This window comes from Candidatus Eisenbacteria bacterium (assembly GCA_016867715.1).
Lineage (GTDB): Bacteria > Orphanbacterota > Orphanbacteria > Orphanbacterales > Orphanbacteraceae > VGIW01.
Window position 1 is genome coordinate 1 of sequence record VGIW01000019.1, and the last position, 46,375, is coordinate 46,375.

Below are 46,375 nucleotides of genomic sequence, written 5' to 3' on the forward strand. Positions count from 1 at the left end.
AAAGAGATCCGCGGGCTGATGGTGCACAGCGGGGGAAGCTGGTTCCGCTCCGGGCGGTACCGGCCGCGCTGGCTCGAGAAGGACTTGGAGCAGGTCATCCACCGCTACGGAAACCTGGGCCACCTCGAGGCGCGGGTCGCGGAGAAGCAGGTGACCTGGAGCGGCGACCGCCGCACCGTCGACATCCGCGTCGTGCTCGACGAAGGAGCTCGGACGATCCTCGATTCGATTCGACTCGAAGGGCTTCCCGACATTCCGGCGGAGGAGATCCTCGCGCGCCTCTCTCTCGCCGAGGGAAAGGCGTACAACCGGGAGCTTCTCAGCCGAGACCGCGCCCGTATCCAGACGCTTCTCGCCGAACGCGGCTATGCAGAGGCGAGCGTCGAGGAGGAGGAGACGATCGAGGGAGCGCGAGCGCGCCTTCTCTTCCGCGTCGATCCGGGACCCCGCGTTTGGGTCGGTGCGATCACCGTCGCCGGAACCGAAACGACGCGGGAGCACTTCGTGCGCCGAGAGCTGGTCTTTCGGGAGGGGGATTGGTTTCGGCGGGGGAGCCTCCTCGACAGCCGCGACCGGATCTTCCGGACCGGGTTCTATGCGAACGTCGCGATCTTCCGCGAGCCGCTCACCGAGGAGAACACGGTCCCGATCCGGGTCGAAGTGCGAGAGAAGAACGTCCGCTCGTTCGGGTTTGGAGGCGGCTTCGGAACGGAGGATCGCTTCCGAGCGTCGCTCGACTGGAGCAACCGGAACTGGCTTCGCAGCGGCAAGCGTCTCGCCTTCGAGGTGGTCTTCTCCGACCTCTACTCGGACCGGCCGATCGAGCAAAAACACGAGGTCAGCTTGATCGAACCGTGGATGTTTCGCACGCGGACCGTCGGCCTCTGGAAAGTGTCCCACGAGCGTTTGAACATCGAGAACTTCACGATCCGGGAGGAGGGGACGGCGGACCGCGTGGTCGCGCGCTATCGATTGAACGAGACGACCGCGAGCTTCTCCCTTTCGAGGGAGTTCAGCCGGATCGCGAAGGGATCGGTGGTCTACTCCTTCGAGTACGCCGAGGCGGCGGATCCGACCGAACCGGTCGACCCGGAGCTCCTCGAGCCGGACGTGACCCGAAGCCTCGGGATCGTGTTGGAGCGGGACGGACGCGATCACCTTCTCGACCCGTCGCGCGGAACGCGCGCTCACGCGAACGTCGAGCTCGCCGGGAGCGTGCTCGGCGGGGACAATGAGCTCGTCAAGGGGGTGTTTGGCGGAACCGCCTATCGGAAGCTCGGCGAGAGGGTCGTTCTCGCGGGACGCCTGCAGGCCGGGTCGATCCGCTCTCTCGCCGGGGACGGCGCGCTCCCCGACTACAAGCGCTTCCGTTCCGGCGGCGCGAACACGATCCGGGGCTACCGAGAGGACACGATCGGTCCGGGGAACCATCTGCTTCTGTCCAGCGTCGAGCTCCGGCTCCGGCTCTTCTGGCGCCTGGGATGCGTTCTTTTCGCGGACGGAGGAAACGCCTGGGAGGATCTGGGCAGAATCCGCGGGAACGACTGGCGCGTTCGCGCGGCCGAGTCGGAGGTCGCCGTCGACGATTTCCGCTACGGCGTCGGCGCGGGCATCCGTCTCTACACGCCGGTCGGGCCGCTTCGGATGGACTACGGGCGCAAGGTGAAGCCGCGCATCACCGAAACGGGGAAGCGCGAATCGGATTCGGTCCTACACTTCAGCATCGGGCAGGCGTTCTGAGATGGCGCAAGGTCGAAAGATTCTTCATACGGCAATCGTCGCGGTCCTTCTGATCGGAGGGCTCGCCGTCGTCGGGACGCTTCGCCGCTCGTACATCGCCGAGACGGCGCATGGGACCCTCGAGCGCAAGGTCTCGGGGGCGCTCGGCGCCGACGTGCGGATCGGGCGGCTCGGGGGTCCCATCGTGAGCGGGATCGTCCTCGAGAACGTCACGGTGCGGACGGAGGGAGGAACCGAAATCCGCCTCGCCCGCGTCGAGGCGCGCTACTCCCCGTGGGAGCTCGTCCGCGCGCCGCGGATGCTGCGGGAGCTCCGCGTCGAGCGGCCGCGCGTCCGCATCGTCCGCGGCGAAGGCGAGGGCGAGCGGGCGGGAACTCGGTTTCCTGCGCTCCCCGTCGGCGCCGAACGCGTCGTCATCGAGGGCGGGGAGATCGAGGACCGTGCCTTCACGGCGGACGGCCTTGCGCTCGAGGGGTCCCTTCGCCCGGAGGGAGGGAGCGCGCATCTCGCGATCGATTCTCTCCGCGCGGCGATCGCCCTCCCCTCGCGGCGACCGATCCCGCTTCGCGCGGAGGGGACGGCGGTCCTCGGGCCCGCTGAGGCCTGCTCGCTTCGGATCGCGATCGAAGCCGCGGGAAGTCTCGTCCGCCTCGCGGGTGACTTCGCGCTCCTTTCTCCCGTTCGCGGGGAAGGCGAGGTCGCTTTCTCGCCGCTCGACGCGGGGGAGCTTCTCCGTTCGCTGGGGGCGGCCGACGAGGTCGAGGAGAGCCGCTGGGAAGGGAGCCTTCGGTTCGATGGAACGCCGGGCGCGCTCGCGTTCGAGCTGCAGGCATCGGGAGCGCTGCGCGGCCTCCCCATCGAGAACCTGCGCGCGAGGGGAAGGCTTCAAGAACGACGCATCGAGCTCGCGAGCTTGCGCGCGGAGACGAACGGCGCCGCGATCGAGGGGGAAGGGTTCCTCGACCTCGCGAACGGCGGGGAAAGCCGGATCGCGCTCTCCTTCACGCACATCGATCCGGCCCGTTTCGTGGACGCGCTTGCGGAACGCCCCCCGTCGGATCTCAACGGATCCTTGCTCTGGACCGGGAGCGGGCAGGATCTCGGGAGCCTCAAGGGCCGGATCGCGCTTCGTCTTGGAGAATCCCTCGCCGCGGGCGCGCGCGTGAGGGAAGCGAGCGTCGCGGGGAACGTCGTGAAGGGGGGGGTCTCGATCGACGAGAGCGTCGTCCGGATGACCGCGGCGGAGATCCGCTTCGGCGGGTTCGCCGGCTTCGACGGCGCGCTCGAGGGGCGGGTCGATGCGTCGATCCCCTCGCTCGGCGAGTTCCGCGCGTGGTCGGGGCTCGATTCTCTCGCCGGCTCGGCGCGCGCCTCCGTTCGAGTGGGGGGGAGCGCGGCGAGGATCCGCGCAGAGGGCTCTCTCGAGGTTGCGGACGGAGCGGTCGGCCCGCTCGGCTTCCGCGATCTCGTCTTGGACGGGTGGGTGTCGAACCAAAGCGGGAAGCTCGAGGGACGGTTCGCGGCGATCGTGCGCGAGGGATCCGTGGGGGATCGAGCCTTCGACTCGACGACGGCGACGGTCCGAATCGAAGAGGCGACGCTCCGCCTCGAGGAGATGATCGCCTCACGGGGAACGTGGGAGATCCGCACCTCGGGTCTTTTGGCGCGCGAAGGAACATCCGAGCTTCTCCTTCTGGAGGAGACGGCCCTGCTTCATGAGGACACGGTCCTCGTCGAGCCGGAACGCCTCGCCGTGCGAAGAGAGAGAGGATCGATCGTTCTTGAGCCGGTTCGCTTCGCGTTCGGCGGGGGCTTCGTCTCCGCGCGCGCGACGAGGGACGAGAAGGGGGCGATCGACGCGGAGCTCCGGGTGGAACACGCGGCGTGCGGCCGCCTCGCCGGCTTTCTTCCCGTGCCGGCGGAGCTTCTCGCATCGCTCGACCTCGAAGCGGCCTACTCGAAGTCGGACAACGCGCGCGAGGCTTCGCTCCGCTTCCGTTCGCGTCCACCCGGAACTCCCGATTTCCCGTTCGTCGAGGTCGAGGGGGCGGCGCGGCTCCTCGGGGCGGATGTCTTCATCGACTCGGCTCTCGCGCGAGGGTTGGGCGGGGAATCGACCCTCCGCGCCGAGGGGGTGATTCGCGGGCTGGGCGGCGGCGAGGAGAGCCTTTCGCTCGCGTTTCGGGCGGGCGGGCTTCCGATGCGCGATCTCCGTTTTCTATCGGAGGGACTTGATGACCTGGAAGGAAACCTCGACGCGGAAATCCGGATCGAGGGCGCGATCCGACGCCCAACGATCGATGCGGTTCTCTCGGCCGAGGGGATGTCCTTCCGCGGGTACCCGCTCGGCGCGGTCTTCGCCGACTCGGCGCGACTCGATGAGGACGGTCTTTCCTTCTCGCTCCGGTTCGACTCGAATCGAGGCGAGGCGAACCGGGCGCGAGGGCGCATCCCGCTGCGGGTCTCGTTCCATCCGGCGTCGGTCGTGTTTCCGGAGAGCGAGCCGATTGAGATCGAGCTTCGCGTTCCCCGCGGGGACCTTCGATCGCTCGCGCTTCTCGCGGGACGCGGGGACGAGGCGATCGGCGAGTTCTCGCTCGATGGGAGGTTCTCGGGTACGCGCGCGAACCCGAAGCTGGACGGCGTGTTCGAGATCCGCGACGGGCTCATCTTTCCTGCGGGGATGTCCCTCTCGCTCGACCGCGTGAACGCCCGCTGCCTTCTCGACGAGGGTTTCCTCACGATCACGTCCTTCGAGGCCCGGTCGGGGGATCGGGGGCGCTTGAACGCATGGGGGACGATCGATCTGGTCGGGTTCCTGCCGGCGGCCTACGAGGTCCGATTCCACGCGAGCGAGTACGACGTCGTTCTGGCCGACGAGGTGGAGATGACGTTCGACGGGGATCTTCTTCTCGTTCCCGATCCCGCGATCCTCAAGAGGCCCGTTCCCCACGTCTCGGGGGAGATCTCCGTTCGGGGAGCGCTCATCGGGACCGAGTTCGGCTCGGAGGCCGAGGGGGCCCCGTCGATCCTCGATGCGACGGACGACCCGGAATGGACCTGCGACGTGGTCCTGCACGTGCCTCGAAACCTTTGGATACGAAACAACCTCGTGGATATCGAGCTCGAGGGAGAGGCCGCGGTGCGGCGCTCCGATCAGGGCCTCGGCGCGCTCGGACGGTTCGAGATCTTGCGGGGGAGCTACTACATCTATCCGAACGAGTTCCGTATCGAGACGGGAGAGATCAGCCTCGCCAACCCGGACGACCTTCGCGAGGCGACGATCGACATCACCGCCCGAACGGAGGTGATGGGAGAGAAGATCCGCATCCGGGCGTACGGCACGGCGGAGGATCTCCGCGTGGAGCCGACGTCCGAATCCGGCTACACGGAAGGGGAGATTCTCGCCATGCTCGCCCTCCGCGCGCGCCCGGAGGAGGAGGTCCGCTCGGGCGACGTCCTCTCCTCGTGGGCCCGGACGCTCGCCGGCCGCGTGAGCCGAGAGATGACGCGCGGGCTCGGCGACATCGGAACGATCGAGATCGGGACGAGCGAGGAGCTTCCGGAGCTTCGCTACGGGAACTACGTATCGAGCGACCTCTACGTCGGCTTCTCGCAGAAGATCGATACGGGGTTCTATCGTCCCGAGAAAGAGAGAAGCCCGACGCGTGAGTATCTCGCGATTCCGGATCGCGAGGTCCGCGTCGAGTATCGGGTCCGCCGCTCGCTCCTCGTCGAGGGCGAGGTGGGAACGCTTCGCAACGGAAACCGCTTCTTGAACCTCGACCTCAAGGTGCGCGTCCCTTACTAAGCGAAACGGACGAATGAGCAAGGACGCCCTCGAGAAGGACCTGAACCCCGAGCAGCTCGAGGCGGTGCGCCACGAGGGAGGGCCCCTTCTCGTTCTCGCGGGGGCGGGGAGCGGAAAGACCCGTGTCCTTACGCATCGCTTCGCTCGCCTCGCCGGCGCCGGCGGAGTCCCGCCGGGACGCATCCTCGCGGTGACGTTCACGAACAAAGCGGCGGGGGAGATGCGCGAGCGGATCGAGAAGCTCATCGGCCCGCTCCCCTATCGTCTTTGGGTCGGGACGTTCCACTCGATCGGGGTTCGGATTCTCCGGCGAAGCGGCGAGGCGCTCGGCATTCGTTCCGACTTCGCGATCCTGGACGCGGAGGATCAAAGGCGGCTCGTGAAAGCGGTCTGCCGGGAGCAGGGACTCGATCCGAGCGCCGAGCGCGTGGAGAGCGCCCTCGCGACGATCCGAAGGCGAAAGGGGTGCTTCCCTCGGGAAGAAGGGGAGAACCGGAGGGGCAGGCGCGCGTCGGACGGGGATTTCCTCTTCCCTTTCTACGAGTCGGCCCTCAGGCGCCTGAATGCTTTGGACTTCGATGATCTCCTCGCGTGGCCGGTCCGGCTCTTCCTCGAAAGAGAGGACGTGCTCCGCCTTCACGCCTCCCGCTTCGAGCACGTGCTCGTCGACGAGTTCCAGGACACGAATCGGATCCAGAACGAGATGATCCGGCTTCTCTCCTCGGTTCACGGGAACGTCTGCGCGGTCGGGGACGACGATCAATCGATCTACGGATGGAGGGGGGCGGATGTCGGGAACATCCTTCGGTTCGAGGAGAGCTTCCCCGGGGCGCGCGTGATCCGCCTCGAGAGGAACTATCGGTCGACCTCGGCGATCTTGGAGGCGGCGCACGCGGTCATCCGGAACAACCGCGGGCGGCGCGGAAAGAAGCTTTGGACCGAAAGGAAGGGGGGAGAGCCGGTCGGGCTCTTCCGCCTCCGGAGCGAGCGGGAGGAGGGGCTTTTCATCGCGGAGGATGTGGGGGCGCGCCTCCGCGCGGGACTCGGCCGGCCCGGCGACTTCGCGGTCTTCTACCGGACGAACGCGCAGTCGCGCGCGATCGAGGACGCGTTTCGCGCCCTCGCCATTCCGTACACGATCGTGGGCGGAACGCGTTTCTACGAGCGGAAGGAAGTGAAGGACGTTCTCGCCTACCTCCGCCTCCTCGTGAACCGGAGGGACGACCTCTCTTTCGAACGGGTGCTGAACGTCCCGCCTCGCGGCATCGGCGAGAGAACGCGCGAACGATTGAAGGCGTTCGCGGCGGCTCACGGGCTTCCCCTTCTCGATGCGTGCGAGCGCGCCGGCGCGATCGACGGGCTCGCGAAGCGCGGGGCGGATCTTCTCGAGGAGTTCGCGCGGCGGCTCGCCCGTTTCCGGAGGAGAAGCGAGGAGGCGGCGCCCCACGTCGCGGCGCGGGAGATCGTCGAGGAACTCGGTCTCGACGCGATGCACGAGGAGAAGGACGAGCTTCGTGGGGAAGCGCGCGCGGAGAACGTGCGCGAGTTCATCTCGGCGATCGCCGACTACGAGGCGCGGAATCCCGAGGGGACGCTCGCCGACTTTCTTGGCGAGGTCTCGCTCCTCACCGATCTCGACTCGTGGGAGGAGAGCCGGGACGCGGTCACCCTCATGACGCTTCATAACTCAAAGGGTCTCGAGTTTCGCCGCGTCTACATTGCGGGGGTCGAGGAAGGGCTCCTTCCGCATCTCCTCTCGACCGAGCGGGACGAGCACGTGGAGGAGGAGCGGAGGCTATTCTATGTCGGCCTCACGCGCGCGAAGGACCGGGTCACGCTCACGCACGCGTCGAGCCGCCTTCGATTCGGGGAGATCGCTCCGTGTTCCTCCTCGCGCTTCCTCGAGGAGATCCCGTCCCACATGATCGACGGGCACCGGCTCGCCGGCAAAGGAAGCGCGCGCGCCCGGACGAATCGCAGCGATCGCGACACGAGCGAAGAGGTCTTTCCCGAGTACGAGAACGAGTCGCAGGAGGCGGTTCCGTTCCGGGCCGGCGACCGGATCCGGCACGCCGTCTGGGGGGAGGGGCGGGTCACGGGCGTCCAAGGATGCGGGGCCGACACGAAGCTCACGATTCGGTTCGCGCCGGGGTTCTCGAAGAAGATCCTCGTCCGCTTCGCGAGTATCGAGAGGATCGGGCGGTGATCCGGCGCGAAGAATGGGATGTAATGGGGACCCGTAACTTGTTCCCCAAAAACTACGTACAGCGAGCGTCTCGGGTGCTTTCGAGCGGGCGGAATCCCCTTGCGGAGGATGCGCGGGGTGTGTAGAATCGAACCGAAAGAAAAGGCGAGTCCTTCGGGGCGGGGTGCAAGTCCCCACCGGCGGTGACAGCCCGCGAACGGAGATTCTCTCTCCGCCGATCCGGTGAAAATCCGGGGCCGACCGTGAGAGTCGGGATGGGAGAAGGACGGCGTGCGCCGCGCGTCGGCGCGCGCGTCGTGTCGTGCCCCGTGGGAGACCGCCCGCGGGGCGTTTTGTATGGGTGGAAATGCGCGCACGAGAAGCTTCGGTACTACCGGAGGATCGGCGACGAGCCCCTGGATGAACGAAGCGCTTCGGCTCGCGCGAAAGGGGCGCGGGACGACCTCCCCGAACCCGATGGTCGGCGCGGTCGTGGTCCGGAGCGGGCGGATCGTGGGGCGCGGCTATCACCGGCGCGCGGGAGGCCCGCACGCGGAAGTCTTCGCCCTCGAGGAGGCCGGTCCGCGCGCGCGCGGGGCGGATCTCTACGTGACGCTCGAGCCGTGCTGCCACCAGGGGCGGACCGGCCCGTGCACAGAGAGGATTCGCGCGGCGGGGATCGCGCGCGTCCAAGCCGCGATCCTCGATCCGGCGCCGCAGGTGAACGGCCGCGGCGTTCGCATTCTTCGGAGGGCGGGGATTCCGGTCGCGGTCGGCGACGGAGCGGCGGAAGCTTCACGGCTCAACGAAGCGTATCTTCTTCGCGTCGCCCTGAGACGGCCTTGGGTCGACCTCAAGATGGCGGCGACGCTCGACGGGAAGACGGCGGACGCGCGCGGGCGGTCGCGGTGGATCACGGGCGAGGAGGCCCGCCTGCGCGTCCACGAGCTCCGCTGGGGAACGGACGCGGTCCTCGTCGGCGCGGGCACCGTGCGCGCCGACGATCCTCTTCTCACCGCGCGGCTCGGAAAGAGAACGCGCGAGCCGCTCCGCGTGGTGCTGGACGGCGATCTCCGGCTCCGCGTCGGAGCGCGTGTTCTCGCAGCGGGCGATCCCTCGCGCGTCCGGATCTTCGCGGCGAGGGGCGCGCCGGCGGCGAAGAGGCGGGCGCTGGAAACGCGCGGCGCGGTCGTTCGGACCCTCCCGGCGCTCGCCTCGGGTCGCGTTTCTCTCCTCCGCGTCCTTCGGGCGCTCGCGGCGGAGGGGGTGAACCGAGTGCTGGTCGAGGGGGGGAGCACGGTCGCGGGCGGCTTTCTCCGCGAGGGGCTCGTCGATCGCCTGCATCTCTTCCTCGCGCCCAAGGCGATCGGACGAGGCAAGGGTCTCTTCGAAAGCCTCGGTTCGATTCCGCTCGAGCGCGCTCTCCGCTTCTCGATCGAGGAGACGAGGCGCGCGGGGGAGGATCTCGAGATTCGCCTCGTGAGGAGTGAGTGATGTTCACCGGCCTCATCGAGGAGGTGGGACGCATCCGCCGCACGGCGCGGCGGGGCGGCGCCCTCCGCCTGGAGATCGAGGCCTCGTTCGGCGAAGGCCTCGCGATCGGCGAATCGGTCGCGGTGAGCGGCGTCTGCCTCACGGTGCACGAGAAGGGTCCCGGCTTCTTTCGGGCGGACGTCGTGCGGGAGACGGTCGAGCGCACCTATCTCGGAAGGCTCCGCGAGGGGGCCCCGGTCAATCTCGAGCGCGCTCTCCGCGCGGGAGACCGTCTTGGAGGCCACATCGTGCAGGGACACGTCGACGGCGTCGGAACGATCGTCTCGCTCCGCGACGAGGGAGAAGGGAAGCGGATGACGATCCGCCACCCGGACGGCCTCGCGAGATACTTCGTGTCGAAAGGTTCGGTCGCCCTCGACGGAGCGAGCCTCACGATCGCCGCGGCAAAGAACGGTCTTCTCGAGGTCGCCCTCGTCCCCTTCACCCTCGAAAGGACCGTGTTCGGACGGAAGCGCCGGGGGGATCCGGTGCATGTGGAAGCGGACGTGATCGGCAAGTACGTTGAACGGATGGCGCGGCCCGAGAGCCGCGCCCGGAAACGTTTGTGGGAGAACGGCGATGCGTGAACGGAAGGACGAGGGGATCTTCGCCTCGATCCCCGAGGCGGTCGAGACGATCCGGCGCGGCGGGATGGTGATCGTCGTCGACGACGAGGCCCGGGAGAACGAGGGGGATCTCATCATGGCGGCGGAGAAGGTGACGCCTGAGGCGATCAACTTCTTCTCGAAGGAGGCGCGCGGCCTCATCTGCGTCCCCCTCACGGAGAAGCGGTGCGAGGAGCTCCATCTCGAACCGATGGTGAACCGGAACACGGCCAAGCACGGGACGCGGTTTTCGGTCTCCGTGGACGCGCTCCACGGAACGACGACCGGAATCTCCGCGTTCGACCGGGCGCGGACGGTGGAGATTCTCGTCGATCCCGCGAGCCGTCCGGAGGACCTCGCGAGGCCGGGGCACATCTTTCCTCTCACCGCGGCGGACGGGGGCGTTCTTCGACGGGCCGGGCACACGGAGGCGGCGGTCGATCTCCCGCGCCTCGCCGGCCTCTCGCCCGCGGGGATTCTCTGCGAGATCCTCGCCCCGGACGGAACGATGGCGCGCGTCCCCGATCTCGCTGAGATGGCGCGCCGCCACCGTCTCCCGCTCGTCACGATCGCCGACCTCATCGAGTACCGCCTGGGGCTGGATTCGCTCGTCGAGGAGGTCGAGAGCACCATCCTTCCGACGGCGAACGGGTCCTTTCAGCTGCATTTGTTCGAAGATCAAGTGAACTTCCAGACGCATCCGGCCCTTGTGCTCGGCGACGTCGACGGAGACGAGCCGGTCCTCGTCCGCGTCCACTCGGAGTGCCTGACGGGGGACGTCTTCGGTTCTCTCCGCTGCGACTGCGGCGAGCAGATGCGGGCCGCGCTCGCCCGGATCGGGCGCGAAGGGCGCGGGGTCTTCCTCTACATGAGGCAGGAGGGGAGGGGGATCGGGCTCAAGGAGAAGGTGCGCGCGTATCACTTGCAGGATAAAGGGTTCGACACGGTCGAGGCGAACGAGAAGCTCGGGTTCCCGCCGGACCTCCGGAACTACGGTTTCGGCGCGCAGATCCTCCGGCGTCTCGGGGTCCGCAAGATCCGTCTTCTCACGAACAACCCGCGGAAGATCGTCGGCCTTCAGGCGTACGGGCTCGAGGTGGTGGAGAGGCTCCCGATCGAGATCGAGCCGAACGATCTGAACCGGCGCTATCTTCAAGCGAAAAAGACGAAGCTGGGGCATCTCTTGGACTCCGCCGGCGAGGCGGGGGCGAAGAGCGCGAGCCCTGGATGATGCACGCGTTTTCGTCGCGAGGACGCGGAGCGCGTGCCGAGAGGCCGACCTGGACGAGCCGCTCCCGGAAACGTAGTCTCGGCACTACGCTCTAGGAAGCGGCGACGGAAGGAAGGCCTCCCCGGCCGGGATCCGCGTCCGCAGTAGGAAATGCGTGCATCATCCAGGGCAAGGAGGGAAAAATGCCGCGCATGGTGGAAGGCCGGCTGGACGGCTCAGGGAAGAAGTTCGGGGTCGTCGTGAGCCGGTTCAACGATTTCGTGGGAAGGCGACTCGTGGACGGCGCCGTCGATTGCTTTCTTCGGCACGGAACCGCGAGCGACGCCGTCACGGTGGTTCGGGTTCCCGGCTCGTTCGAGATCCCGTTTCAGGCGAAGCGCCTCGCGGAATCCGGGAAGTTCGACGCGGTCATCTGCCTCGGCGCGGTGATCCGCGGGGAGACGCCCCATTTCGATTATGTGGCGGGAGAGGTCGCGAAGGGGATCGCGCGGGTCGGGCTCGAGACCGGCGTGCCGGTCATCTTCGGCATCGTGACGGCCGAGTCGATCGAGCAGGCGATCGAGCGGGCCGGCGCGAAGGAAGGGAACCGGGGCTGGGACGCGGCGCTCGCCGCGATCGAGATGGCGAACCTCGCGGGGGAAGGTCTCGGATAGTGGGGAAGCGTCGTCGCGGGCGCGAGCTGGCGCTCAAGATCCTCTATCGCCTCGACGTGACGGGAGAGGGATGGGAGGAGGTGAGGGATCGGCTCGAGGAGTACGAGAAGCCGGAGACGGTGCGCCTCTTCGGCATGCGTCTCATCGAAGCGGTCCTCCTTCACCGCGAGGCGATCGATCGGATCCTCGGCGAGGCGGCGGTCAACTGGGACGTTCGACGGATGGCGCATATCGACCGGAACATCCTGCGGGTCGCGCTCGCGGAGTACCTCGTGCTCGGCGAGACGCCGGCGCCGGTCGTGATCGACGAGGCGATCGAGATCGCTGCGCGCTACTCGACCGATGATTCCGGCGCGTTCGTGAACGGGATCCTGGACCGGATCGTGCGCGCGCTTTCGCCCGGCTCGCTCGCCGCGCCGGCGCCCGAGAAGGAAACGCCTCGCCCGCGGCCCGATTGACCCCCTTTCGGCGCGTGTGCTATTTTCCGGCGGGTCCGAGTCGTGCGCCGGAACGGGGACGGGATCGCCATCGGCAACCTTCGCATTCTCGTGGTCAACTGGCGCGACTGGAAGAACCCGGAGGCGGGCGGCGCCGAGGTGCATCTCCAGGAGATCTTCGGGCGGATCGCCGCGCGCGGGCACGAGGTGACGGTTCTCGCCCACCGGTTCGCGGGGAGCGCCGCGGAGGAGACCGCGGACGGCATGCGCGTGCTCCGGATCGGCGGGAAGTTCGACTTCAACTTCCACGTGATCCCGTTCGTTCGACGGCGGCGATCGATGGGCCGTTACGATGTCGTGGTCGAGGACCTGAACAAGCTCCCCTTCTTTCTCCCCTTCGCCGCGAGGGAACCGGTGGGCGCGATCCTCCATCACTTTTTCGGAAGCTCGATCTGGAAGGAGACGAATCCCCTCTTCGCGAGCTATGTCTCGCTCGGCGAACGGTTGGTGCGCCGGCTCTATCGCAGCGTTCCTTTCTGCGCGGTGAGCGAATCGACGGCCGCCGAGCTGGAGGCCGGGGGAGTCCCACGCTCCCGAATCCGCGTGATCCACAACGCGGTCGATCACGAGACGTGCTTCCCCGATCCGAATGTTTCGCGCGTGAAGGGGCGGATCGCCTACCTCGGGCGTGTGAAGAGATACAAGGGGATCGATCACCTTCTCGCCGCGCTCGCCCGCATCCGCGAGGAGATCCCCGAGGCGCACCTTGTGATTGTGGGGCGGGGGGACGACACGCCGCGCCTCATCCGGATGACGCGCCGGCTCGGCCTCGAGAAACGAGTGACGTTCGCCGGCTTCGTCGACACGGAGACGAAGGTGAGGCACCTTCGCGAGGCGGAGGTCGTCGTAACGCCGTCGCCGAAGGAGGGATGGGGCGTCACCACGATCGAGGCGAACGCGTGCGGGACCCCGGTCGTCGCGAGCGACGCGCCGGGGCTTCGGGATGCGGTGAGGGACGGGGTGACCGGGCTTCTCTTCCCCTACGGAGACGCGTCGGCGCTCGCGGACCGGCTCCGCCGAATCCTTCGGGACGATGCGCTCCGCGAGAGGCTCTCGCGCGCCGCGATCGATTGGGCGGCCCGCTTCCGCTGGGAGCGCTCCGCCGAGGAGATGACGGATTGGCTCGAAAGCGTGGCGGCCCTCGGCCGCCGGTAGGCGCTGCGCCGAGCCGCGCGGGGCGGGGAGCGCTCCTCGCCCTTCTCGTGATCGGCGGTCTTCTTCTCGCGTTCTACTCGAGAAACCTCGTCGGGTTCCCGGGAGAACGGACCTTCTTCTGGGAGGACTTCCTCGAGCAGAACTACCCGTACCGGGCGTTCCACGCCGAGGAGCTCCGCGCCGGGCGCTTCCCCTTCTGGAACCCGTACCAGTTCGGCGGCATGCCTTTCGCCGCGGACGTTCAGGCGTCGGTCTTCTATCCATTAAACGTTCTTCTCGCCCTCTTCGTGACGAGCGGACGGCTCGCGCCGGTCTGGGTGGAGGCGCTGAGCGTCTTTCATGCTCTCCTCGGGGGGTTCTTCCTGTATCTCTTGGTCCGCTTTCGAACCTCGTGCACGTATGCCTCGATCGTCGCGGGGGTGAGCTGGGCGCTCTCCGGCTTCTTCGTCGTGCGGATGATCCATCTGAACGTCCTCTCGGTCGTCGTGTGGCTTCCCCTTCTTCTCCTCCTTCTCCTCGTCGCGATCGAAAGGCGCTCGCTCGCCGCCGCGCTCCTCGCGGGGGTCGTTCTCGGGATCTCGTTCCTCGGGGGATCGCCCCAGTTCTCGCTTTTCATTCTTCTCGCGCTCCTCCTCCTCGCCGCGCACGAGACGGTCGTTCCGCGCGCGGGAAGAGGCGCGGCCCGGTTCGCTCCGTTCGGGTTTCTCGCGGTCGCGGCCCTCGTCGGCCTCGGCCTCGCCGCCGTGCAGCTCCTCCCTTCCGCGGAGCTCGCCGGGCTCTCGCTTCGGACCGAGCTCACGTACGAGAAGGCGAGCGAGTGCAGCTTCGGACCCGCGAGCTTCGCGACGCTTCTCGTCCCTCACGTGTACGGGCGCTACTTCGGCGGCGCCGGGAGCGGCTACTGGGGACCGGGGCGCTACTACGACTACTGGGAACTGTGCGCCTACGCGGGGAGCGTCGTTCTTCTTCTCGCGGCGTGCGCGATCATCTATCGCCCGCGCGATCGGAGCACGGTCTTCTTCGTTCTCCTCGCCCTCTTCGGACTTCTTCTCGCTCTCGGACGATACGGTCCTCTTCATCCTTTGTTCTTCAAGCTTCTCCCGGTGTACGACCGGTTCCGCTGCCCCGGGCGGGTGATCTTCCTCTCCGGTCTCGCCCTTTCCTTTCTCGCGGGACAGGGAGCGCGCCTTCTCGGAGAAGTCCCCGTCCGAGGGCGCCGGTGGGCGCTCGCGGGCGTCGCGGGTTTCCTCGCCGCCGCGGGGACGATCGGATACCTCACCGGGCGCCCGGACGGTGGCGCGATCGGAACGAGGATTCCCTCCGATGCGGGGTCGACCGCGCTCCGCTCGTACGCGCTCTTCCTCGCCTTCTTCGTTCCCGCAGCCCTCCTCGTCCTTCGATGGGCGTTTGGAAGAAGTCCCCTGTCGCGGCGGGCGAGAGGGGCGCTTCTTCTCCTTCTCGCGGCGGAGCTCTTCGCGCTCGGCTACGGGTTCAACGACGGGAAGACCGATCCCGATCGGTACTACCGGGGCGAGACCGCGATGCTCGATCTCCTCCGAACGGAATCCGAGGGAGGCCTCTACCGCGTGAAGACCCGCGCGGACGAGGGGATGGTCCTTCCGAGAAACATGGGGAGCGTGAACCGAATCCCGAGCGCCGACGGGTACAACCAGCTCAAGCTGCAGCGTTACGAAGACCTCCAGGTGGGCGGGCATGTTTCCCTCGCACGCTTCTTGGATCTTCTCGGCATCCGGATCTACGCGTCCTACGATCGAGACGCGCGCACGCTGCGCCTCGCGCGGAACGAGGACTGTCTTGCGAAAGCGTGGTTCGTTGGCGAGGCGGAGGTTCACGAGAACCCGCGCGCTCTTCTCGATCGGCTTGGAGCGGAGGCGTTCGATCCGCGCCGGACGGTCCTTCTCGAGGAAGAGATGGACGCGCCGGGCGGAGGGAGCGGTTCTGCGACGGTGACCGCGTGGGGCCCGAATCGAATCGAGGTGGAGGCGACGGCCGACGGTCCCGGCTACCTCGTTCTCGGAGAGATCGCGTACCCGGCGTGGCGCGCGCGCGTGGACGGCGACGAGCGGCCCGTTCTTGCCGCGAACCGCGCCCTCCGCGCGGTGCGGCTCGAGGAAGGGCGCTCGACCGTCGTCTGGGAGTATCGCTCGGCGAGCTTCCGCACGGGCGTAGTCGTCGCGCTGGCGACGCTCCTCACCGCCGCCGTTGTTCTCTTTGCCTTCTGCCCGCGCCGGAAAGACGGAATCCGCGCGGTGTGGAGAGCGCTGAACCGGGGAGGAGCCGAGTGATGGCGGGTGCGAGGCGGGCGCTCCTCTTTCTCGCGAAGGCGGTCTTCAGCTTTCTTCTCCTCTACCTTCTTCTTCGAGGAGGAACGTGGGAGCGGGTCGTCGCGCTCGCGCGGGAGAATTTCCTCGCGGGACCCCTCGTCGTCGCACTCGTCGCTTTCGCGATCAGCAACGTCCTCGGCGGCCTCCAGTGGCACATCCTCCTCCGCGGGCAAGGGATACGCATCGGCTTTTCTCGAGCCGTAAACCTTTATTTCGTCGGTCTTTTCTTCTCGAACTTCCTCCCGGCGAACATCGGGGGGGATGTGGTGAAGATCGTCGACGTCTATCGCTCGACCGGTAGGGGCGGGGGAGCGGTCGCGGCGACGATGATGGACCGCGCGATCGGCCTGGCCACGCTCGCCGCCATGTCGTGCGCGGCCGGCGCGGCCGTTCTTCCCGCGCTCGGTCCGCGTCCGGTCCTTCTTCTCGTCCCTCTCTTCTTTCTCTTCTTCGTCGGCCTTTGCCTCATGTTCCTCAGCCGGCGGGTGGGAGCGCTCCTCCTCAAGCTCGTGCGGCTTCTTCCGGCGGCGTCGGTGCGGACGAAGGGGGAGTCGATTCTCGCGGCGGTGATCCAGTACCGGGAGAAGCGCCGGGCGCTCATCGACGCGCTCGCTGTCTCGATTCCGGTGCAGGCGCTTCGCATTCTCGTCCACTACTGGGCGGCCCTCTCCCTCGGCATCCACGTTCCTCCGGTCTACTTCTTCCTCTTCATCCCGATGATCGCCGTCCTCATCGCCCTTCCGATCTCGATCAACGGGATCGGCGTGCGCGAAGGATTCACCGTCCTCTTCTTCGCGATGGCGGGGATCGACCGGGAGCAGGCCTTCTCGATCTCGTTCCTCGCGTTCCTCGTCGGGGTCGCCGTGAGCCTCGCGGGGGGCGTTCTCTATCTCGTGCGGACTTTTCAGAAGGGCCCGCGCGGCGGGAGAGGCGCGGGGTTGCGCGGGGACGGCGAATCGGTCTAAACTTCGGCGTTTCGAAGGGAAGCGCCGGGGAATCCCCTCTGTCGTGGAGAGCGCGCCTTGGAGAGCGTCTTCGGAGAGCGGAAATCGGGGGGCGCGCCGGAGGGGGCCCGGGCGGACCGGATCGTCGGCCTTCTCCTCTTCGTGTTCGTGCTCGCCGTCTACACGATCACGCTCGCCCCGACCGTTGCCTTTTGGGACACGGGCGAGTTCATCGCCGCCTCCTCCATCCTCGCGGTTCCCCACCCCCCGGGGACCCCGCTCTACATCCTGCTGGGACGCCTCTTCTCGCTCGTGCCCGCGTCTTCCGTCGCGGTTCGCGTCAACATGCTCTCGGCGATCCCAGGTGCCCTCGCGATCCTTTTTCTTTATCTCGCGCTTCTCATCATCGGGAAGAGCCTTCTCCCGCGGGAGCCGGATTCCGCCGATCGCTGGCGGCTCCGATTCGGCGCGGCGGGGGGAGGGCTCTTCGCCGCGTTCGGGAAGACCTGTTGGATCAACGCGACCGAAGCCGAGGTCTACGCGCCGAGCCTCTTCTTCATTGCCCTCGGCATGTGGATGCTCCTCCGGTGGTCCGAAAGACGGCCGGAAGAACGGGGAAAGGGGGGCCTTCTCCTCCTCGCTTACCTGCTCTCCCTTTCGATCGGCGTTCACCTCGGCACGTACCTCGCGCTCCCCGCCTTCGTCCTCTTCGTCTTGGCAGTCGATCGGCGCGTGCTTCTCGACGCGCGGTTCCTCGCCCTCGCGGCCTTCGTGACGCTTCTCGGCCTCACGGCGCATTTCTATCTTCCGATCCGCTCGACGCTGAACCCGGTCATCGACGAGGCGAACCCGGAGACGGGAACGGCGTTTCTCGATTTCCTCCTTCGCAAGCAGTACAAGCCGAACAACCCCTTCGTGCGCCAGGCGGCGTGGGTCTTTCAGCTTCGCATGTACGGCGAGTACTTCCTTCAGCAGTACGGCCCCTTCCTCGCGGGGCTTGGGGCGGTCGGCGCCTTCTGGCACGCGCGGCGGGAGCGCCGCTCGTTTCTCCTCTACGGCGGCCTCTTCGTTCTCACGAGCGCGTTTCTCGTTTTCTACATGAACTTCACGGACCACGAGGTTCGAGACCGAGACTATTTCTTCACGCCGTCCTTCTTCCTGTGGGGGGGCTGGATGGGGCTCGGCGGCGCGGCGCTCCTCGGGCGGTTTCGCTCGCTTCTTTCGCTCGGCCGCGAAGGAGACCGGATGTTCCACGGAATCCTTGCCGCGGTTCTTCTCGTCGCGCCGCTCGGCTTCTTCGCCAGTCGATTCGACGCCCACGATCGCCGCGGGAACTACATCGCGGCCGACTACGCCTGGAACATCCTCACCTGCCTCGAGGAGAACGCGGTCCTCTTCACGAACGGGGACAACGACACCTTTCCTCTTTGGTATCTCCAGGAGGTCGAGGGAGTGCGGAAGGATGTGCGGGTCGCGAACCTGGCGCTCCTCAACACGTCCTGGTACATTTGGCAGCTGAAACATCTCGAACCGAAGGTCCCCATCGGGTATTCGGACGCCGAGATCGAGGATCTTCGCGCGTTCCGCACGCGGGACGGGAGCATCGTCGCCATCAAGGATCAGGCGGTCTTCGAGATCATCCGGGCGAACGCCTGGGAAAGACCCCTCTACTTCGCGGTCACGGTCCCGGAGCTGATGGGGCTCGACGAACGGAGGGTGCTCCGCCTCGAAGGGCTCGTCTACCGGATCGTGCCCGAGCCGCAAACCAAGTACGTGGACACGAGACGAACGGAGGAGAACCTCTGGGAGCGCTACCGGTACCGGGGGGTTCTCACGAAGGATGGGGTCCGCGACGATTCGGTGGTGAAGGACTCGAACGAGGAAAAGCTCGTGGCGAACTATGCCGCGGCCTTCAGCCGTCTCGCCATCCAGCTTCGAAACGACGGGGAGTTCGAGCGGGCGATCCGGGCGATGGAGATGACGCGGCGGATCGTCCCGCGCTATCGTGTCTACGAGGGGCTGATGGGGCCCCTCTACGCGGAGGCGGAGCGCTACGAGGACGCGGAGAGCCTGTTCGTCCGCCAGATCGGGGACTATCCCGACTCGCTTTCCCCGTATCTTGGGCTGGCGTTCGTACGCGACAAGCGGGGAAGGCAGGATGAGGCGGACAGCCTGTATCGCGAGGGGATCCGCGTTTCCCCCGCGCACCAGGAAGGGTACCTGAGGCTCTGCCGGCTGCGCCTCCAGCGGGGCGACCTCACAGGGGCGCGCGAGGTCCTTCTCGCGTGGATCGTGGCCCGGCCGGACGACGCGGCCGCGCGCGCGCAGCTTCGCGAGGTGGAGGACGCGCTGGCCCGCGGCGCGGCCGGGGATCCACCCGACGGCGAGGAGGAAACGGATGAAGGGTAGAGCGCTCGTCACCGGCGCGGCGGGGTTCGTCGGGTCGCACGTCGTGGAGATGCTTCTCGCGTCAGGCGCCGAGGTGGTCGGTGTCGACGCGTTCACCGATGCCTACGACCCGCGAATGAAGGAGGAGAACCTGAGGGAGGCGCGATCGGCGGCCGGCTTTCGTCTCGTCCGTGAGGATCTGAACGCGATCGACCTCAATCGTCTTCTCGAAGGGATCGACGTCGTCTTCCATCTGGCCGCGCAGGCGGGGGTCCGGGCGAGTTGGGGGCGCGATTTCGAGCGCTATGTGAACGCCAACATCCTTGCGACGCAGAGACTCCTCGAGGCGGCCCGCGAACAACCGATCCGCCGGTTCGTCTTCGCGTCGTCGTCGTCCGTCTACGGAGAGACCGACCGCCTCCCGGTGCGCGAGGACGCGCCCAAGAGGCCCCATTCCCCCTACGGGGTCACTAAGCTCGCCGCCGAGAACCTCGGGCACCTCTACCGGCGGAATCACGGCGTCCCTTTCGTCGCGCTACGCTACTTTACGGTGATCGGGCCGCGCCAGCGCCCGGACATGGCCCCCTATCGGCTCGTGGAGGCGGCGTTCGGCGGGGAACCGTTCCCGATCTTCGGCACGGGCGAGCAGACCCGCGACTTCACGTTCGTCGAGGATGCGGCGCGAGCCACGATCCGCGCCGGCGAACGGGAGACGGAATCCGGCGTCTTCAACATCGGCGGCGGCGCCCGGATCACGCTGAACGAAGCGATCCGTCTCGTGGAGGAGAGCGCCGGGCGTGCCGTGGCGCGCCGGAGCGCGGACTGGCAGAAGGGGGACGTGCGCGACACGTGGGCGGACTGCGCCGCGGCCGCGAGGGAGCTCGAGTTCGGCGCCTCGGTCAGCGTAAAGGAGGCGATCGAGAGGCTCGTGCGCTGGTACCGGAAGAACCGAATGCATGAGAGATAAACGATGGATGGCCGAAGCGTTTCCGTCGTGATCCCCGCGTGGAACGCGGCCGGGCGCGTCGGCCGGGCCGTACGCGCGTCCCTCGCGCAGGATGGGATCTCTCCAGCGCCCGAGGTCGTCGTCGTGGACGACGGCTCCTCCGACCGAACGGCGGAGGAGGCGGAAGGGGCGGGAGCGCGGGTCGTTTGTCAGGAGAACCGGGGGCCCGCGGCGGCGCGGAACGCAGGATGGCGCGCGGCGGGGGGGGAGACGATCCTCTTCACCGACGCGGACTGCATCCCCTGCGCGGACTGGGCGGCGCGTCTCGTGAATCTCCTCGGCGAGGAACGCGCGGGAGCGGCGGGGGGATCGTACGACATCGCGAACCCGGAATCGCTCCTCGCGCGCTGCGTCCAAGAGGAGATCGCGCTCCGCCATCGCCGCATGAAGAGGAACGTCCGGTTCCTCGGGTCGTACAACCTGGCGGTGAGAAGGCGCGTGCTCGAGGAGACGGGCGGCTTCGACGAATCCTACCGCCGAGCGAGCGGCGAGGACAACGACCTCTCCTATCGGATCCGGAAGCGCGGTTACCGCCTTCTCTTCGATCCCGAGGCGCGCGTGCGTCACGTTCACCCGGAGCGTCTCGGACGGTATCTTCTCGAGCAGGCCCGGCACGGGTATTGGAGGATGAAGCTCTACCGCGATCATCCGGAGCGGATGCGGGGGGACGATTACAGCGGTCTCGTCGACTTCCTCGAGCCGCCGGCCGCCCTCGCGGCGGTTCTCCTTCTTCCGTTCGCGCGGACCGCGCCCGCGCGCCTCGCCGCGGCGATCGCGCTCCTCTTTCTCCTTCTCGCGGCGCTCGGGGCGACGGTCCGCATGGCGCGCCGCGGAGGGCCTTCGCTTCTCTTCTTCTTCCCGGTTCGGCTCGCGCGGGCCTTCGCGCGCGGAGGAGGCCTCGCGGCCGGGGTCTGGAGCTTCTGGATTGCGGCCGCCCTGCGGGGGGAAACGCGGTGAGCGGAAGGGGGAAGGGGATCGTCGTTCTCGTTCCCGCCTTCAACGAGGAGGAAACGGTCGGCCGGGTGGTCCGAGAAGTTTACGAGGCGCTTCCCGAAGCGGCGGTCGTCGTTCTGAACGACGGGTCGGCCGATCGGACCGGCCAGGAGGCGCGGCGCGCGGGCGCGCGCGTCGTCGATCTTCCTGTCAATCTCGGGATCGGGGCGGCGATGCAGACCGGATACCGCTATGCCGCCGCCCGAGGTTTTCGCGCCGCCGTCCAGGTCGACGGGGACGGCCAACACATCCCTTCGGAAATCCCGGTCCTCCTTGGCGCGCTGGAGGAGGGGGCGGACCTCGCGGTGGGATCCCGCTTCCTCGATCGGGGTTCGTACCGCGCGCCGGCCCTTCGGCGCCTTGGGATCGTCTTCTTCGGAGCGGTCGTCACGCTCCTCACGGGGAAGCGGTTCCGCGACACGACGAGCGGCTTCCGCGCGGCGAACCGCCGGGTGATCGAGTTCTTCGCACGCCATTACCCGAGCGACTACCCGGAGCCGGAGGCGATCCTCCTTCTTTGCCGCGCCGGCTTTCACGTGCGGGAGGTCGCGGCGCGTCTTCGCGAGAGAGGGGGTGGCCACTCGTCGATCACCGCCCTCCGCGGATTGTTTTATATCTTCAAGGTTTTTCTCGCCCTCGTGATGGGAACCGTGCGGCGGCCGCCGAGGGCGGAGGAGTAGAGTCGCGATGTTCAGCCAAGTCCAGACCGTGTCCGTTCTCGGTTCGCTGGCGCTCCTTCTTGTCATCCTCGAGCTCGTTCGGAAGGGGAGGCTCGCGGAGGAGTTCAGCCTCCTCTGGATCCTGACGGCGGGGGTTCTCCTCCTTCTTTCGCTTTGGAGGGGCGTTCTCGACCTCCTCGCGGCGGCGCTCGGCATCTTCTATCCGCCGTCGGCTCTCTTTCTCGTCGCCTTCGGGTTCGTGCTCCTCCTGATACTTCACTTCTCGATCATCGTCTCGCGCCTCTCGCGGCAGAACCGGGAGTTGGCGCAAGCTCTCGCGCTTCTCCGCACGGAGATCGAGGAAGCGAAAGAGGAGAAGTGAGATGGCGACCGCGGATCGGAAGACGGAACGGAAGCGGGCGGCGGCGCCGTCTCCGTGGGAACGGACGGAGCGGTACATCCTTCTCGTCGCGGGGATTCTCGCGGTCGGGTGGGGACTGCGCGCGGCGTTTCTCTCGGCCGATCCGCCCGACACGCTCTCCTGGAGCCAGGGCCCGTTCACCGACGGGGCGGTCGTCGTTCACAACGCGAGGAGCAAGGTCATCTCTGGTTCATGGTTCGTCGATTACACGAAAGACATCCTTCTCTTCCCCCTCTCGAACCTCGCCGCGTATCCGGTCTTCCGCGCCGCGGGGGTCGGGCGTTGGCAAGCGGCCTTCACGAACACCCTCTTCGCCGTCCTCTCGCTCTTGGTGATGGGAGCGGGGCTCGCGGCGGCGCTCGGAAGACCGCTCGCGCTTCTCTGGCTGCTCGTCGCGTCGTTCAGCTATTTCCTCATCATGTTTCAACGAATCCCTCTCGCCGAGCCGGCGATGATCCTTCTCCTCTCTCTGTCCTTCTACTACTTCTGCACCGCCGAAAGAGGGAGATGGCGCCCGGCGGCGAGCGGCTTCTTCGCGGCCGCCGCTCCCTTCTTCGGCAAGGCGCACGCGTACTACTTCCCTCTCGTTCTCCTCGCGGCCCTGTGGATCATGCGGCGGCGCGAGAAAGGGGAACGGCCGGGCTCTCGTCTTCCGCTTCTCGGGATGGGGGCGGCCGCGCTCCTCTGGATTGCCGTTCTCTTCGCCCCTCACGCGAAGCACATCTTCTCGCACCTCGCGCATGAGTCGTATCAGAAGCACCTGGGCGGCCTGTTCGGCTTTTTCAAAGAGTGGCTTCAGAACGTGGTCGGCATGGGAACCTACACGAAGATGTTCCAGAGAGAGCCGATCCCCTGCTCGCTCGGCTTCGTCGGTTTCGCCGCCCTCCTCGCCAAGGGACGCGCCGGTTGGAGGGAGGAGAAGCCGGCGATCGTTCTCCTCGCGCTTTGGGTGGTTATGGGTTGGATCGCCCTCTCGCTGATCCGCATGCCGGCTCCCCGTTATCTCACCGCGCTTCATTTCCCCCTTCTCGGGCTCGCGGCGATGACCCTCGGCGCCCTTGCTCGAGGGGGAACGCTCGCGTGGAAGATGCCCCGGAGTGTGGGAGGGAGGATCGTGTTCGCCGCGCTTCTCTTCTTCGCGCTCTACCAGCCCCTCTCGGCGGTTGGGACGCCGATCCTTCAGGTCTTGAGGAACTCGGCGTGGGGGATCGGGATCTACGGTCTCTTCGTTCGAAGGGAACAGTTCAGCGAGCTGGTCTTCTTCTGCTCGGTCCTTTCGGCGATCCTGACGCTCCTCCTTCTCGCGGGTCTTTTCTGGCGCGGCGCGGAGAAGCCTTGGCGAGCGTCCTTCTCCCCGAGAACCGGGCGCCGGCTCGCGCTCGCTCTGGTTCTCCTGACGCTCGCCGTGAACGCCAACAACTGGGTCGCGTGGGCGGCGAACCGGACGTACTACCTCCGCGACGCCTCGAGGGACCTCGCCGACTGGCTCCCCCCGGGGGCCCGCCTCATGGGAAGCTACGCGCCCACGCTCGGGCTCGACAACCGTCTGCCGGTCTATGCGTACTTCGGGGAGATCGGCGAGACCGACGTCTTCCGCAAGCACGGCATCAGCCACGTCGTGATCGTGAGCCAGGGGGATCACGCGGAGATCAAGGAGAAGTACCCGGAGATCTTCGCGAAATGGGACATGGTCCTCTCCTACCCGCTCCGCTGCCGGTATTCGGACACGATGGGGATCTTCCGCTTGCCGGAGGAGGTGGACGGCGCGCGCATCCATTCGTGCGAGGTCTCGCTCTTCGAGCGGGCGGTCGAGGTCGCCTCGCAGATGAAATGGGCGGAAGCCCTCGCGCTTCTCCAGGAGTTCACGCAGGAGAAGCCGGGGAACGCGGACGGCCATTACCTCGTCGGGTTCATGTACAATGAGCTGGGGCGCCGGGAGGAGGCGGTCCGGTCGATTCGAAAGGCGATCGACATTCGGCCGCAGAGGCCTTACTACTATTACAAGCTCGGCGAGATCTACGCGGACCTCGGGCAACCCGTGGAGGCGAAGCGTCTGCTCGAGATCGCGAACCGTCTGAACCCGCGGGACCGGGACGTGAAGGAAGCCCTCGACGGCCTCCAGCCCCGCGGGCACTGAGGAAGGACCGGATGATGCCGTCCGCGACCGAGGGAGAAACGAGGATGGAAGGTCCCGACCGCGCGATGGGAGAAGAGGTGGATGTCTCGGTCGTCGTTCCGCTCTTCAACGAGGCGGCCTCCCTTCGGGAGCTGAAGGCGAGAATCTCCGAGGTGCTCGACCGACACGCGTACTCGGGCGAGATCCTCTTCGTCGACGACGGTTCGCGCGACGGATCCTTCGGCGTCATCGAGGAGATGGCGGCGGCGGACGAGCGCGTGCGGGCGCTCCGCTTCCGGAACAACTTCGGCAAGGCGGCGGCACTTTCCGCCGGCTTCCGCGAGGTGCGCGGACGAATCGTGGTGACGATGGACGCCGACCTCCAAGACGACCCGGCGGAGATCCCCCGGCTTCTCGCAAAGATCGACGAGGGGTTCGACGTCGTCTCCGGGTGGAAGAAGAAGCGGCGGGACCCGTGGAGCAAGACCGTTCCCTCGTGGTTCTTCAACAAGGTAACTGCCTTGGTTACAGGCATTCCGATCCATGACTTCAACTGCGGCCTGAAGGCGTATCGAGGCGAGGCGGTCCGCGAGATCGAGGTGTACGGCGAGCTGCACCGCTACATTCCGGCCCTCGCCGCCTGGAAGGGTTTCCGCATCGGCGAAATCGAGGTCACGCACCATCCGAGGAAGCACGGGCGCTCGAAGTACGGGCCGCGGCGATTCCTCTCGGGTTTTCTCGATCTCCTCACCGTGATGCTCCTCACGAAGTTCACGCCGAAGCCGCTCCACCTCTTCGGGTTCGTGGGGGCCGCGCTCGGGCTCGTCGGCTTCTTGATCTCGCTCTATCTCGTGACGCTGAAGCTTCGCTTCGGGAACATCCAGGGCCGCGTTCCTCTTCTTTCCCTCGGCGTGCTCCTCGTCATCATGGGGATGCAATTCCTCTCGACCGGGCTTCTCGCGGAGATGATCGCGAGCCATCGGGCCTCGCAAGCGCGGGACTACTCGGTGGAAAGGAAGATCCGGCTTTGACGCGGCGGAAGCCCCCAAGAAAGGAAGCGGGTTCCGTCCGACTTCTCCGCGGAGCCCGGGTCCTCCGCTGGCTTCCGGTGGGAGCGGCGATTCTCTTCCTTGGCGGAAGCCTCGCGCGCTTCGACCCGAAGCTCTCGATGAACGGAGACGACGCCGAGTTCCTCATCCTCGGCCGCGCGATCGCCGAGGGGAAAGGAATGACGAACATCAACGAGGCGGAGCCGACCCCCCACACGAAGTACCCGTTCCTCTTCCCGGCCCTCCTCGCTCTTCTTCATCGCGCGGCGCCGGACTCGATCCTCCTCCCAAAGATCGTCGGGATTCTTCTCGGGTGCGCGTCCGCGTCCTTCTTCGCCATGCTCCTTCTTCGCGTCGCGACGCCCGGAGTCGCCGCGGCCGGCTCGCTTCTCTACGCGACGAACCCCTTTCTTCTCGATTTCGGGCAGCTCATCCTCTCCGAGACCCCGTTTCTCTTTCTCGCGCTTCTCGCTCTCTTGCTCTTTCTCCGATGGGAGGAGAGGGGAGGGCGCCTCTTCCCGGTCGGAGCGGCGGCAGCGGCGATCGCGGCGTACTTCACGCGGAGCGCGGGAGTTGCTCTTCTCGGCGCCGTCTTCCTCGCCCTCCTTCTCGGACGGCGCCCCCGCGCCGCGGTGGTTTTCGCGCTCATCGCCGTCGCCGCGGCCGTCCCGTGGTCCGTCCGGAACCAAAGGGTCGGCGGAAGCGCATACATGAATCAATTTTTGGTCAAGAACCCGTACGATCCGGATGCGGGGAAGCTCGACTTCGGCACGTTCGTGAGCGCGCGCCTCGCGGGGAACCTTGAAACGTACGGGACCTACGAGATTGGCCGGGGGATCGCGGCGGGAGCGTACGCGGGAGGGAAGGCAAGGGAGTCCGCGGCTGGCCGCGCGATCGCGCTCGCCGCATCGCTCGCCGCCCTCGCGGGTCTTGCCGCGAGGATCCGAAAGGCCGCCGGCATCCTTGAGGGCTATACCGTTCTCTATCTCGGCGTGTGCCTCCTCTGGCCGGAGGTCTGGGGGAGCATCCGATTCCTTCTCCCGGTTCTTCCGCTCCTTCTCTTCTACGCGCTCTTTGCGGGAGCGCGGGTTCTCGCGGCGGCGCCGGCGGCGGCGCGACCGGCGGCGTTCCTTGGGGTCGTCCTCCTTCTCGGATCGAACGTCTACGCGAATGCGAAGGAGAGGGGCGCTTCGGCATATCCGCCCGCGTGGCGGAACTACCACGGGGCGGCGCTCTGGGCGAGGGAGAACACGCCCGAGGAGAGCGTCTTCGTCTGCCGAAAGCCGGGGCTCTTCTATGTCTGGTCGGGGCGGCGCGCGGCGGCGTACCTCTGGTCCGAGGATCGCCGGGCGGTCTTCGAGAAGATGCTCGCCGATCGGGCGGATTACGTGGTGGTCGCTCCTCTCTCGGGAACGACACCCCGCTATCTCATCCCGGCGATCGAAGAGCATCGAGGCCGCTTCGAGGTCGTGTTCCATCTTTCCGAGCCGGACACCTATGTGCTCCGGCTCCTGCCGGAGAATGCGCCGTGAGGATCTTTGTCCAGTCGATCTACTACCCGCCCCGATTGGGAGGGATCGAGAACCACGTGTTCAACCTATGCGTCGGGCTCGCCGCGCGCGGGCACCAAGTGACGGTGGCCGCCTCCCGAACGGAGCGGGACGCTCCGGCTCTCGAGCGGCTCGGAAACCTCACCGTGCGGCGGACGCCGATCCCGGGACGGCATTTCTTCGGATGGACGGCGAACGCGGTTCTCTCGCTCCCCGTCGCGATCCGGCACGGGTGGGACGCGGAGGTTCTTCATGCCCATACCTTTCAGGCGGTCCTGCCGCTTCTCCCGGTCCGTCTTCTCCGAGGAACCCCGCTCGTCGTCACCCTGCACTGCTCGCATTTCCTTCGGATGGTGAAGAAGCCGATCTGGCGAGCCGTCTTCCGTCTGCTCTTCGCCCCCGCCGATTTCTTCTTGGCGACGAGCGTGGAGCTCGCGGACGCGGGCCGACGGGTCGTCCCGTCGAAACCGATCGAGGAGGTGGTGAACGGGATCGACACGGATCTCTTCCGGCCGGTGTCGCCGTCGGTTCCTCGGCGGGAAGGGCGGGCGGTTCTCGTCGCGACGCGGCGGTTCGTTCCGAAGAACGGCGTTCGCTACCTGATCGACGCGCTCCCCGCGATACTGGAAAAGATCCCGTGTGACCTGTATCTTGCGGGGATCGGGCCGGAGCAGCGCGATCTCGAGGAGCGGACGGCGCGCCACGGAATCCGGGAGTGCGTCCACTTTCTCGGTGGGGTTGCGAACCGGGATCTGCCGCCGCTTCTCTCGTCGGCGGACGCGGTGGTGGTCCCGTCGCTCGTCGAGGCGACCTCGCTCTCCGCTCTCGAGGCGATGGCGTGCGAGCGGCCGGTCGCGGCCTCGAGGGTTGGCGGTCTCCCCGAGATCATCGACGAGACGTGCGGGACGCTCTTTCGGAGCGGCGACCCGGACGACCTCGCGGAGAAGTTGGTCGCGCTTCTTCGCCGCCCCCGCGAGGAGCGGGCCGCGCAGGGAGCGGAGGGGAGGCGGCGCGTCGTCGAGCGCTGGAGCCTGTCGTCGTTCGTCGATCGCCACGAGGCGCTCTACCGGCGTCTTCGGGAGGCGAGGCATGGCGCGTGAAGGGCCGCGGGTTCTCGCGGTGATCGGGACGAGACCCGAGGCGATCAAGATGGCGCCGGTCGTGCTCGAGCTCCGCGCGCGAGCGGAGGGTTCGGTCCGCACGGTTCTCACCGCGCAGCATCGGGAGATGTCGGACGAAGTTCTCGCCCTCTTCGGCATCGAGCCGGACCACGACCTCGATATCATGCGCCCCGGCCAATCGCTCTTCGAGACGAGCGCGCGTCTCCTTCCGGGGCTCGAGTCGGTCTACCGGAAGGAAAGCCCGGACCTCGTTCTCGTGCAGGGAGACACGACCACGACCTTCATCGGCGCGCTGTCGGCCTATTACCTCGGCATCGCGGTCGGCCACGTGGAGGCCGGTCTTCGCACCGACGACAAGAGGAACCCGTTTCCGGAGGAGATCAACCGAAGGCTCACCTCGTCCCTCGCGGACCTCCACTTCGCTCCGACGGAGAGGGCGAGGGGGGCGCTTCTCGCCGAGGGGATCCCGGAACGCCGGATCCGCGTGACGGGAAACACCGTGATCGACGCGCTCTTCCGCATTCTGGAGAAGAAGGGGCCGGAGAGCGAGCGGCTTCCCGAGGGGCCGGATCCGTCGCGGCGATGGATCGTGGTGACGAGCCACCGCCGCGAGAACTGGGGCGCGCCGCTCGAGTCGATCGCTTGGGCGCTTCGCGATCTCGTCGAGCGCTACGACGATGTCGAGGTGATCTATCCCGTGCACCCGAACCCGAACGTGCGGAAGACGACCGACGCGCTCCTCCGGGGACGCGCGCGCATCCACCTTCTCGAACCGCTCGACTATGTCCGGTTCGTGCGTCTCATGAACGCATGCCGCCTTCTCATCACCGATTCGGGCGGCGTGCAGGAGGAGGCGCCCTCGCTCGGCAAGCCGGTTCTCGTGATTCGCGAGAAGACGGAGAGACCTGAGGCGGTCGAGGCGGGGACGGTGCTTCTCGTCGGAACCGATCGCGAGCGGATCGTGAGAGAGGCTTCGCGTCTTCTCGATTCCGACGAGGAGTACGATGCGATGGCGCGCCGGCACAACCCGTACGGCGACGGAAAGGCGTCGGGGAGGATCGCGGACGCGATCGCCCGATGGTGGCGAGATGGAACGGCCTAGCCGGTTCAGCATCCTCCGCGTGCTTCTCTCGTCGGCGCTCGTCGCGGCGATTCTCTTCTTTCTTGCGAGGCTCCTCGCGAGAAGCTGGCGCGAGGCGGGCGTCTATGATTGGAACGTGAACGGTTGGTGGATCGCAGCCTCGTTCGCCGTGCTCGCCCTCTACTTTCCGTTCGTCGCGTGGATCTGGGCGGGGCTCGCGAGGTCCGTGGGTGGGGAGATCTCCTTCCGCGGGGCCTGCCGCGTTTGGTTTCTTTCGCAGATGGGCAAGTACGTTCCCGGAAAGGTCTGGTACGCGATGGGACGGCTCTACCTGAGCCGCGAGTCGGGGCTCGGCATCGTTCCGGCCACGGCGAGCACGCTTCTCGAGATCCTTCTCGTCCTTCTCTCGGCCGGCGCGGTCTTTCTCGTGTCACTTCCCTTGTGGCCGTCCCCCGCGCGAGGCGAGCTTGTGTGGATCCCGATCGCGGTGGTTCTCCTCGCGCTTCTCGTGCACCCAAAGATCTTCGCGCTTCTTCTTGGCCTCGCCGCGCGCGCGCTCCGCCGGGAAGTTCCCCCGGTTCGGCTTACGTGGAGCGGCCTTGCGTGGAACACGGCGCGCTACGCGGGGAGCTGGATCCTCTACGGCGCCGGGATCGACTTCCTTCTCCGCGGCATCCGCATGGATGGCGCTTCGGCGGAGATCGCGCTCGGCGCGCCGGGACGGATTCTCTTCATCGCGGGGTCGGCGGCCGTCGCGTGGTCGCTCGGGTTTCTCAGCCTCTTCGCCCCCGGCGGGCTCGGGGTCCGCGAAGCATCCTTCGCCTATTGTCTCTCGATGCATCTCGCGGCGCCGCTCCCGGTTCTCCTCGCGCTCGTCGCGCGGCTCTGGATCGTCGTGGGGGAAGTCGGGTCGGCCGCGGTCGGATGGCGCCTCGGAGGAGGAGCTCGGTGAAAACGCGCATGAACAAACCCCGGCGCGATGAAACGAAGAAGACCCGGGCGATTCCTCCCGCGGCGCGGCTCGGCGACCCGGGGTGGGACCGCGCGGCGCCCCTCCTCTACGCGATCCTCACCGTCCTCTTCTTCGCCGGCTTTCTTTTCACAAGTAAAATGCTTTTTGGGACGGACACGCTTCCGATGGGATACGCGGCCAGGAAGGTCTACGCCGATCTTCTTCGCTCGACCGGGTCGTTTCCGCTCTGGAATCCGTACATCATGGGCGGGATCCCGATGGTGGACGGGCTCGTCGGGGGGGAGATGTTCTACCCGACGACCCTTCTCCAGTTCATCCTTCCCGTGCACCGGGCGCTCGGCCTGAAGCTCGTGATCCACATCTTCCTTGCGGGGTGGTTCTTCTATCTCTTCGCGCGGGGGCGCGAGGCTTCGCGGGCCGCCGCTCTCGCCGGCGGGGCGTCGTACATGTTCGCCCCGTACCTCATCTCGCTCATCTACGCGGGGCACGACGGAAAGCTCTTCGTCGCCTCGCTTCTCCCCTTCGGCTTCTTCGCCCTCGACCGTCTGATCCGGCGCGCGCGCTTCGAGGACGGTCTTCTCTTCGCTCTCGTCGTGGGCCTCCTCATCCTGACAGCACATCTCCAGCTCGCCTTCTTCGCCTGCGGCGCCTTCGGCTTCCTCTTCATCTGGGAAGGCGTCTCCGCCTGGAAACGGGGGGAGAAGCGCCGGGTCGTTCGCGCGGCTCTCCTCTTCGCGGGAGCGGCGCTTCTCGGCGCGGCTCTCGGCGCCGTCCAAACCTATCCTGCTTACCGCTACACGAGCCGCTTTTCTCCGCGCGCGGGGGGTGTCACCTACGAGTTCGCCACCTCCTGGTCGATTCACTGGGAGGAGGCGGTCTCGCTCGTCGTGCCGGAATTCGGGCACTACCTGGATGACTACTGGGGGAAGAACCCGTTCAAGCTGAACTGCGAATCCCCCGGGTTCGTCGCGATGCTCCTCGTGGCGGCAGGGCTCTTCCTCCTCCGTCGAGACCGCGGTCTTCTCTTCTGGTACATCGTCCTCCTCGCGTCGTTCATCTACGCGCTCGGCGCGGAGACGCCGTTCTTCCGGATCATCTATCATCTCGTGCCGAAGTTCTTCCGCGCGCCGAGCACGATCCTCTTCTTGTTCTCGTTTGCCGCCTCGTGGATCGCCGTTCGGGTGCTCGACGCCTATTGGCAGGGACGCGACCTTCGCAGGATTCGCATCGGGTTCGCGGCGGCCGGGGCGCTTCTCCTTCTTCTCCTTCTCTTCGTTTCATCGGGTGAGGGCTTCTTCCGCGCGTGGTCGTCGGTCTTTCACAAAAACATCTCCGCGGAGAATCTTCGAACGGCCGTGCGCAACATCCCGAACGCGCAAGCGGGCATTCTCGCGAGCCTTCTCATCGGGGGCCTGTTCATCGCGGTCGCGGAGGGGGCGAGGAAGAAGCGCTGGGCTCTCGAATGGACCGCTGCGGCGACGGTTCTCCTCGTTTTCGCCGCGAACGCGCGGACTTCGCGCGATTTCGTCAAGGCGGTCCCGCTCGAGGATTACGTCCGCGAGGACGCGCTCATCCGGCGCATGAAGAGCGATCCGGAGGTTTTCCGGGCGCTTTCCACGATCCCGAACCTCCACGACAACTACTTCTCGATTTTCGGGATCGAAGGAGCGCGAGGGTTCTTCGATAACCGGATCCGGTGGTACGACGAGGTCTCCTCTCCGGAGAACCTCCAGAGTCCGAATGTTCTCAACCTTCTAAACGTGAAGTATATCGTCTCCGGCGCGGGACTCCGGCATCCGTCGTTCGTTCAGGAGACGACCGAGGGAGAGCGCGCCCTCTATCGAAACCTGCAGGTCCTACCGCGCGCGTTCTTGGCCGAGAGCTTCGAGATCGTCGATCGTTCCCGAATGATCGTGCGCATGAAGGATCCGGATTTCGCGCCGCGCAGGACGATCCTTCTCGAGGAGGACCCCGGCTTCGCTCCGGACTCCGGGGAATCGGGGGGAGAGCCGCCGCCGGCCGTCTGGATCGCGTACACCCCCAACCGCCTTCGACTGCGGGTGACGGCGGCGCGGCCGTCGCTCCTCTTCGTTGCGAACCCGTGGCTGCCGTATTGGCGCGCGCGGGTCGACGGAAGCGAGGCCCGGCTCCTCCGCGCGCACTACGCCTTCCAAGCGATCCCCGTTCCGGCGGGGGAGCGCGAGGTGACGCTCGAGTTTCATTCCGATCCCTTGCGGGCCGCGGTCGCCGTGAGCGGCGCGGCGGCCGCCTTTCTCGTCGCCGGCGCCCTCTTCACCATCGCGAGGCGGCGGAAGGGAGGGGGAGATGGCGCCTAGTTCGGACGCGAAGACAATCGTCGTGATTCCGACATACAACGAGAGGGAGAACATCCGAAAGCTCCTTCCGGAGATCCTCGCGATCGGCGAAACGATCGAGGTCCTCGTGGTGGACGACAACTCCCCCGACGGGACCGGCGCCGTCGTGAAAGAGCTCGCTGCGAAAAACCCGAGGGTCCACCTTCGCGAGCGTCCGGGGAAGATGGGGCTCGGCTCCGCGTACGTGAAGGGGTTCCGCGAGGCGCTCGATCTGGGCGCGCGGCTCGTGGTCGAAATGGACGCCGACCTCTCGCACGATCCCAAGTATCTCCCCGACTTCCTCCAGCTCGCGCGGACGGCGGACGTCGTGATTGGATCGCGCTACGTGCGGGGCGTGAACGTGATCAACTGGCCGATGTCGCGGCTCATCCTTTCGTACGGGGCGAATGTCTACACGCGGATCATCACGGGGATGCCGATTCGAGACGCGACCGGCGGTTTCAAGTGCTTCCGGAGTGAAGTTCTCGAGGCGATCGATTTCGAATCGGCGCGATCCGACGGCTATTCGTTCCAGATCGAGATCAACTTCCGGTGCTGGAAGAAGGGCTTCCTCATTCGGGAGATCCCGATCGTGTTCGTCGATCGCCATTCCGGGACCTCGAAGATGTCCAAGCGAATCATCTGGGAAGCGGTCTGGATGGTCTGGCGTCTTCGTTTCGGGAGTCTCTTCCGTGTCGGGAGAAAAGGATGAGCGGGCCGGACGCCGAACGGAAGGTTTGGCTCTCGATCATCTTCGTAAGCTATAACACGCGCGAGCTTCTCGTGGAGGCGCTCCGGTCTCTCCAGACGAACCCTTCCGCATACGAGACGGAAGTCCTCGTCGTCGACAACGCATCCACGGACGGAAGCGCCGATGAGATCGCGCGGCTCTTCCCGCGGGTGCGGATCCTCGCCAACGAGAAGAACCTTGGCTATTCGAAGGGGGTCAACGAGGGAATCCGCGCCTCGAAGGGGGAGTTCTGTCTCGTCCTCAACCCGGATATCCGCGCGCGCCCGGGGAGCCTCGACCGCCTTCTGGAGTACGCGATCGAGAACCCGGACGTAGGCGTCGCGGGGGCGAAGCTGCTGAACCCGGACGGGTCGCTCCAATACTCGAGCCGGAGCTTCTACACATGGAAGACGATCCTCTTTCGGCGGACGCCGCTCGGAAAGATCTTCCCGAACGCGGGCGCTCTCCGCGAGCATCTCATGCTCGACTGGGATCACCGGACGACGCGCGATGTCGATTGGATGCTCGGCGCATGTCTTCTCGTTCGACGAAGCGCAGTCGACGACGTCGGCCTGATGGACGAGCGTTTCTTCCTCTACTTCGAGGACGTGGATTGGTGCTACCGCATGAAAGCGCACGGGTGGCGAGTAGTCTACGTTGCGGACGCGGTGATGGAGCATCACCACCGGCGGGAATCGGCCCGCGGCCTTCTCACGCGGCAGAAGGCGTCCCACGTCGGCAGCATGTTCCGTTTCTTCGACAAGTGGAGCCAGTCGTGGTACCGCCTGAAGACGAGGCGTCATTGGGCGCGCTTCATCCTCCACGCCGCGGCCGACATCCTCGTCGTGAACCTTTCCTTCTTCGCCGCCTACGGGATCCGCGTCTTCCTCGGGGAGGTCTTCACGAAACCGGTTTTCCCGATCGCGACGTACGGGACCTTTCTCCTCTTCGTCAACCTGACCACCCTGCTCAGCCTCGCGGCCACCGGCTTCTACCGCGAGACCGACCGCCCGGTCGGCGCCGGTCTCTTCGTCGATATGTTTCTTCGAGCGCTCCGAGCGGCCGGCATCGCGTACTTGGTGGCGACAGCGGCGACCTTCCTCGTGCAGGCGCGGATCTATTCGCGCTTTCTCGTCACGATCTTCTTTCTCCTGCTCGTCGTGCTTCTTCCGCTCGGGCGCGTCGCCCTTCACGCGATGTACCGGGCCCTCCGGCGGAACGCGTATGATCTTCGCCGCGCGATCGTCGTCGGATCGAACGATTTGGCGCGGAGCCTCGCCGAGCAGATGCGGGCGTTTCCCGCGCTCGGATACGACGTGGTCGGGTTCGTGACGGAGCCGGACGAGACTTTCAGCGGGAAGGGCTTCCTCGGGACGACCGAGGATCTTCCGCGGCTCGTGCGGAGGCACCGGGTGACGGACGTGTTCTGCGCGGGGAGCCGCGACCCCCTTCCGCTCGTGTCGCGACTTCTGCTCGCGCTCGCGGACGCGCCGGTGTCGGTGCGCGTCGTCTCGGATCTCGCGGCGATCACGATCTCCCGCGGGGAGGCGGAGGAGTTCCTGAACCTTCCGATGCTCCGGTTCGAGCGGCGGAGCCTGGTCCGCTACCGCCCGGGGCGGAAGCGCCTGTTCGACCTCCTCTTCGCGTTCGCGGGGATCGTCCTCGGCCTTCCCCTCTTTCTGCTCCTCTTCTCGGCGGGGCTCGCGGGCGCCCGGCCGGTCTTCGCCGTGGAGACGCGGCCCCACATCCGCGGCGCGAAGGTGCGCGTGCGGAAGCTCCGCGTGCCCGGACCGGAAGAACGAGGGATGATCCGATCGACGCTTCGCGGCTTCTACCGCGCCCTCCCTTTCGCGGCGTTCTATCCGGCCCTTTTCTCGGTTCTCGCCGGCCGGCTCTCGTTCATCGGTCCAAGCGTCGGCGAGGCGGAGAAGGGACGCTTTCTCGACGAGTGGCAGCGGCTCGTCGCGACGATGCGTCCCGGTCTCTGGACGTCGGCGGCCGTCGCGGGGTATCCTTGGGTTCCGTTCCGGGATCCGGTCGGGCTGAACCTGTACTATCTCCAGCACTGGTCGGTGGGGCTGGACCTCCACATCGTGCTCCGCGAGATGCTCCGTTCGGCGCGAGGAGGAGGAGAAACTTTTGATGATTAAATGGATCCTTCTCGGGTGGTCGCTCGTCCTTCTCCCTCTCCGCGCCGGAGCGGAGGACGTGTGGGACGTGCACGTCAACCAGCGGAACGGATACGATCTCGCGCGCGACGACCGGTACGTGTATCTCGCAACGGCCGGAGGGGTGCTCAGGCTCGAGGTCCAAACCGGCGAGCTCAGTCCGATTCTCCCGCTGGACGGCCTCGCGAGCGTCAACGTTCCATGCGTCGCCGTCGACCGCCGGGGGAACAAGTGGTTCGGGCACGGGGATCCCGACTTGGGCGTCTCGCTTCTCGACTCGGCGGGGAACTGGTCCCTCGTCTCGTCCTTCGAAGGACTGCGACTGAATCGCGGAAAGAAGGTGAACACGATCCACGCCGCAGGGGACTCCGTTTGGATCGGGACCGAGAGCGGAGCGACCCTCTTCGAGAACCGCGCGCGGAGGATCGTTCTCTCCCAGGAGAAGGAGGGGATCGTCTCGGACGACATCCACGCGATTCTCTCGACCGAAGGGAAGATCTGGCTCGGGACGAACCTCGGCCTTTCCGTGTACAGCGCGGGGACGGTTCGGAACTACACGGTGGAGACGGATTCCCTTCCGGTTCCGGAAGTGCTCGCCCTCGCGGTCGACCGGAGCGCTCGGATCTGGGGGGGGACGTCGCGGGGTGTCTTCCGAGTCGAAAACGGAGAGGTGAGAATCCCCTCCGAGTTTCTCCTTCTCCAGAATCGGCGAATCCGAGCGATCGCGTTCGAGGACTCCTCGGGAACGGACATCCCCTGGTTCGCAACGGACAACGGCCCGTACCGCAAGGTTGCGCGCAAGACGAGAAGGGACACCGGAACCGAGATGGGCGACCCGGAAGACGCCATGAAGGTCTTCGTCGACCGTCAAGGAGATATCTGGCTCGCCAACAACCAGCGATGGCTGTTCCGGTGGGTTCCGACCGCGGATGGCTGGAAGGAATACACGCAGCGCGGCACGATCCCTCTCAATCATCTCGCGGACGTTGCGGTCGATCGAAGCGGCCTCGTCTGGTGCCCGCTGGTCGGGAACCTCGAGGGGCCGAACAACTCGCCCGGCAACCGTATGCTCGTGTACGACCAGCTCACGTGGACCTCCGTCGGGCAAGCGCTCGGTTCGCAGCACTCCTCGGTGTCGAGCGTCGCGATCGACAGCCTGGGGAATCGTTGGTTCGGCGTCCGCGCAGGAGGGATCGTCCCGCAAGGGACTCTCCTCAAGATCGGCGCGAACGTCGGCGCGGTGGTCGCCGCAAGCGACATTAAGTACTTCTCGATCAACGCGCCCGATTTCGCCGAGCAGACCCGCGCCGTCTACAACATCGAGGTCGGCCCCGACAACACAAAATGGATCGCGGTGACCTCCGAGGGAGTCGCCGCGCTCGATTCGGCGGAAAATGAGACCGCTTGGGGCGGCTGGTCCCACGAGAACGGGTGCTTCGGGAACGAAGGGCCATCGCTTCCGGTGTCCGCGCTGGACGTATCGATCGGAAAGGACGGAAGGATCTGGTGCGCGACCGAGAAAGCCTACGCGGTCGCCATCGACTACCGAGGCACGCTGACGAACCGAACGGACGACCTGTGCACGCGCTACAACGCTCCGAGCTCGCCGTTCCCCTCGAACCTCATCTACACCGTCCGCGTGGATCCCGCGGGAATCGTCTGGTTCGGCACGCAGGGCGGGATGGTCCGCTACGATCCCCTCTCCCGCCAATGGAAGGTCTACACCGCTCAGAACACGGGCGGTGGGCTCCCTGACAACCGGGTGCGCGCGATCGCCTTCGACCGCCTGGGGAACACGTGGGCCGGCACGTTCGGCGGCGGGGTGGGCGTTCTTCTCCGCGACGGCGACACGTGGCTAGAGCCTTACACCCTCGCGAACAACCAGAGAAGAGGAAGCGGGCTCACTTCGAACGAGATCACCTCGTTCTTCGTTCGGGTCAACAGCATGAACGAGGAAGAGATCTGGATGGCGACGTGGGGAGGAGGGCTCATCCGGTTCGTGAAGGACTGGAGCGACCGTCCGGTGATTGGGGATCCGGAGAGGCTTCTTCCGGTCCTTGCGTACCCGAATCCTTATCGGGAGGGAGAGGAGACCGGGGGGGAGATCCGTTTCGCGCGCGTGCCGGTGGGAGCGAATCTGTCGATTTACAGCCTCGCGGGCGATCTCATCCGAATTCTCGACGGTCCCGCGGCCGAGGACGCCGCCGATCCGATCTGGGATCTTCGGAATGGGGAGAGGATCCCGATCGCATCAGGAATCTACCTTTTTATCGTGAAGAAGAACGGCGAGGTCGTCCACTCGGGGAAGATCGCGTATGTGCGGTAGGCGCCGGGAGGAGGCCCGTTCTCCGCGGGCGAGCCGCGGGCGGTTCGGCCGAAGAAGGAGCCCGTCCCCGGCCTCCAGCTCCCGCGGGAGGCGCCGCGCCGAATGAAGATCCCGACCGCTTCGCTCCGCCGGTTGCTCGGCCCGAGGCTCTGGCTCCGCCAGTTCGTCAAGTTCTGCATTGTGGGCCTTTCCGGGCTCGCCGTCGATACGTCGGTTCTCGCCCTCTTTACGGAGATCGCTCGCCTGGATCCGCGCGCGGCGGCGGTGCCCGCTTTCGCCGTGGCGGTGAGCTGGACCTACACGATGAACCGGTGGTGGACGTTCCGTGCCGGGGGCGCGCGGGGCGTGGGTGTGTCGTACGCGAGCTTCGTCGGGGTCTGCCTCGCGGGCCTCGGGCTCCGCCTGCTCACGATGCACCTACTCATGGAGTACGGCGGCCTCGGAGCGGGCCGCCGCTACTACCTCGCGAGCCTCGCCGGCATCTTCGTCGCCACCTTCTGGAACTTCGCGGGAAGCAAGTTCGTGGCCTTTCGCAAGCGATAGCTCGGGTTGCTTCTCGCGCGCGGGCCCACTGCTCCGCTTTGTCGCAGAACGCGACGGAAGCCCGCGCGAGACGCAGCGTTTCCCGCAGCAAGATCCCTCGGTTCCCTTCCAAGGAAAGGCGTCGGATGGCGCGGATGGACCTGTGTTCCTCTCGTCTTCCCATGCGCCGCTTCTGAGCAGAAGCCGGTACAAGGTTTGCTCACCTCCCCTCGTGCGGTCGGCGGGGAGGGCACCCAACTGAAGAAGATCACGATCATCGATCGAAGGCGCGAGTCGATCCTCCGGCTTTCAGACGATCTCGAGAGACGCGGTTACGAGGTGCGCACGTACGCCGACGAGCGCGAGGCGCTTGGAGAGATCGCGGCGTCGCGCCCCGACCTCGTGATCTCGGAAATCGCCCTTCGAGGCGTGTCCGGACTGCAGGTCCTCGCGGAGATCCGCGGAATCGATCCCCGCATTCCGGTCATCATCGTGACCGAGCACGAGAACACGCAAGACGCCATCGACGCGATGAGCGGCGGCGCCTACGACTATTTCCCGAAGCCGGTCGATGTGGAGAAGGCGCTCAAAGCGATCGAGAAGGCGCTCGAGCTCGGCCTACCCGAGGCGCGGCGCTCCCCGCCGGGAGAGAGCGTCGAGGTCGGCGCCGCCGCGGCTCGCCTCATCGGGAAGAGTCCGGAGATGGTGGAGATCTACAAAAGGATCGGGCAAGTCGCGGTGTCCGATGCGGCGATCCTGATCCAGGGAGAGAGCGGAACCGGAAAGGAGCTCGTCGCCCAGGCGATCCATCGGAACAGCCGGCGCCGGAACGGGCCGTTCCTCGCGGTCAACTGCGCCGCGATTCCCGAGACGCTTCTCGAGAGCGAGTTGTTCGGATACGAGCGCGGGGCGTTCACCGGCGCCGTCGCGCGCAAAGCCGGGAAATTCGAACAGGCCGACGGCGGGACGATCTTCCTCGACGAGATCGGAGACATGAGCCTCAGCATTCAGGCGAAGGTGCTCCGAGTCCTTCAGGACAGAAGCTTCGAGAGGGTGGGCGGACGCGAGACAATCTCCGCCGACACGCGCGTGGTTGCGGCCACGAACAAGAGCCTCGTCGAGTGCATGAAGAGGGGCACCTTCCGGGTCGATCTCTTCTATCGGCTGAAGGTCGTGTCGATCTTCCTCCCGCCTCTCCGCGAGCGCGGAGACGATGTTCTCCTTCTCGCCGAGTACTTCATTCAAAAGTTTAACTATCAACTGGTGAAGTCGGTCCGCGGGCTCTCGCCGGAGGCGACCGAGCTGCTCCGAACCTTCGATTGGCCGGGAAACGTGCGCGAGCTGGAGAACAACATCCAGACCGCGGTCCTCCTGAACAAGACCGGGGTGCTGATCCCCGAGGACTTCCCGATCTATCTCGAAAGGAAGGACGGCGGGACCCGCCTGGGGCCGGGCGCGAGAAGCCGCGACCTGGCGGGAGCCTTCCGAACGGTCCTCGAGCCGGTGTTCGGGTCGCTCTCGATTGAGCAGCGCGGCTCCGTCTACGACCGGATGATCCGCGATTTCGAGAAGGCTCTCCTCCGGCTCGCCTTGGAGAAGGTCGAGGGGAACCAGGTCCGGGCGTCGCGTCTCCTCGGGATCAGCCGGAACACCCTGCGCGGCCGGCTCGAGCGGTTTCGGGAGGATGAAGAGGCCGGGAGCGGCCGCTCCGAGCATCAGGTCTAGAGGCGGAGGTTGCGTAACAGCAAGGAGATACGGCGGGATCCGTCTTGACACCCCTCCCCGCGCGGTGTACGTTGAGGCGGACAAGGAGCCGGGAGATGGGATCCCGGTTCGGCCCGGAAGGATAATCATGAACCGAACGACGAGAACTTTCGTTCGAGCGATCCTCCTCCTCGGCGTCGCGGCCGGGGGGAGCTTCGCGCAGGTCGAGACGGAGCGCGTGTACACCATCGGCGTGGGGGACCTCCTGAGGGTTTCGGTTTGGCAGGAGCCGACCCTCAACCGGGAGGTCGAGGTCGGGATCGACGGCCTGGTTGTGCTCCCGCTGGTCGGATCGATCCGCGCGGCGGGCCACACGCCCTCCGCCCTCGCCGCGATCCTCACCGACCGCTACTCCCTCTACAAGAGAGACATCTCGCAGGTCGAGGTCGTGGTGATCGAGTTCAACAGCCGGGAGATCTTCGTGATCGGCGAGATCGGGCAGCCGGGGCGCTACACGTTTCAAGAGATCCCCGATCTGTGGACGGTGATCATGGAGGCGGGCGGGCCGACGACGAGCGCCTTCCTGAGCGAGGTCCGAATCCTCCGCGGGGAGGGCGAATCGATGCGGACGATCACGATCGACCTCAACGCCTATCTTCTCGGCGGAGATCGAGAGGCCCTTCCGCGACTGCAGCCGGGGGACACGGTGTACATCCCAAGGACGAGCGTGCTTGGAGCCGACTTCCTCGCCGACCGGGTCGTGTACGTGTTCGGAGAAGTCGTGCGGCCGGGCACGTACCTCGTCGGCGCCAACGAGAACCTGGTCGGAGCGCTCCTCCTCGCGGGGGGCATCACGCCTACCGGTGATCGCGGCCGCGTCCGGATCGTCCGCGACGAGTCGGGCCAGCGCGTGGTGACCGAGGTGAACATCGAGGACTACACGAAGCGGGGCGATCTCCGTGGGAACCCGATCCTGCGGGCGGGGGATACGATCGAGGTGGCGCGAGACTCCGAAACGAGGCTCCGCACCTTCTTCGACTCGTACGGCGCCGGCCTTCGAATGGTCTCGACCGTGCTCACGTTTGTGTATCTCTATGACCGCCTGGTGGACAACCGCTGAGTGAATCGAAAGGACGCGATGGACGACTCCCGGCAATCCTTCGATCCGCGGGCCTTTCAGGGGACGCTCGCGAAGAGGAAGTGGCACCTTCTCGTGCCGCTCGTTCTCGCGACCGCGACCTCGTTCGTCGTGGTCGAGCGGATGCCGGAGATCTACGCCATCGAGTCGGTTCTTCTCTTCGAGACGGCCGCCCCGCTCACCGGCGAGGTGGAGCGCCATCTCCTTCCGGGCACGAGCCCGTCCCGCGGACGCGAGGAGGACCGGAGGATCGAGGCGAACCTTCTGCGGATCAAGGTCAGCTCTCCCGATTTCCTCGGCGAGCTGGCGGAAGAGATGGGTTTCCTGAACGATCCGGCCGGTCTCGAGCGAGCCGCCCTGAAGAAGGCGGATAGCGGGGACCCGAAATCGCCCGAGGAGATCTTCCGCCAGGATGTCACCACGTGGCTGGCGAGCATGATCGAGGTCAACCTGGCGGGATCGAACATCTATCAGATCACGATGAAGGGGAACGATCGCGATCTCCTCTTCCGCATGTCGAACCTGATCAACACGAAGCTCCTCGAGATGGTGCAGAACGAACAGCTCGGCCGCCTGCGTGCGGCAAGCGTCTTCACCGACGAGCAGATCACGATCTACAAGGCGAAGCTCGACGAAGCGAGGCGGGATCTCGACCGTTTTCTCGCCTCTCAGCCGCTCTCGAGAAGCGAGCCGACCTTCTCGCGAATCGACGCCGCGGCGGTGGTCCGGCTCGTGGACGAGACCGGCTACGAGATCCTCCGCATCACCGAGCGCGAGCAGGAGTCGAGCGCGATGTTGACCCAAATGTACGGGTTCAACATCGATGCGTTCTTGGACGGCGCGATGCCTTCGGTCTCGCTCCTCGCGGAGAAGCTGGTGTCGCTCGAGAAGCAGCTCGGCTTCCTCCTCCTCGAACGGTCCTGGAACGATCCGACCGTGATCGCGCACAACACGAGGATCGGGGAGGCGCGCGCCGAGATCGAGGACGCCGGGCGTCGCCTCGCGCGCTCTCTTCTTCTGAACCAACCCTCGCGCGTGCAAGAACTGGCCGGGGATGTCCTCCGCGACCGCATCCTTCTGGACGCCCTTGCGTCGCGGAGGGGGGCGCTCGAGCAGCAAACCGTCGTGCCGTCCGTTCAGGGCCCCAGCCCCGCGGTCTTGAGTCGCCGGGCGCAGGAGCTCTCATTCCTCGAGGAGCAGGTCCGCATCAACGAGGGGATCTACAACTCCTTCCTTCGCCAAGCTACCTCCGCGAAGATCTCCGAAGCGGTCGAGACCGAGCAGCTCATGCGCAGCGTGCGGGTGATCCGCGCTCCCCAATGGCCCGCGAAGCCGGCCAGCCCGAACCGCCCGCAGGTGATCGGCCTCGGGATCTTGATCGGCCTTGCGCTCGGGGCGGCGGGGATGATGTTCGGCGAGTACTTCGATACCTCCGTGAAGGATGTCCGCCAGGCGGAGGAGATCGTCGGCGTGCCGATTCTCGGGACCATTCCGCTCATCGAATACCGCTTCCAACCCAGGACGCGCGGGGGCTTCTGGAGAAGAGGAACGGTGGCGCGGTGGGCAGGGGGGATCCTCGTCGCGATTCTCGTCGGCTTTCTCTTCTACCGAAGTCGGGCGGGTGTGGCCGAAGAGAGCGCGGAACCGGAGAACGAGGCGGGCGGGGGGATCGTGAACGAGGAGGTTGCGCGATGAACGGGAACGGCGTGCCGATCCTCGACCGGTACGATCCCGAGGCGCCGAGCGCGATCGAGTTTCGCAGACTTTATTCACGCCTCAAGTATAGGATGGGGGAGAAGCCGGTTTTTCCCCTGATGATGACGAGCTCGAAGCACGAAGAGGGGAAGACGACGACCGCGGCTTTCCTCGCGCTCACGATCGCGCGAAGCGAGGAAGGGCGTGTGCTTCTCGTCGACATGGATCTTCATCGCCCGCGCATCCACCGCCTCTACGGTCTCCCGATGCAAGGAGGCGTCAGCGAGTTCCTCCAGGGGGCGGAGCCGTTCGATCGGCTTCCGAAGAGCACGCCCCTCCCCAACCTGGACATCCTGACGAGCGGGCGAATGGTGCGTTCCCCATCCGCTCTCTTCGATCCTCCGCTTCTCCGCGGCTTCCTCGAGGAGCTGTCGAGGCGTTATCCGGTCGTGATCATCGACTCTCCGCCTCTCCTTCCCGTGAGCGACACGATGGTCCTCAGCACGCTCGTCGCGTCGATACTCTTGGTGGTGATGGCGGGGAAGACGCCGCGGGAAGTGGTCGCGCGGGGGACGGAGATCCTGAGGGACGTGAACGCCCCTCTCGCGGGCGTCGTTATCAACAACTCGAGGGGTGTCCTGCCATACTACTACAACTACAAGTACTACGGCTATCGCCGGAAGGAATAGCCTTGCCCGATCGCTGAATCGGAGTCGAGAACCTGCGCCACAAGAGGAGCGACCCGTGCCGACCGTCCCTGTAGCCGCCCGTCCCGTCGACCTCTCGATTCTCGTTCCGGTCTACAACGAGAAGGAGAACGTCGGCGCTCTCCACGCGGAGACCGTTCCGGTTCTCGATCGGCTCGGGCTCACATGGGAGATGGTCTTCGTGGACGACGGATCGATCGACGGGACGCACGAGGCGCTCGCGGCGATCCGGCGCGAGGACGCGAGGGTGCGCGTCGTCCGACTTCGCAGGAACTTCGGGCAGACAACGGCGCTCGCCGCGGGCTTCGATTACGCGAGGGGGGATCGGGTCGTCACCCTCGACGGGGATCTCCAGAATGACCCGCGCGACATCCCGCTTCTTCTCGAGAAGATGAACGAGGGATACGAGGTCGTGAGCGGCTGGCGGCGCGATCGGAAGGAGCCGTTCCTGACGCGCCGATTCCCTTCCGCCGCCGCCAACCGACTGATCGCCTATCTTTCGGGAGTGCCGATCCACGATTTCGGATGCACGCTGAAGGCATACGACCGGAGCGTGTTCGAACGGCTTCCGCTCTACGCCGAGACGCATCGTTTCCTCCCCGCGCTCGCCTCTCTCTCCGGGGCGCGCATGACGGAGACGGTCGTGCGCCACCATCCGCGCCGTTCCGGGCGTTCGAAGTACGGGCTCTCCCGCGTCGGCAAGGTGCTCGTCGATCTCCTCGCGCTCCAGATGATCCTGCACTTCTCGACGCGCCCGCGCCGCTGGTTCGGCGCTCTCGCCCTCCCGTTCGCGGTCTCAGGCACCGTATGCGGCGCATGGGCGGCGGCGGCCTATCTTGCTGAACCGGAAGGCCCGCCGGCGATCGTGCTGCCGGGCGCGACGTTTCTCCTCTTCTTCCTGTCGTTCTTCCTTCTCTCGCTCGGGTGGTTCGCGGAGCTCGTCACGGCGACCGGCATCCGCGAGAAGAGGCTCGCGCGCGTTCTCGGAGGGCCCGGACGATGAACGAATCGGCGATTCCCGCGGCGCGCGCCGGCTGTTCGGTTCTCGTGTACCTTCCGTACGCGACCGCCCGCCTCGGGGAGATCCTCTCGTCGATCCACGAGGGAATGCGCGGCGAGGAGTACGAGGTACTTCTCCTCGACGACGGGACGGGGCGAGGCGCGGAGTGGAAGGAGACGTTCGGCGAGGGGCCGGCTCCCGTTCGCGTCGTGCGGCTCGCGCGGCGCTTCGGCGAAGCGGTCGCCCTCGACGCGGCGCTTCCGCACGCGCGCGGCGCAACGCTTCTCACGATCCCTGCCGGAACACCGGTCACCGCGGAGGAGATCCTCTCGCTCCTTGCCGAGATCCGGCGGGGATCCGACCTCGTGGTCGGCTGCCGTTCCGGACAGACCGGTTCCTTTTTCGAGCGCATCCCGCTTTCGATTTACCGGGGCATGGCGCGCCGCGCGACCGGAATCGCGTTTCGCGATTTCGCGAGCGGCGTGCGCGCCTTCCGACGCGAGGTGGCGGAAGAGATCGCCCTCTACGGCGAGATGGTCCGGTTCCTTCCGATCTTGGCGGCGGGGCGCGGGTATCGGGTCGCGCAGATCGGCATTGCCGGAAAGTGGCCGCGCCCGGCAGGCGGCGCGCGCGCCCGCTTCCAGCCGATGACCTATGTCCACCGCATGCTCGATGTCCTGACGCTCTATTTTCTGCTGCGCTTCACAAAGAAGCCGCTCCGGTTCTTCGGGCTTCTCGGCATGCTTCTCCTCCTCCCCGGGGTGTTGATCATTCTCTATCTCTTCCTCGTCCGCATCCTCCTCCACCAAGGGATCGCCGGCCGCCCGCTTCTCCTCCTCGGCATCCTGCTCATGGTCCTCGGCGTGCAGACGATCTCGATCGGCCTGATCGGTGAGATGATCATCTTTACGCACTCGCGCGAGACCCGGGACTACAGCGTTCTCGAGGTCCTCGAATGATGAAGGTCCGCCTTCTCGAGCACGGCGAGGAGGAGGCATGGAACCGTTTCGTCGACGAGCGCCGGGAGAGCCTGCTCGGTCATCGTGCGGAGTGGCGGGAGATCCTCGCGGAGAGCCTTGGCCACGAGCCGCGCCATCTCGTCGCCGAGGAATCGGGCGCGATCCGCGGGGTTCTCCCGCTCGTCCGGGTCGCGGGGATCGTAGGCGGAAGGGCTCTCGTGTCGCTCCCGTGGCTCGACGCGGCCGGCCCTCTCGCGGCCGACGAGCAGGCGAGGGATGCGCTCGTTCGCCGAGCGGTCGAGATGGGACGCGAGACACGCTGTTCCTACGTCGAGATTCGATCGTTGAAGGAACTTCCGGAACCCCGGCCGGTTCGCGGGTCGAAGGCGGTCCTCATCCTCCCGCTCGACGAACCGGAGAGTATGTGGAAGGCGTTCGACGCGAAGGTGCGGAACCAGATTCGCAAGGCGGAGAGAGAAGGACTCGTGGGGGAGATCGCGGGGGAAGAGGGGATCGGCCCTTTCTACCGGGTCTTCTCGCGAAACATGCGGGATCTCGGTGTTCCTGTCTGGGGGGAGCGCTTCTTCCTGAGCATCCTTCGGCGCTTCGAGGGGCGTGCGCGGGTCGTCCTCGTTCGGCGGGACGGCCGAGCCGTGGGCGGAGCCCTTCTTCTCCGGCACGGGGAGACCGCCGTCGTCCCGAGCGCCTCCTCGCTTCGGAGCTACTTCTCCCTTTGCCCGAACCACCTTCTCTACTGGACGGCGCTTCGCGAAGCGCGGGCTCTCGGCGCGACCGTCTTCGATTTCGGCCGATCGACGCCGGGGAGCGGGACGTTTCGGTTCAAGGCTCAGTGGGGGGCCGAGCCGAGAACGTGTTTCTGGCACTACGCCCTTCTTCGGATCCGCGAGGTGCCGGAGAAGAACACCGATAGCCCGCGCCTCCGGTGGGCGGTCGCGGCGTGGAAGAGGCTTCCCGTCCCGATCGCGAACCGGATCGGGCCGATGATCGTGCGGAGG

34 protein-coding genes and 1 riboswitch are annotated in these 46,375 nt (G+C 66.6%); all 34 genes read left to right on the forward strand.

The genetic code is table 11. The features are described from left to right. Positions 1–18 precede the first annotated feature (18 nt). A complete protein-coding gene (locus FJY73_05445) occupies positions 19–1,740 on the forward strand; it encodes a BamA/TamA family outer membrane protein (GenBank protein ID MBM3320104.1) in 1,722 nt (573 codons plus the stop codon). A 1-nt stretch (position 1,741) separates the two neighbouring features. Then, positions 1,742–5,551 (forward strand): translocation/assembly module TamB domain-containing protein, encoded by a 3,810-nt coding sequence (locus tag FJY73_05450; GenBank protein ID MBM3320105.1) that lies wholly within the window; start codon positions 1,742–1,744, stop codon positions 5,549–5,551. Positions 5,552–5,564: 13 nt separating this feature from the next. Further along, positions 5,565–7,757 carry a UvrD-helicase domain-containing protein gene (locus FJY73_05455; protein MBM3320106.1) on the forward strand — a complete coding sequence of 731 codons (2,193 nt, stop codon included), beginning with the start codon at positions 5,565–5,567 and terminating at the stop codon, positions 7,755–7,757. Between the two features lie 145 nt (positions 7,758–7,902). Continuing rightward, a riboswitch (FMN riboswitch) is annotated at positions 7,903–8,027 on the forward strand. 66 nt (positions 8,028–8,093) lie between these two features. After that, positions 8,094–9,230: a bifunctional diaminohydroxyphosphoribosylaminopyrimidine deaminase/5-amino-6-(5-phosphoribosylamino)uracil reductase RibD gene (gene ribD / locus FJY73_05460; protein ID MBM3320107.1), complete on the forward strand. Its 1,137-nt coding sequence runs from the start codon at positions 8,094–8,096 to the stop codon at positions 9,228–9,230. After that, positions 9,230–9,856 (forward strand): riboflavin synthase, encoded by a 627-nt coding sequence (locus tag FJY73_05465; protein MBM3320108.1) that lies wholly within the window; start codon positions 9,230–9,232, stop codon positions 9,854–9,856. The genes ribD and FJY73_05465 overlap by 1 nt, the downstream gene beginning before the upstream one ends. Positions 9,857–9,872: 16 nt before the next feature. Next, a complete protein-coding gene (locus FJY73_05470; protein MBM3320109.1) occupies positions 9,873–11,105 on the forward strand; it encodes a bifunctional 3,4-dihydroxy-2-butanone-4-phosphate synthase/GTP cyclohydrolase II in 1,233 nt (410 codons plus the stop codon). 182 nt (positions 11,106–11,287) lie between these two features. After that, the gene (locus FJY73_05475) at positions 11,288–11,758 is read left to right on the forward strand and encodes a 6,7-dimethyl-8-ribityllumazine synthase (GenBank protein MBM3320110.1); all 471 of its coding nucleotides are present in this window, start codon (positions 11,288–11,290) and stop codon (positions 11,756–11,758) included. Beyond that, a complete protein-coding gene (gene nusB, locus FJY73_05480; GenBank protein MBM3320111.1) occupies positions 11,758–12,216 on the forward strand; it encodes a transcription antitermination factor NusB in 459 nt (152 codons plus the stop codon). Before FJY73_05475 ends, nusB begins: the two co-directional genes overlap by 1 nt. A 42-nt stretch (positions 12,217–12,258) precedes the next feature. After that, on the forward strand, positions 12,259–13,410 hold the full coding sequence (locus FJY73_05485) for a glycosyltransferase family 4 protein (GenBank protein MBM3320112.1): 1,152 nt from the start codon (positions 12,259–12,261) through the stop codon (positions 13,408–13,410). Further along, entirely contained in the window at positions 13,374–15,716 is a 2,343-nt protein-coding gene (locus FJY73_05490) for a hypothetical protein (GenBank protein MBM3320113.1), read from the forward strand. Before FJY73_05485 ends, FJY73_05490 begins: the two co-directional genes overlap by 37 nt. Next, a complete protein-coding gene (locus FJY73_05495) occupies positions 15,716–16,720 on the forward strand; it encodes a flippase-like domain-containing protein (protein ID MBM3320114.1) in 1,005 nt (334 codons plus the stop codon). The genes FJY73_05490 and FJY73_05495 overlap by 1 nt, the downstream gene beginning before the upstream one ends. A 57-nt stretch (positions 16,721–16,777) precedes the next feature. Then, entirely contained in the window at positions 16,778–19,108 is a 2,331-nt protein-coding gene (locus FJY73_05500) for a DUF2723 domain-containing protein (protein ID MBM3320115.1), read from the forward strand. Continuing rightward, positions 19,098–20,054 (forward strand): NAD-dependent epimerase/dehydratase family protein, encoded by a 957-nt coding sequence (locus tag FJY73_05505; GenBank protein MBM3320116.1) that lies wholly within the window; start codon positions 19,098–19,100, stop codon positions 20,052–20,054. Before FJY73_05500 ends, FJY73_05505 begins: the two co-directional genes overlap by 11 nt. 3 nt (positions 20,055–20,057) lie before the next feature. After that, entirely contained in the window at positions 20,058–21,050 is a 993-nt protein-coding gene (locus tag FJY73_05510) for a glycosyltransferase (protein MBM3320117.1), read from the forward strand. Next, a complete protein-coding gene (locus FJY73_05515; protein ID MBM3320118.1) occupies positions 21,047–21,766 on the forward strand; it encodes a glycosyltransferase family 2 protein in 720 nt (239 codons plus the stop codon). The genes FJY73_05510 and FJY73_05515 overlap by 4 nt, the downstream gene beginning before the upstream one ends. Before the next feature lie 7 nt (positions 21,767–21,773). Next, positions 21,774–22,127, forward strand: a complete 354-nt coding sequence (locus FJY73_05520; GenBank protein MBM3320119.1) for a DUF2304 domain-containing protein — start codon at positions 21,774–21,776, stop codon at positions 22,125–22,127. A gap of 1 nt (position 22,128) precedes the next feature. Continuing rightward, positions 22,129–24,303 (forward strand): tetratricopeptide repeat protein, encoded by a 2,175-nt coding sequence (locus FJY73_05525; protein MBM3320120.1) that lies wholly within the window; start codon positions 22,129–22,131, stop codon positions 24,301–24,303. Between the two features lie 77 nt (positions 24,304–24,380). Beyond that, positions 24,381–25,313 (forward strand): glycosyltransferase family 2 protein, encoded by a 933-nt coding sequence (locus FJY73_05530; protein MBM3320121.1) that lies wholly within the window; start codon positions 24,381–24,383, stop codon positions 25,311–25,313. Beyond that, a complete protein-coding gene (locus FJY73_05535) occupies positions 25,310–26,863 on the forward strand; it encodes a glycosyltransferase family 39 protein (protein MBM3320122.1) in 1,554 nt (517 codons plus the stop codon). The genes FJY73_05530 and FJY73_05535 overlap by 4 nt, the downstream gene beginning before the upstream one ends. Further along, complete coding sequence (locus tag FJY73_05540) at positions 26,860–27,981, forward strand: glycosyltransferase family 4 protein (protein ID MBM3320123.1); 1,122 nt, start codon at positions 26,860–26,862, stop codon at positions 27,979–27,981. Before FJY73_05535 ends, FJY73_05540 begins: the two co-directional genes overlap by 4 nt. Beyond that, positions 27,971–29,104: a UDP-N-acetylglucosamine 2-epimerase (non-hydrolyzing) gene (gene wecB / locus FJY73_05545; GenBank protein ID MBM3320124.1), complete on the forward strand. Its 1,134-nt coding sequence runs from the start codon at positions 27,971–27,973 to the stop codon at positions 29,102–29,104. The genes FJY73_05540 and wecB overlap by 11 nt, the downstream gene beginning before the upstream one ends. Further along, positions 29,091–30,035: a flippase-like domain-containing protein gene (locus FJY73_05550; protein ID MBM3320125.1), complete on the forward strand. Its 945-nt coding sequence runs from the start codon at positions 29,091–29,093 to the stop codon at positions 30,033–30,035. Before wecB ends, FJY73_05550 begins: the two co-directional genes overlap by 14 nt. After that, positions 30,032–32,392 carry a hypothetical protein gene (locus FJY73_05555; GenBank protein MBM3320126.1) on the forward strand — a complete coding sequence of 787 codons (2,361 nt, stop codon included), beginning with the start codon at positions 30,032–30,034 and terminating at the stop codon, positions 32,390–32,392. The genes FJY73_05550 and FJY73_05555 overlap by 4 nt, the downstream gene beginning before the upstream one ends. Then, positions 32,382–33,122, forward strand: a complete 741-nt coding sequence (locus tag FJY73_05560; protein ID MBM3320127.1) for a polyprenol monophosphomannose synthase — start codon at positions 32,382–32,384, stop codon at positions 33,120–33,122. The genes FJY73_05555 and FJY73_05560 overlap by 11 nt, the downstream gene beginning before the upstream one ends. Further along, positions 33,119–35,290, forward strand: a complete 2,172-nt coding sequence (locus FJY73_05565) for a glycosyltransferase (GenBank protein ID MBM3320128.1) — start codon at positions 33,119–33,121, stop codon at positions 35,288–35,290. The genes FJY73_05560 and FJY73_05565 overlap by 4 nt, the downstream gene beginning before the upstream one ends. Further along, the gene (locus tag FJY73_05570; protein MBM3320129.1) at positions 35,283–37,634 is read left to right on the forward strand and encodes a hypothetical protein; all 2,352 of its coding nucleotides are present in this window, start codon (positions 35,283–35,285) and stop codon (positions 37,632–37,634) included. Before FJY73_05565 ends, FJY73_05570 begins: the two co-directional genes overlap by 8 nt. 102 nt (positions 37,635–37,736) lie before the next feature. Further along, on the forward strand, positions 37,737–38,177 hold the full coding sequence (locus FJY73_05575; GenBank protein MBM3320130.1) for a GtrA family protein: 441 nt from the start codon (positions 37,737–37,739) through the stop codon (positions 38,175–38,177). A 195-nt stretch (positions 38,178–38,372) separates the two neighbouring features. Continuing rightward, a complete protein-coding gene (locus FJY73_05580; protein MBM3320131.1) occupies positions 38,373–39,881 on the forward strand; it encodes a sigma-54-dependent Fis family transcriptional regulator in 1,509 nt (502 codons plus the stop codon). 127 nt (positions 39,882–40,008) lie between these two features. Beyond that, positions 40,009–40,980 (forward strand): polysaccharide biosynthesis/export family protein, encoded by a 972-nt coding sequence (locus tag FJY73_05585; GenBank protein MBM3320132.1) that lies wholly within the window; start codon positions 40,009–40,011, stop codon positions 40,978–40,980. A gap of 18 nt (positions 40,981–40,998) precedes the next feature. Then, positions 40,999–42,693, forward strand: a complete 1,695-nt coding sequence (locus tag FJY73_05590) for a hypothetical protein (GenBank protein ID MBM3320133.1) — start codon at positions 40,999–41,001, stop codon at positions 42,691–42,693. Then, complete coding sequence (locus FJY73_05595; protein ID MBM3320134.1) at positions 42,690–43,382, forward strand: CpsD/CapB family tyrosine-protein kinase; 693 nt, start codon at positions 42,690–42,692, stop codon at positions 43,380–43,382. The genes FJY73_05590 and FJY73_05595 overlap by 4 nt, the downstream gene beginning before the upstream one ends. Before the next feature lie 55 nt (positions 43,383–43,437). After that, positions 43,438–44,403, forward strand: coding sequence for a glycosyltransferase family 2 protein (locus FJY73_05600; protein MBM3320135.1), 966 nt, complete (start codon positions 43,438–43,440; stop codon positions 44,401–44,403). Continuing rightward, the gene (locus FJY73_05605) at positions 44,400–45,359 is read left to right on the forward strand and encodes a glycosyltransferase (GenBank protein MBM3320136.1); all 960 of its coding nucleotides are present in this window, start codon (positions 44,400–44,402) and stop codon (positions 45,357–45,359) included. Before FJY73_05600 ends, FJY73_05605 begins: the two co-directional genes overlap by 4 nt. Further along, positions 45,356–46,375 (forward strand): FemAB family PEP-CTERM system-associated protein (locus tag FJY73_05610; protein ID MBM3320137.1); only part of this gene is annotated, 1,020 nt, incomplete at its 3' end. The genes FJY73_05605 and FJY73_05610, both read left to right, overlap by 4 nt.

Bases quoted from the DNA above. Each gene is read 5' to 3' on its own strand.
- FJY73_05445 (MBM3320104.1), top strand. From the start codon at position 19: ATGGTGCACAGCGGGGGAAGCTGGTTCCGCTCCGGGCGGTACCGGCCG.
- FJY73_05450 (MBM3320105.1), top strand. From the start codon at position 1,742: ATGGCGCAAGGTCGAAAGATTCTTCATACGGCAATCGTCGCGGTCCTT.
- FJY73_05455 (MBM3320106.1), top strand. From the start codon at position 5,565: ATGAGCAAGGACGCCCTCGAGAAGGACCTGAACCCCGAGCAGCTCGAG.
- ribD (MBM3320107.1), top strand. From the start codon at position 8,094: ATGGGTGGAAATGCGCGCACGAGAAGCTTCGGTACTACCGGAGGATCG.
- FJY73_05465 (MBM3320108.1), top strand. From the start codon at position 9,230: ATGTTCACCGGCCTCATCGAGGAGGTGGGACGCATCCGCCGCACGGCG.
- FJY73_05475 (MBM3320110.1), top strand. From the start codon at position 11,288: ATGCCGCGCATGGTGGAAGGCCGGCTGGACGGCTCAGGGAAGAAGTTC.
- FJY73_05495 (MBM3320114.1), top strand. From the start codon at position 15,716: ATGGCGGGTGCGAGGCGGGCGCTCCTCTTTCTCGCGAAGGCGGTCTTC.
- FJY73_05505 (MBM3320116.1), top strand. From the start codon at position 19,098: ATGAAGGGTAGAGCGCTCGTCACCGGCGCGGCGGGGTTCGTCGGGTCG.
- FJY73_05510 (MBM3320117.1), top strand. From the start codon at position 20,058: ATGGATGGCCGAAGCGTTTCCGTCGTGATCCCCGCGTGGAACGCGGCC.
- FJY73_05520 (MBM3320119.1), top strand. From the start codon at position 21,774: ATGTTCAGCCAAGTCCAGACCGTGTCCGTTCTCGGTTCGCTGGCGCTC.
- FJY73_05525 (MBM3320120.1), top strand. From the start codon at position 22,129: ATGGCGACCGCGGATCGGAAGACGGAACGGAAGCGGGCGGCGGCGCCG.
- wecB (MBM3320124.1), top strand. From the start codon at position 27,971: ATGGCGCGTGAAGGGCCGCGGGTTCTCGCGGTGATCGGGACGAGACCC.
- FJY73_05550 (MBM3320125.1), top strand. From the start codon at position 29,091: ATGGAACGGCCTAGCCGGTTCAGCATCCTCCGCGTGCTTCTCTCGTCG.
- FJY73_05560 (MBM3320127.1), top strand. From the start codon at position 32,382: ATGGCGCCTAGTTCGGACGCGAAGACAATCGTCGTGATTCCGACATAC.
- FJY73_05565 (MBM3320128.1), top strand. From the start codon at position 33,119: ATGAGCGGGCCGGACGCCGAACGGAAGGTTTGGCTCTCGATCATCTTC.
- FJY73_05570 (MBM3320129.1), top strand. From the start codon at position 35,283: ATGATTAAATGGATCCTTCTCGGGTGGTCGCTCGTCCTTCTCCCTCTC.
- FJY73_05575 (MBM3320130.1), top strand. From the start codon at position 37,737: ATGAAGATCCCGACCGCTTCGCTCCGCCGGTTGCTCGGCCCGAGGCTC.
- FJY73_05585 (MBM3320132.1), top strand. From the start codon at position 40,009: ATGAACCGAACGACGAGAACTTTCGTTCGAGCGATCCTCCTCCTCGGC.
- FJY73_05590 (MBM3320133.1), top strand. From the start codon at position 40,999: ATGGACGACTCCCGGCAATCCTTCGATCCGCGGGCCTTTCAGGGGACG.
- FJY73_05595 (MBM3320134.1), top strand. From the start codon at position 42,690: ATGAACGGGAACGGCGTGCCGATCCTCGACCGGTACGATCCCGAGGCG.
- FJY73_05605 (MBM3320136.1), top strand. From the start codon at position 44,400: ATGAACGAATCGGCGATTCCCGCGGCGCGCGCCGGCTGTTCGGTTCTC.